The sequence below is a fragment of the Herbaspirillum sp. LeCh32-8 genome, from assembly GCF_017814915.1.
In the GTDB taxonomy this organism is placed as follows: domain Bacteria; phylum Pseudomonadota; class Gammaproteobacteria; order Burkholderiales; family Burkholderiaceae_D; genus Herbaspirillum.
On the sequence record NZ_JAGIPZ010000001.1, the window covers coordinates 1,062,023 to 1,119,693 of the forward strand.

At 66.1% G+C, this 57,671-nt stretch carries 41 protein-coding genes (2 of these 41 running past the window's edge); 15 read left to right on the top strand and 26 right to left on the bottom strand.

The genetic code is table 11. The annotated features are described in order from the left end of the window. Window positions 1-865: the 3' portion of a VTT domain-containing protein gene (locus J8I26_RS04875; protein ID WP_209604552.1), read on the top strand. The gene continues 1,478 nt to the left of window position 1, outside the view; the window shows 865 of its 2,343 coding nt (coding positions 1,479-2,343); its start codon lies beyond the left edge, outside the window; its stop codon occupies window positions 863-865. 65 nt (window positions 866-930) lie between these two features. Further along, window positions 931-1,680, top strand: a complete 750-nt coding sequence (locus J8I26_RS04880; RefSeq protein ID WP_209604554.1) for an endonuclease/exonuclease/phosphatase family protein — start codon at window positions 931-933, stop codon at window positions 1,678-1,680. Window positions 1,681-1,716: 36 nt separating this feature from the next. On the opposite strand, the gene J8I26_RS04885 is transcribed toward J8I26_RS04880, so the two are convergent. The 4 genes from J8I26_RS04885 to J8I26_RS04900 all read right to left on the bottom strand — a co-directional run bounded on the left by J8I26_RS04885 (window position 1,717) and on the right by J8I26_RS04900 (window position 5,525). After that, the gene (locus J8I26_RS04885; RefSeq protein WP_245200059.1) at window positions 1,717-2,052 is read right to left on the bottom strand and encodes a hypothetical protein; all 336 of its coding nucleotides are present in this window, start codon (window positions 2,050-2,052) and stop codon (window positions 1,717-1,719) included. A gap of 437 nt (window positions 2,053-2,489) precedes the next feature. Continuing rightward, a complete protein-coding gene (locus tag J8I26_RS04890; protein ID WP_245200060.1) occupies window positions 2,490-3,113 on the bottom strand; it encodes a TetR/AcrR family transcriptional regulator in 624 nt (207 codons plus the stop codon). 238 nt (window positions 3,114-3,351) lie between these two features. Further along, the gene (lepB, locus tag J8I26_RS04895; RefSeq protein ID WP_209604556.1) at window positions 3,352-4,044 is read right to left on the bottom strand and encodes a signal peptidase I; all 693 of its coding nucleotides are present in this window, start codon (window positions 4,042-4,044) and stop codon (window positions 3,352-3,354) included. Window positions 4,045-4,118: 74 nt separating this feature from the next. Then, complete coding sequence (locus J8I26_RS04900) at window positions 4,119-5,525, bottom strand: CoA transferase (protein WP_209604558.1); 1,407 nt, start codon at window positions 5,523-5,525, stop codon at window positions 4,119-4,121. A gap of 129 nt (window positions 5,526-5,654) precedes the next feature. Between J8I26_RS04900 and J8I26_RS04905 the strand changes: the two genes are divergently transcribed. The 8 genes from J8I26_RS04905 to J8I26_RS04940 all read left to right on the top strand — a co-directional run bounded on the left by J8I26_RS04905 (window position 5,655) and on the right by J8I26_RS04940 (window position 17,953). Continuing rightward, window positions 5,655-6,848, top strand: coding sequence for a citrate synthase family protein (locus J8I26_RS04905; protein ID WP_209604844.1), 1,194 nt, complete (start codon window positions 5,655-5,657; stop codon window positions 6,846-6,848). Between the two features lie 299 nt (window positions 6,849-7,147). Next, window positions 7,148-8,380, top strand: coding sequence for a multidrug effflux MFS transporter (locus tag J8I26_RS04910; RefSeq protein ID WP_209604560.1), 1,233 nt, complete (start codon window positions 7,148-7,150; stop codon window positions 8,378-8,380). 257 nt (window positions 8,381-8,637) lie between these two features. Continuing rightward, window positions 8,638-10,092: an efflux transporter outer membrane subunit gene (locus J8I26_RS04915; RefSeq protein ID WP_245200061.1), complete on the top strand. Its 1,455-nt coding sequence runs from the start codon at window positions 8,638-8,640 to the stop codon at window positions 10,090-10,092. 52 nt (window positions 10,093-10,144) lie between these two features. After that, window positions 10,145-11,365, top strand: a complete 1,221-nt coding sequence (locus J8I26_RS04920; RefSeq protein ID WP_209604564.1) for an efflux RND transporter periplasmic adaptor subunit — start codon at window positions 10,145-10,147, stop codon at window positions 11,363-11,365. Further along, the gene (locus J8I26_RS04925) at window positions 11,362-14,526 is read left to right on the top strand and encodes an efflux RND transporter permease subunit (RefSeq protein ID WP_209604566.1); all 3,165 of its coding nucleotides are present in this window, start codon (window positions 11,362-11,364) and stop codon (window positions 14,524-14,526) included. The genes J8I26_RS04920 and J8I26_RS04925 overlap by 4 nt, the downstream gene beginning before the upstream one ends. A 126-nt stretch (window positions 14,527-14,652) precedes the next feature. After that, window positions 14,653-15,345 (top strand): heavy metal response regulator transcription factor, encoded by a 693-nt coding sequence (locus J8I26_RS04930; protein ID WP_209604568.1) that lies wholly within the window; start codon window positions 14,653-14,655, stop codon window positions 15,343-15,345. A gap of 8 nt (window positions 15,346-15,353) precedes the next feature. Then, the gene (locus tag J8I26_RS04935) at window positions 15,354-16,817 is read left to right on the top strand and encodes a heavy metal sensor histidine kinase (RefSeq protein ID WP_209604570.1); all 1,464 of its coding nucleotides are present in this window, start codon (window positions 15,354-15,356) and stop codon (window positions 16,815-16,817) included. 218 nt (window positions 16,818-17,035) lie between these two features. Then, window positions 17,036-17,953, top strand: coding sequence for a bestrophin family protein (locus tag J8I26_RS04940; protein WP_209604573.1), 918 nt, complete (start codon window positions 17,036-17,038; stop codon window positions 17,951-17,953). Between the two features lie 8 nt (window positions 17,954-17,961). Here J8I26_RS04940 and J8I26_RS04945 read toward each other — a convergent pair whose 3' ends face one another. Continuing rightward, window positions 17,962-18,255, bottom strand: a complete 294-nt coding sequence (locus J8I26_RS04945) for a hypothetical protein (protein WP_209604575.1) — start codon at window positions 18,253-18,255, stop codon at window positions 17,962-17,964. Window positions 18,256-18,364: 109 nt separating this feature from the next. Then, the gene (locus J8I26_RS04950; RefSeq protein WP_209604577.1) at window positions 18,365-19,150 is read right to left on the bottom strand and encodes an aspartate dehydrogenase; all 786 of its coding nucleotides are present in this window, start codon (window positions 19,148-19,150) and stop codon (window positions 18,365-18,367) included. Window positions 19,151-19,293: 143 nt separating this feature from the next. Between J8I26_RS04950 and J8I26_RS04955 the strand changes: the two genes are divergently transcribed. Next, window positions 19,294-20,232: a LysR substrate-binding domain-containing protein gene (locus J8I26_RS04955; RefSeq protein ID WP_209604579.1), complete on the top strand. Its 939-nt coding sequence runs from the start codon at window positions 19,294-19,296 to the stop codon at window positions 20,230-20,232. Between the two features lie 99 nt (window positions 20,233-20,331). On the opposite strand, the gene J8I26_RS04960 is transcribed toward J8I26_RS04955, so the two are convergent. The 3 genes from J8I26_RS04960 to J8I26_RS04970 form a co-directional block, all read right to left on the bottom strand. Continuing rightward, on the bottom strand, window positions 20,332-21,879 hold the full coding sequence (locus tag J8I26_RS04960; RefSeq protein WP_209604581.1) for a methyl-accepting chemotaxis protein: 1,548 nt from the start codon (window positions 21,877-21,879) through the stop codon (window positions 20,332-20,334). Window positions 21,880-22,367: 488 nt separating this feature from the next. Then, window positions 22,368-23,333 carry a glyoxylate/hydroxypyruvate reductase A gene (locus tag J8I26_RS04965; RefSeq protein ID WP_209604583.1) on the bottom strand — a complete coding sequence of 322 codons (966 nt, stop codon included), beginning with the start codon at window positions 23,331-23,333 and terminating at the stop codon, window positions 22,368-22,370. Next, window positions 23,330-23,746 carry a VOC family protein gene (locus tag J8I26_RS04970; protein WP_209604585.1) on the bottom strand — a complete coding sequence of 139 codons (417 nt, stop codon included), beginning with the start codon at window positions 23,744-23,746 and terminating at the stop codon, window positions 23,330-23,332. Before J8I26_RS04970 ends, J8I26_RS04965 begins: the two co-directional genes overlap by 4 nt. A 99-nt stretch (window positions 23,747-23,845) precedes the next feature. On the opposite strand from J8I26_RS04970, the gene J8I26_RS04975 reads away from it, so the two are divergent. Both J8I26_RS04975 and J8I26_RS04980 read left to right on the top strand, forming a co-directional pair. Next, entirely contained in the window at window positions 23,846-24,718 is an 873-nt protein-coding gene (locus tag J8I26_RS04975; protein ID WP_209604587.1) for a LysR substrate-binding domain-containing protein, read from the top strand. Between the two features lie 147 nt (window positions 24,719-24,865). After that, window positions 24,866-25,690 (top strand): universal stress protein, encoded by an 825-nt coding sequence (locus tag J8I26_RS04980; RefSeq protein WP_209604589.1) that lies wholly within the window; start codon window positions 24,866-24,868, stop codon window positions 25,688-25,690. Window positions 25,691-25,759: 69 nt separating this feature from the next. Here the strand turns inward: J8I26_RS04980 and J8I26_RS04985 are convergent, their stop codons facing one another. Further along, entirely contained in the window at window positions 25,760-26,161 is a 402-nt protein-coding gene (locus J8I26_RS04985) for a TOBE domain-containing protein (RefSeq protein WP_348635282.1), read from the bottom strand. Window positions 26,162-26,414: 253 nt separating this feature from the next. On the opposite strand from J8I26_RS04985, the gene J8I26_RS04990 reads away from it, so the two are divergent. Beyond that, window positions 26,415-27,173, top strand: a complete 759-nt coding sequence (locus J8I26_RS04990; RefSeq protein ID WP_209604591.1) for a 2OG-Fe(II) oxygenase — start codon at window positions 26,415-26,417, stop codon at window positions 27,171-27,173. A 15-nt stretch (window positions 27,174-27,188) separates the two neighbouring features. On the opposite strand, the gene J8I26_RS04995 is transcribed toward J8I26_RS04990, so the two are convergent. The 5 genes from J8I26_RS04995 to J8I26_RS05015 all read right to left on the bottom strand — a co-directional run bounded on the left by J8I26_RS04995 (window position 27,189) and on the right by J8I26_RS05015 (window position 35,854). Then, a complete protein-coding gene (locus J8I26_RS04995; RefSeq protein WP_209604593.1) occupies window positions 27,189-28,433 on the bottom strand; it encodes a PepSY-associated TM helix domain-containing protein in 1,245 nt (414 codons plus the stop codon). A 173-nt stretch (window positions 28,434-28,606) separates the two neighbouring features. Next, window positions 28,607-30,790: a TonB-dependent receptor gene (locus J8I26_RS05000; protein WP_348635279.1), complete on the bottom strand. Its 2,184-nt coding sequence runs from the start codon at window positions 30,788-30,790 to the stop codon at window positions 28,607-28,609. A 213-nt stretch (window positions 30,791-31,003) separates the two neighbouring features. Continuing rightward, a complete protein-coding gene (locus tag J8I26_RS05005; protein WP_209604595.1) occupies window positions 31,004-34,948 on the bottom strand; it encodes a PAS domain S-box protein in 3,945 nt (1,314 codons plus the stop codon). A 338-nt stretch (window positions 34,949-35,286) separates the two neighbouring features. Further along, entirely contained in the window at window positions 35,287-35,682 is a 396-nt protein-coding gene (locus J8I26_RS05010) for a hypothetical protein (protein WP_209604597.1), read from the bottom strand. Window positions 35,683-35,695: 13 nt separating this feature from the next. Next, a complete protein-coding gene (locus J8I26_RS05015; RefSeq protein ID WP_209604599.1) occupies window positions 35,696-35,854 on the bottom strand; it encodes a hypothetical protein in 159 nt (52 codons plus the stop codon). A gap of 569 nt (window positions 35,855-36,423) precedes the next feature. Here J8I26_RS05015 and J8I26_RS05020 point away from each other — a divergent pair. Continuing rightward, window positions 36,424-38,631 (top strand): ATP-binding protein, encoded by a 2,208-nt coding sequence (locus J8I26_RS05020; protein WP_209604601.1) that lies wholly within the window; start codon window positions 36,424-36,426, stop codon window positions 38,629-38,631. Between the two features lie 61 nt (window positions 38,632-38,692). Here the strand turns inward: J8I26_RS05020 and J8I26_RS05025 are convergent, their stop codons facing one another. The 11 genes from J8I26_RS05025 to glgB all read right to left on the bottom strand — a co-directional run. Next, window positions 38,693-39,037: a hypothetical protein gene (locus tag J8I26_RS05025; protein WP_209604610.1), complete on the bottom strand. Its 345-nt coding sequence runs from the start codon at window positions 39,035-39,037 to the stop codon at window positions 38,693-38,695. A gap of 247 nt (window positions 39,038-39,284) precedes the next feature. Then, a complete protein-coding gene (locus tag J8I26_RS05030) occupies window positions 39,285-41,303 on the bottom strand; it encodes a response regulator (protein ID WP_209604612.1) in 2,019 nt (672 codons plus the stop codon). 53 nt (window positions 41,304-41,356) lie between these two features. After that, window positions 41,357-41,806, bottom strand: a complete 450-nt coding sequence (locus tag J8I26_RS05035; protein ID WP_209604613.1) for a response regulator — start codon at window positions 41,804-41,806, stop codon at window positions 41,357-41,359. A gap of 58 nt (window positions 41,807-41,864) precedes the next feature. Beyond that, window positions 41,865-43,466 (bottom strand): ATP-binding protein, encoded by a 1,602-nt coding sequence (locus tag J8I26_RS05040; RefSeq protein ID WP_209604615.1) that lies wholly within the window; start codon window positions 43,464-43,466, stop codon window positions 41,865-41,867. Window positions 43,467-43,836: 370 nt separating this feature from the next. Continuing rightward, window positions 43,837-44,370 (bottom strand): hypothetical protein, encoded by a 534-nt coding sequence (locus tag J8I26_RS05045; protein ID WP_209604617.1) that lies wholly within the window; start codon window positions 44,368-44,370, stop codon window positions 43,837-43,839. Between the two features lie 87 nt (window positions 44,371-44,457). Beyond that, on the bottom strand, window positions 44,458-46,164 hold the full coding sequence (gene pgi / locus J8I26_RS05050) for a glucose-6-phosphate isomerase (RefSeq protein WP_209604619.1): 1,707 nt from the start codon (window positions 46,162-46,164) through the stop codon (window positions 44,458-44,460). A 358-nt stretch (window positions 46,165-46,522) separates the two neighbouring features. Further along, window positions 46,523-49,720: a malto-oligosyltrehalose synthase gene (locus J8I26_RS22630; protein WP_245200132.1), complete on the bottom strand. Its 3,198-nt coding sequence runs from the start codon at window positions 49,718-49,720 to the stop codon at window positions 46,523-46,525. Window positions 49,721-49,754: 34 nt separating this feature from the next. After that, on the bottom strand, window positions 49,755-52,070 hold the full coding sequence (gene malQ, locus J8I26_RS05065; RefSeq protein ID WP_245200062.1) for a 4-alpha-glucanotransferase: 2,316 nt from the start codon (window positions 52,068-52,070) through the stop codon (window positions 49,755-49,757). Continuing rightward, window positions 52,070-53,941, bottom strand: a complete 1,872-nt coding sequence (treZ, locus tag J8I26_RS05070; protein WP_209604621.1) for a malto-oligosyltrehalose trehalohydrolase — start codon at window positions 53,939-53,941, stop codon at window positions 52,070-52,072. Before treZ ends, malQ begins: the two co-directional genes overlap by 1 nt. Further along, complete coding sequence (gene glgX, locus J8I26_RS05075; protein WP_209604623.1) at window positions 53,938-56,199, bottom strand: glycogen debranching protein GlgX; 2,262 nt, start codon at window positions 56,197-56,199, stop codon at window positions 53,938-53,940. Before glgX ends, treZ begins: the two co-directional genes overlap by 4 nt. A 1-nt stretch (window position 56,200) precedes the next feature. Continuing rightward, window positions 56,201-57,671 carry the 3' portion of a 1,4-alpha-glucan branching protein GlgB gene (glgB, locus tag J8I26_RS05080; RefSeq protein ID WP_245200133.1) on the bottom strand. The gene runs 830 nt beyond the window's last position, so the window shows 1,471 of its 2,301 coding nt (coding positions 831-2,301); its start codon lies beyond the right edge, outside the window — the gene reads right to left on this strand; its stop codon occupies window positions 56,201-56,203.

Sequence of the window (57,671 nt, forward strand, 5' to 3'; positions counted from 1 at the left end):
CCCGGACGAGGTAGTGGACGCCTATGTGCCGCGCAGCGCGCGCAAGCCGGTGCCGCGCCGGATGATCGGGCTGGGCCTGCTGGCTTTGGCGCTGGTGGCCTTCGCCCTGGCCTGGCGCTTCACGCCGCTGCGCGACTGGATCAATCTGAGTTCTCTGATTGCCCTGGCGCGCAGCGTCGACAAGATGCCCTTCACCCCGGTGATCGTGATCGCAGCCTTTGTCGCGGCCGGCATGCTGATGGTGCCCATCACCGTACTCATCGCCGTGGCCGGCGTGGTGTTCGGGCCGATCTATGGTGGGCTGTACGCCACCGCGGGTGTGGCACTGAGTGCAGCGCTGGGGTTTGGCCTGGGCCAATGGCTGGGGCATGACGCGTTGCGCCAGATGCTGGGGCCGCGCATCAACAACCTGAGCCGCCGCTTCGCCCAGCGTGGCATCGCCGCCATGGCGGTGATCCGTCTGCTGCCGATCGCGCCCTTCACGGTGGTCAACGTAGTAGCCGGGGCCTCGCACCTGGGCCTGCGCGACTACATGATCGGCACATTGATCGGCATGGTGCCGGGCATCGTCCTGACGGTGATTTTCTCGCACAACCTGGCCGAGGCCATTCGCCACCCCAGCCCGCAAACGGTGCTGGTGCTGGCCTTGGTCACCGGCGCCCTGATGCTGATGGCCTTCGGTCTGCAAAAGCTGCTCAAGCCACGCGACAAGAAAAACCGCAAGGGCGACCAGCCGATCGACCGGCGCGAAGAGCGCCAACTGCGCCGTGACGAGCCCAAGGCCGACATCAAGAGCGAGGCCCACTATCAGGAGTTGCAGGCACCCTCCGGACGACATGCCCACGTGGAGGCCAGGCGCGCATGAGAATCGCCGCCATGCCATTGCCGCTGCGGCGCGCGCCGGACGCGGGATCAAGCGCTGAACCGGACATGGCGCCGCCATCAGATACCGACCTGGCGCTGAGTGCCGACGTGCCCTTGCAGCACTTGAGTCCCTGGCCACTGACCGTGGCCACCTACAACATTCACAGCGCCATCGGCACCGACGGCTACTTCGCGCCGGAACGGATCGCCGGCGTACTGGGCGAGATCGAGGCCGACGTCATCGCTCTGCAGGAAGTGCCGCTGGGAGGAACCGGGCAACCTAATGTGCTCGACCTGCTGCGCCGGACCACCGGCTTTTACGCGGTGGAAGGCCCGACCATGGACACCCGGGAACGCCGCTACGGCAATGCCGTATTGAGCCGTTATCCGGTGCTGGCCACCGAGACCATCGATCTCTCCTTCGGCAGCCGCGAGCCGCGCGGCGCGCTGGACGCCGACATCGACTGCCACGGCCACATGCTGCGGGTGGTGGCCACGCATCTGGGCCTGCGCCCCGCGGAACGGCGCGAGCAGATCCGGCGCTTGCTGCAGGCCTTCGATACCGACCAGGCGCCGGTGATCTTGATGGGGGATGTGAACGAATGGTTCGTGTGGGGGCGCGCCTTGCGCTGGCTGGTGTCGCACTTCGAGGCGGCGCCGGCCCCGCGCACCTTTCCCTCACGCTGGCCGCTGTTTTCGCTGGACCGGATCTGGATCAGCCCGCGCCATCGGCTGCTGCACGTGGAGGTGCATCGCACGCCGCTGGCGTGCGTGGCGTCGGATCACCTGCCGCTGATCGCGCACATCGATGGCTGAGCGTCCTCAAAGGGACAAGCGGGAACGGGAGTTGAATCAGGTGAAGCGCCGTTTGCCGCCCCAAAGCTTGACGGCCAGCGCGACCCAGATCAGCAGGAACAGCATATTGCACGGCAGCCAGACCAGTTGGGTCCAGACATAGTCGCTGACCCAGCTCGTCACCACATCGCGGCAACCGCAGACATGGTCGGCATAGAACAATTCGCCGGTCTCGCGCGCGGCCGCGAACTGCAGCCACAGAAACCCGAACACCAGCGGAATCATCACGAAGCCCAGCGCGCACCAGCGCCGGATCTGTCGGTGCTTGCGGCACCAGTCGATTTTGCGTAGCGGGCCCTCGCCCCCGCATCCGTTCATCGTTTCGCTGTGCATATTCTCCCCTTGCACTTGCATGTGTTTATACGCCCCTGGATCGCCGCGCGGCCGCCTGCAAGACGCCCTCTGCCGAACAGCAATCGTCAACCGTCCTCCCTCTCGGGAAGCCGGATCTTGTTTGGATCTGGAGAACGGATCGAATGGGAAGGCGCCCGCCATCTACAGGCGCGTCCGGGCGGAACAAGCCGGACAGACAATCCGGCTCGTGTTTCAGCCAGCACCGCGGCGAGGCTGCAAACCCGCGCCGGATGGCCGAAAAACGGCTATTTCAAGCGTCAAACGAGACCATCGCAGCGAATGGACATCATTTTGTTCTCGCAATAGGAGATTTGCCCAGAACCAATACGATACGTTTCGTCTCGGATTCTAGGTGCAAATTATCTTGCGCTCAACAAAATTTACGCTTGTTAGCTCGATATTTACTGAGGCCTTTTCTATTGCGCGACAGGTTGCTCGAGTGCAACGCTGCCAAGCACCAGTTTCAGCTGGGCCTGAATCTGGCGTTCATCAATGTCGGCACTGCCGGTCAGGAGCCGCTGCAACAAGGGGGCGTACAGCAGATCGAATACCAGGCTCAGGTCGAGGTCGTCCCTGAACTCGCCGCGTTGGGCGCCGCGGCGCAGTACATTCACCAGCGCCACACGGCGCGGTTCGAGGTAGTTGTCGTTGAAGATGCGCATGGTCTCGTCGTCAAACTGGGCCAGCGCGATCATTTCGCGCACCACGCGACCGGACTTGCCGCGCAGCAGCTGGGACAGGCGCGTCATGTGGTCTTCGAGGTCGTGCCGCGAGGAGCCGCTGTCACCGATAGGGGGCATCGGTTCGACGGCGCGCAGCAGCGCTTCCATTGCCAGCGCACTCTTGTTGGGCCACCAGCGATAGATGGTCGCCTTGCCCACTCCCGCGCGCGCGGCCACACCTTCCAGCGACAGCTTGTCGAAGCCGATCTCCTCGAGCATCACATACGTGGCGTCGAGAATGGCGTCGTGGCTGACCGCATTTCTGCGGCGACCGGTGGCCGGATCGGAGATGAAGGTGAGAGAAATGATGTGCTCCAAATGACAAATGCAGAGATACCGATGCTTATATCGGCATACTCTGCAACAACTTGAGGCTTTTTTGTCAGCAATGGAACATTGGATGCGCGCAAGATCATTCCGGCGGGGAGCGGCGCGCCGGAGTCGGCCGCCATTGAAATCCATTTATGATTAAATATCAATCACTTGGAATAAAAATTTAAAGTTATTTAGAGGATTTGTTTCGCCGCCTCAAATTCTTCCAGGCATCATTCACGCATCATTTAGTTGCCACGGCGCCATCGAGCAAGGCGCCAAAGCGGTCGAAACGCGGGCGATGGCCGTTTTCCGTATCCAGCGAGAAGGCGATGCGGCGGGTGCGCCCCATCAGTTCGTTGCGGGCGAAGAACCCGTAGTAACGGGAGTCCGCGCTGTTATCGCGATTGTCGCCCAGCATCAGGTAATGATCGGCCGGCACCACCACCGGACCGTAGCTGCTGCGCAGGCTGGGATGATTCTCGGACAGGCGCACCAGGTGCGACATGCCGTCCAGCTGCTCGTCGCGGTAAGCGGCCTGCTCCACGCCATCCTCTCCCAGCGCGCGCACGCTGGCGTGACTGTAGCTGGCGGCCTGGCCGTTGATATAGAGCACGTTGTCGCGCAGCTCGACCACGTCGCCCGGCAAGCCGATGACCCGCTTCAACAGAAGTTCGCCGGCCTCCTTCGAATCCACCGTCACGATATCGCCGCGGCGCGGCTCGCCCAGGCGCGCGATGCTGATATGGGTCAGCGGCACGCGCAGGTCATAGGCCATCTTGTCGACCAGGATGCGGTCGCCGATCAACACCGTGGGCAGCATCGAGCCGCTGGGCACGACGTTGTAGTCGGCGATGGCGCTGCGAAACACCACCATCAGCGCCATGAAGACCATGACGCCCTTGTATTCGCCCAGCAGCTTCTTGATCGGTGTCATGTCAGGTCTTTCGTAAGAGATGATTGAATGTCATGCAGCAGGGCTCGCCCGCCGCGGACGTCATCCTACCGCGTTCAGCGCCACTGTGCCGAGGCCGAGCGCAATGGCGAGGCCGGCAAGTCCCAGCGCAGCGGCACGCTGGCGATCTGCAGCGGGGCACGTAGCCGGCGCGCCGGGCCCCAGACCGTGTCTTCCTGCGCGGCGCCGAGGTCGTCCGGGGTTTCGGCGGCAAAGTCGGGCTCGATGCCTTGGGCCGGATGCGCCGCCAGCAGCTGCGCGGTGCGTGCCAGCGACAAGCGGTAGGCGCTGCCCTCGCCGGCCTGCTCGCGACGCGTCAGTCCGCGCAGCGCCGCGGCTGCCAGCAGGTAGCCGGTGGCATGATCCAGCGCCTGCACCGGCAAGGGCCCGGGCTTGTCCTTGCCCAGCAGCTGCATGCCGGCATCGGCGATGCCGCTGCTCATCTGCACCAGGCTGTCGAAACCGCGCCGCCCGGCCCACGGGCCACTCCAGCCATAGGCGTCCAGTGCCACATCCACCAAGGCCGGATTGAGCGCGCGCCGGCGCGCCGCGCCCAGCCCCAGATGCTCCAGCGCCTGCGGACGGTAACCTTGCACCAGCACATCGGCCTGCGCCAGCAGGCGCTCCAGTTGCCGGCGATCCTGTGCTGCGCTCAGATCCAGATGGGCGCAGCGCTTGCCCAAGGTCATTTCAGGTACAACCCCGGGCTCGTCCCACCACACCGGGTCGATGCGCAGCACGTCCGCCCCCAGCCCCGCCAGGAAACGCGTGGCGGTCGGCCCGGCCAGCACCCGCGTCAAATCCAGCACGCGAATACCCGCCAGCGGGCGCGCCGGGTCGAGCACCGCGCGGCGCGTGCCCGCGGCGTCGAAGCTTTCGCGCGCCACCAGCGGCTCGGCCGCCACCGCCATGCCTTGGGGGTGCCGCGCCCATTGTTCCCGGCTGCGCATTTCGGCAGCGCAGCCCTTGTTGCCGACTATGGCGGTTTCCAGTTCCCCGCCGTTCCAGCGCGCCACCGCCCGACCGACTTCCTCACGCGATGCGTTTTGGGCATCCAGCTCCAGCACTTGCAAGGCCGCCGCGCGATGATGCGGCGCGTTGGTGTGCAGGCGGATCCAGCCGTCAACAGTGCGGTAATCGCCCGCCACCGAGTCCCACAGCGCCGGCGGCGTCCAGCCTTGGGCGCGCAACGAGCTGGAGAACCACATCGAGGCCAGACGCCGGTCACATTCCACCACGGGCAGGCCGTGGCCCGAAGCTTCAAGCAACCCGGCAACGGCAAGGCCGGCTGCCGCCACCGACGCCTGGGCCAGGTCACTGGTGGCGAACACCGAGGGCAAGGCGCCGCTGCCGGCCAGGCGAACCGAAGACAAGGCGGCCGGCGCGCCGTCCAGCGCACGCCAGATCTCGGCCAGCATGCGGGAAGCAACGGGGGATGCGACGGATGGACCGGGTTGCGACATGGCGAACTCCTTTTTTGATTGAATGTCGTTGGACGTCAGCGGATACAGGCCAGCTTACTCCGCTTGAATTAATCGTCAATATTGATTAATTTGATCAACATATCTGCCCCGACACCTTCTTTCCTGCCGATGAACGCCTATCTCTCCTCCGCCGAAGCCGCCGCCCTGCTGGGCGTGTCGCGCCAGACCCTGTATGCCTACGTCAGCCGCGGCCTGCTGCATGCCCATCCCGGCAGCGACCCGCGCGAAAGCCGCTACCTGGCCGAAGACGTGCAGCGCCTGGCCGGCAAGCGCACCCGCGGTCGCAAGCCCAAGGAGGTGGCCAAGGCGGCGCTGAGCTGGGGGCTGCCGGTACTGGAGTCGGCGCTGACCTTGATCGAGGATGGCCGCCTGTACTATCGCGGCGTCGACGCCGTGGCCTTCAGCGAGCACGCCAGCGTCGAACAAGCTGCGGCATTGCTGTGGGATTGCGAGGTGGACGAGGCCTTCGGCCCGGAAGCGCCGCCCATGGTCGCCGGGTTTGACGCGCTGCGCGCGCCCTTCTCCGGCCGGCGCGCCGAGCATGCCTTGCTGCCGCTGTTCACGTTGGCCGCCGGCGATGATCTGGGCAGCCAGTGGCAATGGCCTTCGGCGCGCCGCTACGCCGGTTGCGGGATGCTGGTGCGGCGACTGGCGGCCTGCCTGCTGGGCAGCGCCCCATCGGCCACACCGCTGCACGAACAATGCGCCCGCGCCTGGCATCTGGACCAACACGGTGCAGACCTGGTGCGGCGCGCGCTGGTGCTGTGCGCCGACCATGAACTGAACGCCTCCGGCTTCACCGCCCGCTGCATCGCCTCCACCGACGCCAGCCTGCAGGCCTGCATCACCGGCGGCCTGGCGGCCCTGAGCGGGCCGCGTCATGGCGGCACCACCGCGCGGGTGGAAGCCCTGCTCGACGAGCTGGGCGCCCAGGCCGGCATTGCCGGGCGCATCGAGGCCCGCCTGGCGCGCGGCGACGACCTGCCCGGCTTCGGCCACCACCTCTATCCGGCCGGCGACGTGCGTGCCGCCGCCCTGCTGCACGCCATACTCCCCGCCCATCCCGAGTGGCAAGCGGCCATTACCCGTATCGGCGAGCTGACCGGCCACCCGCCCTCGGTCGACTTCGCCCTGGCCGCATTGCGGCGTCACCTGTCGCTGCCAGCGGGCAGCGCCTTCGGCATCTTCGCATTGGGCCGCGCGCTGGGCTGGCTGGCCCATGCGCTGGAACAGCGCGAGCACGGCAGCCTGATCCGCCCGCGCGCCTCCTACATCGGCGTGCGTCCGCAACCCTCGACATGAGGGTGCGGCGTGGATCATGCACCCACCCCGAAATACAACGAGAACATCGTAGAAATTTGCAAATAAAAACCACTTTTGATGTACCCGGCAACGACGCGGCAAGGACGTTTCATCCCTCCCAAGCCAGGCTTTCCTCCGCGATCACCGGTCAGCTCGCCGTCGCGCCGCGGGTCTGAGCCACGCGCGGGAAAAGATGTCCATGCGCGCTGCCGTCCTTTCACCAGCGGGCAGGTTTTCGTCATTTCGGTTACAGTTTGCGGCGTCGTCCGACCTGCCCGCCCCTTCATTGCATTGCATCCATGTCCGCCTTGCCCCCCGGTTCCGCTTCCGGCGCCGCCACACCTGACACACCCGCCCGCCACAGCCTGCTGACCCTGGGCCTGCTCAGCGCCCTGATGGCGTTCGCCTCGATCTCCACCGACGTCTACCTGCCGGCGTTGCCGGCCATGGCGCTGGCCTTGAAGGCCGGCCACGGCGCGATGGAGCTGACCATTTCCAGTTATCTGATCGGCTTCAGCCTGGGCCAATTGGTCTGGGGCCCGATCAGCGACCGCTACGGACGCCGCCTGCCAGTGGCCCTCGGCCTGGTGCTGTTCATCATCGGCTCGGCCGGCTGCGCGCTGTCCGGCAGCGTCGCCACCATGATCGCCTGGCGCATCCTGCAGGCGCTGGGCGCCTGCGCCAGCGTGGTGCTGGCGCGCGCCATGGTGCGCGACCTCTACGCAGGCCCGCACGCTGCGCGCATGATGTCCACGCTGATGACGGTGGCCGCAGTGGCGCCGCTGATCGGCCCGGCCGTGGGCAGCCTGATCCTGCAGGCGGCCTCCTGGCGCGCCATCTTCTGGACCCTGGCCGGCATCGGCGCGCTGACATTGCTGGCGCTGCGCCGCCTGCCGGAGACCCTGCCCGCCGAGCGACGCAACCCGCACGCGCTTGACGGCGCGCTATCGATCTATGTCAGCCTGCTGGGCCAGCGGCGCATCCTGGCCTACATGGGCACGGGCGGTTTCTTCTACGGCGGCATCTATGCCTATGTGGCCGGCTCGCCGGCGGCTTACATCAGCTATCACCACATGTCGCCGCAAGCCTATGGCGTGCTGTTCTCGCTGGGCATCATCGGCATCATGGCCACCAACCAGATCAGCTTGCGGCTGGTGCTGAAGCTCGGCAGCGACCGCCTGATGCGGATCGGCGCACTGGCCGCGGCGGGTTCGGGCTTGCTGCTGGCGTTGACCGCCGGCTTCGACATAGGCGGCGTGGCCGGGCTGGCGCTGCCGCTGCTCCTGTTCGTGGGCGCCAACGGCTTTATCGTGGCCAACGCCATCGCCGGCGCGCTAACCGGCTATGGCGAACGCGCCGGCGCGGTGTCGGCCCTGGTGGGTGCGGCCCATTTCGGCACCGGCATCCTGGGCTCGGCCCTGGTCGGCTTGCTGGCCGACGGCACGCCCTGGCCGATGGGCCTGATCATCGCCATCTGTGGCGTCGGCACCGCATTCTCGGCGCTGAGCGTACCGCGTAAGAGCCCGGCCTGAGCGGGTCGCCGCCAAACTGACAAAATTGTCATGTTGACGTCAGCATGACGTTGAGCGGCAAGGCGTACATTGGCCCCCAGCAATAGCAGTGGCCGATGTGTTCGCGCTGAGGGGCGTGATGCGACGGCCTGTCCGTCATCCGCAAGCCCATCCGCGTGTACCTTATGGTCGTTCCGTTCCGCCGTGCCGCAGCCAGCGTCAGCGCCAGTCATTTCACTCATCCAAAACATCACTCCCCCTTCCGCGCCGCAAGGGGAATGACTGCGCTGGCGCTGGCCGCGCTCTTGGGCGGATGCGCCGTCGGGCCCGACTATGTGCGCCCGGCGATGGAACTGCCGCAAGCCTACAAGGAAGACGGCCCGTGGAAGGTCGCCGCTCCCGGCCAGATTGATGACAACCAGCGCTGGTGGGAAGCCTACGGCGACCCGCTGCTCAATGAGCTGATGATCCAGGCCAACACCGCCAACCAGAACATCCGCCAGGCCGAAGCCCAATACCGCCAGGCCCAGGCCACCGCGCAGATCGCGCGCGCCAGCCTGTGGCCGACGGTGGGGGCCTCGGCCGGCGCCACCCGCGCGCAAACCAACACCAACGGCGTGCAACGCCTGGCCGACACCTATACCGTGGGCCTGAACGCCTCGTGGGAAGCCGACATCTGGGGCCGCATCCGGCGCGGCGCCGAGGCCGGCGACGCCACTGCGCAGGCCAGCGCCGCCAGCCTCGCTGCGGCGCGCCTGTCGATCCAGTCCACGCTGGCGCAGGACTATCTGCAGCTGCGTGTGGCCGACCTGCAGAAAGATCTCTACCGCCGCACCGTCGCCGCCTACACCCGCTCGCTGCAGCTGACCACCCATCAATATGAAGCCGGCACCGCGCTGCGCTCCGACGTAGCCCAGGCCGAGACCCAATTGCGCGCGGCCCAGGCCCAGCTGATCGACCTCGACGCTACCCGCAACCAGCTGGAGCACGCCATCGCCATCCTGCTGGGCCGCGCGCCAGCGGCCTTCACGCTGCCGGCCTTGCCGGCCGCTGCCGCCAGCGACAGCGCGATGGACGACAACGCCCAGCGCCTGCAGGCCAGCTTGCCGCAGATCCCGACCGGGCTGCCGTCCGACCTGCTGGAACGCCGCCCCGACATCGCCAACGCCGAACGCCTGGCCGCCGCCGCCAACGCCAACATCGGCGTGGCCCGAGCGGCCTACTTCCCGGCGCTGACGCTGTCGGCCGGCGGCGGCTACAGCAGCCTGGCCTATGCCCAGCTGTTCAACACCCCCAGCCGCGTCTGGTCGCTGGGCGCGGCGCTAGCCGAGACCCTGTTCGACGGCGGCGCCCGCAGCGCGCGTAACGACGCCGCCGTGGCCGCCTTCGACGCATCGGTCGCGCAATACAAACAGACCGTGCTGGGTGGCCTGCAAGAGGTGGAGGACAACCTTTCCACCCTGCGCGTGCTGGACCAGGAAAGCGCAGTGCAGGCGCAAGCCGTCAAGGCCGCGCAACTGGCCGAGCGCCTGGCGATGAGCCAGTACCAGGCCGGCACCGCAACCTATCTCTCGGTGGTGACCACCCAGGCCACCTCGCTGACCAACCAGCGCACCGCCGTGACCTTGCTGGGCCGCCAGCTGGTGGCCAGCGTGGCGCTGATCAAGGCCACCGGCGGCGGCTGGCATGCCGGCCAGGCCGAACCCTCGGCTGCGCCGCAGGCAGCGCGCTGAGCCGCCTCCGTTTCAGATACTCCAAGCCCTCTCTTCAGAACGAGTTCCAGGCATGACTACCTCTTCCAACACACCCAAGCGCACTTCCCTTGCCATCGCCGTTACTGCCGCCATCGTGGCAGTGGCCGGCATCGGCGGCTGGTTGCACACGCAAGGCGCCAACGCCGCCGACAAGCCGCAAGCCAAGGAGGCGCCGCCGGTGGCCGTGACGCTGACCACCGTCCAGGAACGCGACCTGCCGCTGTATCTGGCAGGCGTCGGCACCGTGACCGCCAATGCCAGCGTGACGGTGAAGGCGCGCATCGACGGCCAGCTCGACAAGGTCGGTTTCAAGGAAGGCGAGGAAGTGAAGAAAGGTCAGATGCTGGCCCAGATCGATCCACGCGCGCTGCAGGCGCAGTTGGCCCAGGTCGAGGCGCAGCGCGCCCGTGACGCCGCGCAATTGGCCAACGCCCGTCTCGACCTGCAGCGCTACACCACGCTGCGCAGCCAGGACGCCGCCACCCAGCAGCAACTCGATACGCAAAAGGCGCTGGTGGCCCAGCTGGAAGCCGCGGTCAAAACCGATGAGGCGCAGATCGGCTATGCCAAGGTGCAACTGAGCTACACCACCATCACCGCGCCGATCTCCGGCCGCGTCGGCGCGCGCCTGGTGGACCCGGGCAACATCGTCCATGCCGCTGACGCCAACGGCCTGGTGGTAATCAACCAGATCGATCCCATCACCCTGCTCTTCACCCTGCCCGAAGAGGCGGTGCCGGCCATCAACAAGTCGCAGCTGGCCAGCAAGCAGTCGCTGAAGGTGACCGCCTATGCCCGCGAGTCGCAAGAGCCGCTGGCCACCGGCAAGCTGATCCTGCTGGACAACCAGATCAACACCACCAACGGCACGGTGCAGCTGAAGGCCCGCTTCGACAACGCCGAGCACAAGCTGTGGCCGGGCCAGTACGTCAACGTGCGCCTGCAGATGCATGACCACGGCAGCGCGCTGACGCTGCCGGCCGCCGCCATCCAGCGCAACCAGCAAGGCACCTACGTCTACGCGGTGGACGAGCAGGACAAGGCCGCCATGAAGCCGGTCAAGGTCGCGCGCATCCAGGACGGCGTCGCCGTGCTGGCCGCCGACGCCGGCGTGGCCGCAGGCCAGCGCGTGGTGCTGGACGGCCAGTACAAGCTCAAGCCGGGCGCCAAGATCGCCGAGAGCAAACCTCAGCAGACGCAGCAGAAAGACCAGAAAGTCGCCGCCGGTGACGCGAAAGGAAGCAGCAAGTGAGCGTCTCCGCCGCCTTCATCAAGCGCCCCATCGGCACCACGCTGCTGGCCATCGCGATCCTGCTGGTGGGCGTGGCCGTGTGGCCGTTGCTGCCGGTGGCGCCGCTGCCGCAGGTTGATTTCCCGACCATCCAGGTCACCGCCCAGCTGCCCGGGGGCAACCCCGAGACCATGGCCTCCAACGTGGCGCAGCCGCTGGAGCGCCAGTTCTCGCTGATCGCCGGCCTGACCCAGATGACCTCGCAGAGCTCGCTGGGCACCACGCAGATCACGCTGCAGTTCGACCTGAACCGCAACATCGACGCCGCCGCGCTGGACGTGCAGGCCGCCATCAACGCCTCCACCGGGCAGTTGCCGAGCAACATGCCGAACCCGCCGACCTTCCGCAAGATCAACCCGGCCGACTCGCCGATCATGATCATGTCGGTGCAGTCCGAGGCGCTGCCGCTGACCGTGGTCAACGACTACGCCGACAACATCCTGGCGCAGCAGATCTCGCAGATCTCGGGCGTGGGCCTGGTCAACGTCAACGGCCAGCAAAAGCCTGCCGTGCGCATCCAGGTCGACCCGGCCAAGATCGCCACGCTGGGCCTGTCGCTGGAAGACATCCGCGGCGTCATCGCCACCACCACCGTCAACCAGCCCAAGGGCACGGTGGACGGCGCGCGCCAGAGCTTCACCGTCTACACCAACGACCAGCTGCTCAAGGCCGAGCAATGGAACGACATGGTGCTGGCATGGCGCAACGGCGCGCCGATCCGGGTCAAGGACATCGGTATCGCCGTGGACGGCCCCGAGAACAACAAGATCGCCGCCTGGGCCTTCGCGGGCGCGGCCGCCGGCAACGACCACAGCATCACCAACGGCCGCTCCATCGTGCTGGCCGTCACCAAGCAGCCGGGCGCCAACGTGATCGAGACGGTCGGCCGCATCAACGCCGCCATGCCGCGCCTGCGCGCGGCGATCCCCGCCTCGATCCACGTCAACACCCTGATCGACCGCACCCAGACCATCCGCGCCTCGGTGGAGGACGTCGAGTTCACGCTGATCCTGACCATCGCCCTGGTGGTGATGGTGATCTTCGTGTTCCTGCGCAACGTCGCCGCCACCCTCATCCCCAGCATCACCGTGCCGCTGGCCATCATGGGGACCGCCGGCGTGATGTACGTAGTCGGCTACAGCCTGGACAACCTGTCGCTGATGGCGCTCACCATCGCCGTCGGCTTCGTGGTCGACGACGCCATCGTGATGCTGGAAAATATCTACCGCTACGTCGAGGAAGGCATGGCGCCGCTGGAGGCGGCCTTGAAGGGCGCCGGCGAGATCGGCTTCACCATCATCTCGATCTCGGTGTCGCTGGTGGCGGTGTTCATCCCGCTGCTGCTGATGGGCGGCATCGTCGGCCGCCTGTTCCGCGAGTTCGCCGTGACGGTGACGCTGACCATCGGCGTGTCGGTGATCATCTCGCTCACGCTCACGCCCATGCTGTGCTCGCGCTTCCTGAAAAATGAACACGGCCAGCAGCACGGCAAGCTGTACCAGCTGTTCGAGCGCGGTTTCGACGCCATGCTGGCCGGCTACAAGCGCGGCCTGGATGTGGTGATGAAGCACCAGTTCATCACACTGATGACCTTCATCGGCACCGTGGCGCTGACCGCCGTGCTGTTCATCCTCATTCCCAAGGGCTTCTTCCCGCAGCAGGACAACGGCGTGATCGTCGGCTTTGCCGAATCGGCGCAGGACACCTCCTCAGCCGCCATGCATGAGCGCCTGCTGAAGGTGGCCGACATCGTGCGCCAGGATCCGGACGTGATCGGCTTCGCCATGAGCGCGGGCTCGACCACATTCAACACCGGCCAGTTCTTCATCGCATTGAAGCCCAAGGACCAGGGCCGCACCACCAACGCCGACGAGATCATCGCGCGCCTGCGTCCCAAGGCCTCGCAGGTGCAGGGCGTCAACCTGTTCATGCAGGCCAGCCAGGACATCAACGTCGGCGGCCGTCTGGCGCGCACGCAGTACCAGTACACGGTGACCGACACGGATCTGGACGAGCTCAACGTCTGGGCGCCGAAGATGCTGGAGCGCTTCCGCCAGCTACCGCAGCTGACCGATGTGGCATCCGACCAGCAGAACGCCGCCGCGGCCGCGGTCATCACCATCGACCGTGCGCGCGCCTCCAGCTTCGGCATCTCGCCCTCGCTGATCGACGCCACCATCTATGACGCCATCGGCCAGCGCCAGGTCGCGCAGTACTTCACGCAGATCAACAGCTACCGCGTGATCATGGAAGTCACGCCCGAGCTGCAGAAGGATCCGGCGCTGTTCAACAAGCTCTACCTGACCTCGCCGCTGACCGGCCAGCAGGTACCGCTGTCGACCTTCGTCAAGGTCGACACCACCAAGACCGCGTATCTCTCGATCAGCCACCAGAGCCAGTTCCCGGCGGTGACGATCTCGTTCAACCTGGCCAAGGGCGTGTCGCTGGGCGAGGCGGTGGACGTGATCAACAAGACCAAGGAAGAGATGGGCGCGCCGCAGACGCTGGTGGGCAACTTCCAGGGCACGGCCAAGGCCTTCGGCGACTCGCTGTCGTCCCAGCCCTACCTGATCGCGGCCGCGCTGATCGCCGTCTACATCGTGCTGGGCCTGCTCTACGAGAGCTACATCCACCCGCTGACCATCCTCTCGACGCTGCCCTCGGCCGGCGTGGGCGCGCTGCTGATCCTGATGGCGGGCGGCTACGATCTCTCGGTGATCGCGCTGATCGGCATCATCCTGCTGATCGGCATCGTCAAGAAGAACGGCATCATGATGATCGACTTCGCCCTGCACGCCGAGCGCGACAAGGGCATGTCGCCGGAAGAGGCGATCTACCAGGCCTGCCTGCTGCGCTTCCGCCCGATCATGATGACCACCATGTGCGCCCTGCTGTCCGGCCTGCCGCTGATGCTGGGCCACGGCGCCGGCTCCGAGCTGCGTCGCCCGCTGGGCTACGCCATGGTGGGCGGCCTGGTGCTGTCGCAGGCGCTGACGCTGTTCACCACGCCGGTGGTCTACCTGTACCTGGATCGTGCGCACTATTGGTACATGCGCAAGAAAGAAGCGCGCCTGCAGCGTAAGGCGGCCAAGTTGGCGCAGACACAAACGCAGGGACATTGAAGTTTTGAACGGCTTGGCAGTACAAGAAAAATCCGCGCGGAGAACAATAATAAAAAGCCGAGGAGTTAAAATTCTGGCGATGCCGCAGCCGGGACGCCTTGTCCCGGCGCGGCGGGTGGAGACCGCATGAAGATCCTGATAGTCGAAGACGAGCAAAAGATGTCCGAATACCTCTGCAAGGGCCTGACCGAGCAGGGGTGCGCGGTCGATGTCGCCTTCAACGGGGTGGACGGCCAGCACCTGGCGATCCAGCACGACTACGACGTGATCGTGCTGGACGTGATGCTGCCCGGGCTGGACGGCTTCTCGGTGCTGCGCTCGCTGCGCACCGTCAAGCAGACGCCGGTGATCATGCTGACCGCGCGCGACAGCGTGGAAGACCGCATCAAGGGCCTGCACGACGGCGCCGACGACTACCTGATCAAGCCCTTCTCCTTCCTCGAACTGCTGGCGCGCCTGCAGGCGCTGACCCGGCGCGGCCGTTCGCAGGAGCCGGCGCAGCTGCGCATCGGCGACCTGCAGATCGACCTGATTTCACGCAAGGCCTTCCGCGGCGGCACCCGCATCGACCTGACCGCCAAGGAGTTCGCGCTGCTGGCGGTGATGGCGCGCCGCCAGGGCGAGATCCTGTCCAAGACGGCGATTGCCGAACTGGTGTGGGACATGAACTTCGACAGCAACACCAACGTGGTGGAAGTCGCCATCAAGCGCCTGCGCGCCAAGATCGACATCCCGTTCGACCAGAAGCTGCTGCATACCGTGCGCGGTATGGGCTACGTGCTTGAGCCGCGCGCCGCGGCCGACAGCGTGGACGACTGAGGCGCGCCATGGACCGGCACAGCTTCCAGCAGGCAAACCGCACGTCGGCGGGGAATGCCCCGCCTGCACCTGCGCCCAAGCGCCGCCTGCCGCGACGCCAGTCCATCACCGCCCGACTGGTGCTGATGTCGGCCGCCTCGGCGCTGTTCATCTTCGCGCTGACCGGCATCGTGCTCTACACCGTCCTGAAGGGCGAGCTGCTGCGCCATGAGCGCGACGGCCTGGTCACCACCCTGAACGACATCGGCTACCAGATCGGCCGCGCCGGCAGCACCGAACGCTGGGAACGCGTGCAGCTCAAGCTGGCGGCGCTGTCGCAGGCCGACCAGCGCGTCTCGTTCTGGATTTCCGGCGCCGACGCGCGCTTTCGCTACGGCGACCAGGCGCGCCTGAATCCGGCGGCCATCACGCCCGACAGCAATACGGTGGGCATGCTGAAGATCCCCGGCAAGGAGTACCCGCTGCACATCATGACGCGCACCATGCCGGCCTTCGAGGACAGACCGGAGGTCTACGTCACCGTCGGTATTGATACCGAACCGTACTTCGAGATGCGCCGCACCTTCCTGGTGTCGACCCTGGTGTTTTCGCTGCTGGGCATCGTGCTGGCGGTGATCTCCAGCTACTGGATCGCCCGCGCCGGGCTGGCGCCGCTGCGTCGCATGTCGGCGCGCGCGCAGAGTTTCTCGCCGCGCAAGCTGTCTGCGCGCATGTCGGCCGAAGCCCTGCCGGAAGAATTGTCGGCGCTGGCGCACGCCTTCAACGGCGCACTGGAGCGCATCGAGGAAGCCTACACCCAGCTCGAAGCCTTCAACGCCGACGTCGCCCACGAGCTGCGCACGCCGCTGGCCAACCTGATCGGCGAAACCCAGGTGGCGCTGGCGCGCGAGCGCAGCGCCGGCGAGTTCAAGGACGTGCTGCAATCCAACCTGGAGGAGCTGGATCGCATCCGCTCCATCGTCAACGACATGCTGTTCCTGGCGCGCTCCGACCAGGGCGAGGCTGCCACCGCGCTGGTGCAGGCGCGCGTGGCCGACGAAGTGCAAAAAACCGTGGACTTCTTCGAGTTCGTGCTGGACGACGCCGGCATGGCCATCACCACCAGCGGCGACACCGACGCCACCGCGCTGATGGAGACGGCGCTCTTCAAGCGCGCGCTGACCAACCTGATCCAGAACGCCATCCAGCATTCGCCGGTGGGCGCGCTGATCCGCGTCGACATCGCCGCGCAGCAAGACTCGGTGCGCATTTCCGTCACCAACCCCGGCGAGGCGATCGACCCACGTCACCTGCCGCGCCTGTTCGACCGCTTCTACCGGGTCGACACCTCGCGTCACGAGATCAACGGCAGCCACGGCCACGGCCTGGGCCTGGCCATCGTCAAGGCGGTAGCGCGCATGCACGGCGGCCGCGCCTTCGCCTCCAGCGAGGATGGCCGCAACAGCATCGGCTTCACCATTTCGCGCTCCTGACCTGCCTGGGAATTTTCCTGCATCGAAAACGCGGCGCGGAATCATCGCGCCGCCTTCATTGTTGGCAGAGCCGTCTCGACCAGAGACGCGACGAGCTGTACCCTCGCCCTGTCCGGGAATCTGTACACGCCCCGCTTCCTCCTGCAGGTCTATCCTGACGGACATGCAAGATGCCGCGCGTCAACGCGGCCTGCAGTCACCACAAGGAAAGCGCCAACATGATCGTCCGCCCACAGCCGAACTGGTTCCGCATGCTGTTCGTCTGGAACGGCTCGGTGCTGCCGTCCATCCTGCCGCAGATGGCGTTGATGACGGCCTTCTCCACGCTGGCGGTTTTCACCGGCGGGAAAATCTTCGGCGACAAGCTTCCGCTCAACACGTCCACCTTCACGTTGCTGGGGGTCGCCCTGGCGATCTTTCTGGCGTTTCGCAACACCGCCAGCTACGACCGTTTCTGGGAGGGGCGCAAGATCTGGGGCGCGCTGCTGATCTCGGCGCGTGCGCTGGTTTCGCAGGGGCAGCAATACAGCAGGGAGGATGGTCGTTTCGAGCGCAAGCTGTTCGCCCGCCGGGTGGTGATGCTGACCTGCGCGCTCAAGCACCAACTGCGCCAGAGCGCGCCGGACCACGACTTGGCGCGTCTGCTCCCGCCCGAAGAGGCCGGGCGGCTGCGTCACGCGCAATACCTGCCGGTGCAGCTGATGCACGAGCTGCGCGCCATGCTGGCGCAGGCGCACCGCGAGGGGGAACTGTCCGATGCGGCGCTGTGGGCTTGCGACGGCCAGCTCAACGAGCTCAACCATTGCGTCGGCGCCAGCGAACGCATCGCCTCCACGCCGATTCCCTTTCCCTACGGCGTGCTGCTGCACCGGACCGTCTACATCTATTGCCTGCTGCTGCCCTTCGGTCTGGTCGATGCGATCGGTTACGCCACGCCCTTGATTTCGGTATTCGTGTCGTACACCTTCCTGGCGCTGGAAGCCATCGCCGGGGAGATTGCAGAGCCCTTCGGCGAAGCTGCCAACAGCCTGCCGCTGGACGCCATGTGCCTGGAAATCGAGCGTTCCATCATGGAAATCGTGGGCGAGGAAAAACCGGAACCGGCACGCTGCGGCAAGGATTTCCGGCTCAGTTGAACATCCGCTCAGCAGTGGATTTCCATGTCGCGCCCCTCCAGCAGATAGCTCAGACTCGCCAGGTTCAGGTAACGGCAAGCCGCCTTGACGCGATGCAGGCGCACCGCGCGTTCGGCCAGGTCGGCGTCATCGGCCAGGGCGTCGGCCGCGACCACGAAGGGCCAGAATTCCGATGGTTTCAGATGCGCGCCGAGCGCGCGCAGGATGTCGTCGCAGCTGACCACCGCGCCGGCCACTTCGAGATGCAGCTGTTCGACCTCAGCCTTGCCGTCGAATTGAAACGTGACTCTGAATTTCGCCATATGTCCATCCCACAATGATGGGCCGGATTCTCTGGCGAAATCTGCTCCCCGTGTTTAACTGCGTCGGCGTCACCACGCGCTTAACTGCTGCGCTTTTGCAGAGCTTCGCTCACGTGGCCATGCGCCGCAATAACGCCAGCGCCGAGCGTGCCGCCAGTGACGACGTCCCCGGATTGGCCGAGGGCTGCGCCTCGATGGAAAAACGCATCGTGCCGCTGTCGGACTCGACCTCTATCGCATGGCAATTGCCGCGCGCGGCCGGATCCACCCACAGCTCCACCCGGGTGCGCTGCGGCCCGATTCCGGCCAGGGACAGCGCCGCGGCCACGTTCAGGTTGGCCGGAAAACGTCCTACGGCATCAAGCGCGCAGCCGGCAAAGACCAGCGTGGGCTGTACAACGCGATCGGGATCGATGCCCTGCTCGCCCAGCCACGCCACGCCGCGCAGGGCGGCGGGTGGTTTGCGGGTGACCAGCTTCGCCGAGCGGATGTCGCCTTCGGCCATGGCGGCGACCGCGTCCAGGCCGCCGATCGCGCCGCTGGGAATGTGGATGCGGTTCCGGTGTCGCTCCCACAGCGCCAACATGTCAGGCGACGCCAGCAAGGCGCCCGCGCTCATGACCAGCAGCTGCCTGCCCGCCTCCAGCACCGGCACGGCGATCTCGCGCAACACCCCGGCGCCGCCGCATTCGATGACGATGTCGGCGTGCTCGCCGATGTTGTGCAATGACGGCAACGCCACCTGACCCAGTCCCAGTGCCGCCAGTTGTGCGCGCGCCGCCGCCGCGTTGCGCGTCGCCACCGCCGATAGCGTGATGCCGGGCATGTCGCCCGTCATGCCCGCGGCGATGGCATGGCCGACGGTGCCCAGGCCGGCGATTGCAATCCTTGTCATGGTGGATCCTGTTCATGTCGATGGCTCATGTTAGGCAGACGCTGCCGGTCGGACAAACGATTAAAATGCCATCATGCATTCATTGAAGTCATGCATACGCCGTCTGCATGACTGCCGCCCCGCCCCACAACAAGCCCCCGACGATGAACAAGCTCCCTCCCCTGACTGCGCTGCGCGCCTTCGAAGCCACGGCCCGCCTGCTTTCCTTCACCGCGGCGGCAGAGGAGCTGCATGTCACCCAGAGCGCGGTCAGCCGCCAGGTGCGCGCCCTGGAGGCGCACCTGCAGCACGCGCTGTTCGTGCGCCTGACCCGCCGCATCGAGCTGACGCCGCAGGGCCAGTCCTACTACCAGGACGTGCGGCAAGCCTTCGACCAGATCTGCGAGGCCGGCAACCGCCTGAACCGGCGCAGGACGCGCGCCTCGCTCTCGCTGGCGGTGCTGCCGGGAGTGGCGGCGCTGTGGCTGATGCCGCGCCTGGAGACTTTCTGGCGCGACAACAAACATATCGATGTGCGTATCGTGGTGGCCACCGATGCGGCCGATTTCCGGCCTGGGCAGATCGACATGGCGATCCAGGTCGGCGTCTTGCCCGGCACCCGCAGCAAAGGCCTTCCGCTGGGCCGTCGCATGGCGGTGGATTGGCACGGCCTGCGCGCCGATCCCTTGTTCCCCGATGCGCTGGTGGCCTTATGCCACGACCGGCTGTGGCGGAGACATCCGGTGCGCAGCATCGACGACCTGAGCCGTCACGCGCTGATTCACACCGCCATCAGGCCGCAGGCGTGGCATGACTGGCTGAGCGAGCACGGCGCACGCCTCGCGTCGAACCAAGCCCGTATCGAATGCAGCCAGTACGCCATGGCGCTGCAAGCCGCCATGAACGGCGAAGGCATCGCCCTGGCGCCGTCGGTGCTGGCCGACAGCTTCGATCCCGAGCGCCGGCTGCGACGCCTCTTCGACGGCCCGACGCCCAGCGCCGGCCAATACTATTTGCTCACCCCGGCGGACCGTTATGATGCTGCACCCGTTCGCCGTTTTCGTGAATGGTTGCTGGGGCAGGCGCAGGCAAGTTCAGCCTGAGCCGGGCTGGCGTCTGCGGTAGTCCCGACATGAAAAAAGCCCGCGATAGCGGGCTTTTTCGTGGCCGGGGCTGACACCGGCGACCGGCGCCCGGCGCCATCAATCCAGCTTAAAGCGTCCCACCAGCATGGCCAGGTTGCCGGCCTGCTCTTTGAGCGAATCGGCTGCCGCGGCGGCCTGTTCGACCAGCGCGGCATTCTGCTGGGTGGTCTCGTCCATCTGCGTGATCGCCAGGTTCACCTCGTTGATGCCGCCGCTTTGCTCTTGCGTGGCCGAACTGATTTCGCCGACGATGTCGGTCACCCGCTTCACGCTGGCCACCACTTCGGTCATGGTGGAGCCGGCGCGCGCCACTTGCTGGCTTCCGGCGCCGACCTTGTTCACCGAGTCGTCGATCAGTTCCTTGATCTCCTTGGCGGCCGCCGCCGAGCGTTGCGCCAGCGAGCGCACTTCGGAGGCTACCACCGCAAAGCCGCGACCCTGCTCACCGGCGCGGGCGGCTTCCACCGCCGCGTTCAGGGCGAGGATGTTGGTCTGGAAGGCAATGCCGTCGATCACGCTGATGATGTCGGCGATCTTGCGCGAACTCTCGGTGATGCCTTCCATGGTCTGCACCACCTGGCCCACCACGTCGCCGCCTTGGCTGGCGATGCCGGAGGCGGAGACCGCCAGCTGGTTGGCCTGCATGGCGTTGTCGGCGCTCTGCCTGACGGTGGAGGTGAGCTGTTCCATCGCCGCAGCGGTCTCTTCCAGCGAGCCGGCCTGCTGCTCGGTGCGCGCCGACAGGTCGAAGTTGCCGCGCGCGATTTCCTGCGAGGCGGTGCTGATGGTGTCGGTGCCGTGGCGCACCTGGCTGACGATGTCGCGCAGGCCTTCGCTCATCTCGCGCAGGGCGTCCATCAGGCGGCCGGTCTCGTCGCGACTGCCGGCGCGAATGCGCAGCGTCAGGTCGCCCCGGGCCACGCGCTGCGCCACCTCGACCGCGTCCTTGAGCGGGCGCGACACATTGCGCGCCACCACCAGCGCCAATACGAAAGCGATCAGCACCGCCACGCCCAGCAGGCCCAGGATCAGCACGGCCGCCCTCTCGTACACGTGATAAGCGGCCTGGTCGGCTTGCGCGCTGCCTTCGCCGTTGACCTTCACGATGGCTTCGAGGTCGGCCACCATGGCGCGATAGAGCTGGGCGGACTCGCCGTTGAAGAGCGCGCGCGTCTCGTCGTATTGCTGGTTGGCGGCCATCTCGGCGAGCTGTTTGTCGAGCGCCACATAGGCCGTCAGGCGCTTGCTGAACTGGCCATACAGCGCCTTTTCCTTGTCTTCGGAGATGCGTGCTTCATAGGCCTTGCGCTGCTTGGCCAGCAGGGTCAGCCGCGTTTCGATGGCCTTGTTGGCGGCAGTGCGCTCGGATGGCTGCACCGCCGTGACCAGCTCCAGCTCGGAGATGCGCAGCAGCGGCAGCGAGCTCTGTATCTCGCGCGCCGCCTCGATGGAAGGCATCCACTTGCTGACGATTTCCGATGACGCTTTATTCACTTCCTTGAGCTGGCTGATGGAGAACAGGCCCAGCATCACCGTCAGCGCGATCACCACGGTGAAGGACAGCGCCAGCTTGCGCGCGATATTCAGATTGTGGAACCAGTTCACGTCGTCCTCGAATTTCTAGTTATGTGTGATTGAGGGGCGACTCCCGGCATGCTGCGGCCTTAGACGGCGCACAGAGCGGGATCCCGCAAACCGGCCCTCTCCGGCTTGCCGACGCGCGGCGCTCTTCCCGTCCTTGCGGCGCTTGCGGTCGAAATAGGCTTGAATACTAAAGAGGCGCGGGATGTCTTTCCAATGAATTAAATCGCAAACGCAATGCCCTATTTGATATCAATGCGGCGTGGCGACGGTTGAACATGCCAGCGTCGCAGGCGTCATCTCAAATGGAAACCCGCACGGCAAACGACAGGGGCCCTTGCTTTCGCAGGGGCGACGGAGGGAGGATTTCGAGGACTTGTCGTTCCTGCGAAAGCAGGGATTCAGCGGCGTTCGTTGCAGCCGCGCGATGCGTTTGCGGCTTGCACGAAGGCCGTGACAACGTTGGTTACAGCCTGCCGCGAAGGCAAGCGTTCGGTAACCCGGCCACCGGGTCAGTAACCGCGCTTCAGGTCGACGTTGGCCGGGATCAGGCCGCTGTGGCGGTACTGCCGCACATTGCCGGCCACGATGGCCGAGGCCGTCTCGCGATTGGTCGGCGCCGAGCAATGCGGCAGCACGGTGACGTCGGGATGGGTCCAGTGCCAGCTGTCGGCCGGCAGCGGCTCGGTGGCGAACACGTCGAGCACGGCGTGGCGCAGGCGGCGCTCGTCCAGCGCCGCGCACAGGGCCTGGTCGTCGACGATGGGGCCGCGCGCGAAGTTGATCAGCTGGGCCTGCGGCGGCAGCAAGGCCAGGCGCCCGGCATCCAGCAAGCCGCGCGTCTGCACCGTCAGCGGCAACAGGCAGACCAGGATGTCGCTCATGGCCAGCATCTGTTTCAGGCCGTCTTCGCCGCTGAAGGTCTGCACGCCCGCCTGCTCGCGCCGGCTGCGGCTCCAGCCGCATACCTTGAAGCGCGCCTGCAGCAAGGCGGCGGCGGCGGCTTCGCCCAAGGTGCCGAGGCCGAGGATGCCGACCACGCGGTTCTCCGGCAGCACGTATTCGTCCGCCTGCCAGACGCGAAAGCGCTGGCGTTGCGCGTACAAGGGCATGTCGCGGTGCAGGTAAAGCGTCCATGCCAGGACGGCCTCGGCCATGGTGGTGGCCAGGCGCGGGTCGACCAGGCGGGTCAGCTGCAGGCCGCTGTCACCCAGGTCAGCCACCAGTCGCTCCACGCCGGCCCAGACGCTGTGCACCCATTCCAGCTGCGGCATCAGCTTCAGCTGCGCCGGATCCGGGTTGGCCACGATGGCCAGGCGGCATTGCGCGCGCTCGGCCTCGCCCAGCTCGGCAAACGGCACCACCCGCTCACCGGGCATGGCGGCGTTGAGCGCCTTGACCCAGGCCTGCACCGATGCCGCATCGGACTGGCTGACGAATGGGATGGGCAAAGCGGCGGTGGGCGACGCAGCGTTCATTTGGCGTAGACCTGTTCCAGGCTGCTGAAGCCCTTGACCTCGATCGGGTTGCCGAACGGGTCGAGGAAGAACATCGTGGCCTGCTCGCCCGGCTCGCCGGGGAAGCGGATCTGAGGCTCCAGCACGAAGTCGACGGCGCGGCTCTCGGTCAGCGTGCTGGCCAGTTGCTTCCAGTCGTCCATGGCCAGGATGATGCCCAGGTGCGGCATCGGCACCATGTGGTTGCCGACCTTGCCGGTGTTGGTGACGGCGAAGGGCTCGCCCAGGTGCAGCGACAGCTGGTGGCCGAAGAAATCGATATCAACCCAGGTATCAGTACTGCGACCTTCTTCGCAACCGAGCAGATTGCAGTAGAAGCGGCGCGCCTGATCCAGGTCGCGCACGTGGTAGGCCAGGTGGAAAATGGATTTCATGGGAGTCCCTCGATAGTCTTGAAAACGAAGCGACAAGCATAGCCGCTCGCCACCAAAAGAGATAGCATGTAATTCTTAGCATCTTCAAAAGAATGTCTTATGGATAGCCGCTACCTGAAAAGCCTGATCGCGGTGGTCGAGAGCGGCTCCATCGCCGACGCCGCCCGCACCGAAGGGCTCACCGCCGCCGCCGTCAGCCAGCGCATCCAGGCGTTGGAGCGCGAGCTGGAGGTGCAGCTGTTGTCGCGTACCGGTCATGCTGCCCGCGCCACCGAGGCTTGCCTCGCGCTGCTGCCGCGGGCGCGCCGCATCGTCGCCGAAGTCGCCCAGTTGGCCGACGATGCCGACGACGAAGGCTTGACCGGCACGCTGCGCATCGGCGCCATCTCCACCGCGCTGACCGGCATGCTGCCCGGGGTGCTGCGCACGCTGACCGAACAGGCGCCGGGCTTGCGTCCGGCGATCGTGCCGGGCACCTCGCGCTCGCTCTACCAGGCGCTGCTGGCCGGCGAGATCGACGCCGCCATCCTGGTGGCACCGCCATTCGAGCTGCCGCGCACGCTGCGTGCGCAATCGCTGCGGCAGGAAGAGCTGATCCTGCTGGCGCGCCGCAAGCTGCGCGGCGACGCCGCTGCCTTGCTGCGCCAGCAACCCTATATCCGCTATGACCCGTCGGCCTGGGGCGGGCTGCCGGCGCAGCGCTACCTCGACGACCAGGGCTTGCAACCGAGCCTGCTGTGCGACCTCGATGCACTGGAAACCATCGCCATGCTGGTGGCCGACGGTGTAGGCGTGAGCCTGGTGCCGCGCTGGAACGGGCTGGAGAAGTTGGCGGCCGGCTGCCGCATGGAAGCGGTCGAGGCCCACCAGGCCGGCCTGTACCGACGCGACATCATCCTGTTGACTCCTTTGCAAGGCGCGCGACCCAACATGCTGCGACTGCTGGCCGACGCCATCCCGCCGCAACACTGACGCGTTGATGCGGCGTCAAGCCTGCGCGCAGCCTGCTTGACCTGCCTCAAGCAGGCCGCGTTGCACGTATGGACTGGCCGCGCGCACCGGCCTAGGCTGAAGGCATGGGATCCGAGCCCGGATCCGCGTCCCGCCCGAGGAGTTGCCATGAGCTACAAGTCCATCCTGGTCCACGTCGACCAATCGCGCCATGCCGCCCAACGTATCCGCATCGCCGCCGAAATCGCCCGCGCCCAGCGGGCCCACCTGATCGGCAGCGCCATGACCGGCATCTCCAGCTTCATCCAGATGGAAGGCGCGGCCTTCGTGGCCACCCACATCGACGGCTTTCGCGACCGCGCACTGGCGGCGCTGGAAGTGTTCGACGGCATCGCCCGCAGCGTCGGCGTGCTGTCCTACGAGAAGCGTTTCATCGATGACGACGTCGAAGCCGGCCTGGCGCTGCAGGCGCGCTACTCGGATCTGGTCGTAGTAAGCCAGAGCGACCTGGACGAACCCGACACCAGCTTCCTGGCCGACCTGCCCGAATCCGTCATGCTCAACACCCCGCGCCCGGTGCTGATGGTGCCGTCGGCCGGCCTGTTCGAGCAGGTCGGCAGGAATGCCCTGATCGCCTGGGACGGCAGCATGCAGTCGACCCGCGCCATCACGGCCGCCTTGCCGCTGCTGCGCCAGGCCGACAACGTCACGGTGGCCATCTTCAATCCCGACAAACGCCAGGGCACCCACGGCGAGCAACCCGGGGCCGACATCGCGCACTACCTGGCGCGCCACGGCGTGAAGGTGGAGGTGGCGCAGGAGAGAACCGAGCTCGACATCGGCAACGCCCTGCTCTCACTGGCGGCCGACCGCGGCTCCGATCTGCTGGTGATGGGCGGCTACGGCCACACGCGCTTCCGTGAAGTGCTGCTGGGCGGCGTGACGCTGACGGTGCTCAAGACCATGACGATTCCGGTATTGATGGCGCACTGAGCACAGCGCGGCGCCGCGAAAAAAAAGGACATGCGATGCATGTCCTTTTTGCTTGAAGCGAAGACCGGATCAGGCGCGCACGCCCACAATAACGTGCGACGCCTTGAAGAAGGCCACCACCGGCGAGCCCACCGCCAGCCCCATGTTGTTGGCGCTTTCCTGGGTGATGATGGCGGCCAGGGTTTCGCCGCCCTTGAGCGCCACTTCCACTTCGGTGTTCACCGCGCCCGGCTTGATGAGCTTGACGCTGCCTTCCAGGCGGTTGCGGGTGGACAGCTTCACGCCGGCGTTGGGCACCGACAGGATCACCCATGGCGCCTTGATCAGCGCGATGGCGTCGCCGCCGACCGTCAGGCCCAGCGATTTGGTGCTCTCCTGCGTGATCACGGCCACAATGCGGTCGCCGCCGGCCAGGGTGATCTCGATTTCGTCATTGATCGCGCCGGGGCGGATCTGACCTTGCCTGAAAATTCGTTGCGTGCGCTGGTGAGCATGGGGTTCTCCTCTATGGGGGACGGCAAGATGCGTCTGTTTGTTATAAGTGCAGCAGGCTTGCGATCATACCGAAAAGCACGCTGCAAGCGAGCGGCGTTCACCCATCGCCCTTATAAGCGCGGGCATATGTACGGCAGGCAATTCAAAAGCAAGCGGCGGAGTGCCGTCAATGCCCGTGCAGCGCACACTGGCGCTTTCCCGTTCCACGCTTCCATTGCAAGGATTCTCCATGCCATCCGCCGCGCCGCTGTCTTCGGACTTAGCTCCCTTCGCCGATATTGAACAACGCATCACCGCCCTGCCCTGGCCGGCACTGACGGCTGAGCTCGACCGCGGCGGGCAGGCCGTGATCCCCGGCCTGCTCGACGCCGGCGAGGCACAGCTACTGGCCGCCTGCTACGACGACGATCCCTTGTTTCGCTCGCGCATCGTGATGGCGCGGCACAACTTCGGCCAGGGGGAGTACAAGTATTTTCGTTACCCCTTGCCTGCGCCGGTGCAGCGCTTGCGCAGCGCGCTGTATCCCCGCCTGGCGCCGCTGGCCAATCGCTGGCAGGCGCTGATGGGACTGGCCGCCCGCTTTCCCGACACGCATGCCCAGTTCCAGCGCCGCTGCAACGACGCCGGACAAGTGCGCCCGACGCCGCTGTTGCTGCGCTACGAGACGGGCGACTACAACTGCCTGCATCAGGATTTATATGGGGAACATGTGTTTCCGCTGCAGGTGGCAATCCTGCTGTCGGAACCCGGCCGCGATTTTGAGGGAGGAGAATTCGTGCTGACCGAACAGCGACCGCGCATGCAGTCGCGACCGGAGGTGGTGCCGCTGCGCCAGGGCGATGCAGTGGTGTTCGCCGTCAGCCAGCGACCGGTGGCTGGCGCGCGCGGCCCGGGCCATGTCTACCGGGTCAACATGCGGCACGGTGTTTCACGCCTGCGCGCCGGCAGACGTCATACGCTGGGCGTGATCTTCCACGACGCCGCTTGAGCCGGCGCTGACAATTCAGTTGGATTCGGTCGCCGGCCGCTGCAGCGGCGCCAATGCCGCCTGCTTGGCGCGCTGCGCCAGGCGCGCCTTGCGCTTGCGCACCCAGATGATCACGCCGGTCACCGACAGCATCGCCACCAGCGCGCCCATGAAGGAAATGAAGATGCGCCCCGGCAGCCCGAGGATGCGTCCGGAGTGCAGCGGGAACTGCGCCTGCAGGAAGATATCGCCGGCGCTGCCGCTGCCCGGGATACGCCCGCCCGCAGCCTCACCGGTCTTGGAATCGAAGTAGAGCCAGGCATTGCCCAGGCCGCCGTCGCCATGGTCGTTGCCGGCCTGGAAAAAGCCCACGCCATAGACGCCGAACATGCCCGAGTAAAACACGCCGCCGGCCGGCTCGGTCAGACCGAGGCGCTGCGCTTCCTTGCGGCCCAGCTCGACGACTTGCTCACGCGAGATGGCCGGCTCGCCGGTCTTCTCCGGCGCGAGCGGGGTACGCGTGTCAAAGGGACCGGAGGTCAACGTCGATACCGTCTGTAGGATCGGGCGCATCACCTGGCGCTCCAGGTTCATCGAGATCGACGTCACGGCCAGGATCAGCAACAGGCCCCAGACCCACACGCCGCCGGAACGGTGCAGGTCGAAGTTGAGCTTGTGGCCGCCGTCGCGCCAGCGGAAGGCGAAGGACTTGCGCCAGCTGCGCCAGTTGGGAAAGGACAGGTAGAGCGCAATAAAGCAGTCCAGCGCCCACACGATGCCGACGATGCCCATCAGCCACACGCCGGTCTCAATGCCGCCTACGTCGGGCAGGTGCATCGTGTAGTGCAGCTTGTAGAGGAAAGGCAGCAGGTTCTCCGGCGCCAGCGAGATCGCGCCCCACATGCGGCGCCCCTGCACTTCGGCCGTGACCGGGTCGACGGCGATCTGGTTGTAGTCCAGCGCGTAGAGCTTGCCGGTGGCCGGGTCGAGGCGCGGCTCGACCATCATGTTCATGGTGTGGCCGGGCTCTTCACTGGTGAGCACATAGGTCACGCGCAGTTTGGGCTCGGCCTTCTCGACCAGGTTGGCCAGCTCCAGACCGGACTTGGGCTCGCCGGCGCCGGGCTGGTCTGCGCTCTTAGCGTGGAACAGCTGCGGATTGAGCCAGGCGTCCAGCTCGTGGTCCCAGGAAATCACCGCGCCGGTGGCGCCGGAGATGAACAGGAAAACCGCGGCCGCCAGGCCGAACCATCGATGGATGATGACAAAGAGTGCGCGCATTGCTTTATACCTGGCTGCGGGTGCTGGCTTGGTCTGGGTTGGGTTGTCTGGAAAGTACGGCTGCTGCCGCCGAGCTCAACGCAAACGGCGGCACCCCGCGAGGGACGCCGCCGCAATGCGGACATGGGCGAGCGCCGGCTGGCATTGTACTACCAGCGGCACCGCTGCCCCGATCAGAAATCAAGCTTGGCGCTCACGCTGAAGGTGCGCGGGTCGCCCGGCTTGATGTAGTTCTCGTACTGATATTGCCAATAACGCTTGTCCAGCAGGTTGTTGACCGCCGCCCGGAAGGTGGTGTCGTACTTGCCCAGGCGCGTGGTGTAGCTGGCGCCGAGGTTGAACAGCGTATAGCTCGACAATTCGATGTCGTTGGCCGCGCGCAGCATGGTGTTGCCGGTGTACTTGGCGTCGGCCATCAGTTTCAGGCCGGCCACTTGCGGCACCAGGTAGGCGATCTGCGCGGTCGCCATGTTCTTCGGCGCGCCGGCCACGCGGTTGCCGGTGAAGGTGCTGCCCTTTTTGTACGTGGCGTCGAGCAACATCAGGCTGGCGCCCAGCTGCCACTGCGGCGCCGGACGATAAGCGCCGCCCAGCTCCAGGCCCTGATAGATGGACTGGCCGTCCTGCACCAGCGCATTGCCCAGCGTGTACTCGGCGGCGCGCTCGATGCGGAACAACGCCGCCGTCGCGCTCCAGCCCTGCTGACTGGTCTTCGCGCCGACTTCATACTGCTTGCTGGTGAGCGGCTTGAGCTGCTGGCCGTAGTTGTCCTGGCCCAGGCTGGGCGTGCCGCCCTGCTCCAGCGACTCCACATAGCTGGTGTAGACGGTGGTGTTGGGCTCGGGCTTGAACATCAGCGCCACGGTCGGCGTGGTGGCGTTCTTGCTGTAGGTCGAGGTCCGGTTGCCGCCGATGCCGAAGGCGTTTTGCTCGAACTGGTTGTAGCGCAAGCCCGCCAGCACCGACCAGCGCTCCGAGAACTTCAGCGTATCGCTGGCGAACAGCGCCTGCTGGGTGATCTCGCCGGCGTGATAGGTGCGCAGCGCGGTATTGCTGTAGTAGGCGTTAGTGTTCTGCGCGTAAATATTGCCGGTGCCGGACAGCTGATAGATCGAGTTGACGGTGTAGTCGTTGACCTGCTTCTGCCACGATGCGCCGAACACCAGCTGGTGTTCCAGGAAGCCGGTCCTGGCGTTGCCTTCCACCATCGCCTGCCACTGGTCGTAGGTATGGGCCTCGAGGTAGTCCGAACGGTAGTTGTCGTAATCGCCGGCGGCGTTCTTCAGGTAGATGGTCTGCTCGTTGCGGTTGCGGCGGGCGCTGCTATGGCTATAGCTGAGGTTGGCCTTCCAGTCCGGATTGATGCGGTAGGTCAGCCCGGTCTGGTAGAGCTGGAAGTTGGTGTTCAGGTGCTGGCCCGGTCCCACCAGCGTGCGGTTGCCGCCGCTGATGACCGACGGCAGCGTGGCGCCGGTGTAGTTTGCCGTGTAGATCGACGGCGTCTGGTCATCCGAGTTGCTGTTCTGCCAGATCGACTGGAAATCCCAGGTCAGGTCGCGCGTCAGGCGCGCGTCCAGCGCCAGCGAGACCGAGTTGCGGCGCAGGTAGCCCTCGTTGAAGGTTTCGCCCTGGTCGTGCGTGGCGTTGAGGCGGTAGCCGAACATCTGGTCGTTGCCGAAACGCCCGCCCAGGTCGACGTGCTCGCTCCAGATGTTGCCGCTGGTATAGCCCACGCTGACGCTGCGCACCGGGGTATCGGTCGGTTTCTTGCTGATGTAGTTGACCAGGCCGCCCGGCGTGCCGAAGCCGTACATGAAGCCGCTCGAGCCCTTGAGCAGGTCGATGCGTTCGAAGTGGTCGTACGGCAGCGTGATGCCGTAGCCGAGGAAGGGCTTGCCGTCGATACGGAAGGAGTTCTGCCAGTCGGCCGGCAGGCCGCGGATGGTGATGTAGGAGGCCCAGGCGCTGTAGCCGCCGCTGTTGTCGCTGACCGAGGCATCGTTGGAAAACACGTCCCCCAGCTTCAGGATCTGCTTGTCGGCCAGGTCGTCTGCGGTGACGCTGGTTATCGAGAACGGCGTATCGAGCACCGAGCGCGAACCGAGCGCGCCATTGGCCGATTGCGTCTGCAGGTGCTGGCCGCTCTCGCCGGCGGCGTTGACGGTGACAGTGGGCAAGGCGGCATCACCAGCCCCAACGCCGGTCGCGCTGGTCGACTCGTCGTTGGCGACAGCTTGGGCGTATGCCGCCGTGCTCAACAATGCGGGCGTGCCCGCCAGCGTCATGTAGACAAATGCCTTGCGCAATGCGCGCGACATGGCGCTTGGCCGCGCCGCAAACTGGTTGAACTGCTTCACTCTCGATCCTCTTTAAATGTAAATAGAAATAATTCCTATTTATTTTAAAGAAGCTGTCAGCAAATGAAAACAGAACTTACAAAGCTTGATCTACTCCCCCCCGGAGCATTGCCGAAAAATTAACATTCCCGACTTCTCGAGCACCCGCCAAAAAAAGCGGCTCCCGAAGGAGCCGCGTGACTTGCGAACCAACATAGCGATGCAATCGATACCTCAGGCAGCAGTCGCGATCTTCTTGAGAATGTCCTGCAACTGGTCGATGTCGTAGGGCTTGGGCAGCGAGTGCGAGGCGAAGCCCACGTTGCGCGCCACCATCGCGCCGTAACCGGAGGCAAAGATCACCGCCAGGTCGGGGAAGCGCTGCACGGCATTGCGCGCCAGGTCGACGCCGGAAATACCGGGCAGGTTGACGTCGGTAAAGAGCACGTCGAAGGTTTGCTCCCCCAGCGCCTTCTCGGCCTCTTCGCCGCTGGTGACGCCACGCGCGGCATGGCCCAGGGTCTCCAGCAATTCGCACACCAATTGCTGGGAATCGATGTTGTCCTCCACCACCAGCAGGCGCAGGCCGCCGTCGGCAGGCATTGAGGACGTCGGTGGCACGGCCGCGCCGTTGGAGGCGGCATAGCCGGCTTGCGCATTGGTATGGGCATGTGCCTGCGCCTGCTCCAACTGTGCCGGCTCCTGCTCGGCCTTACGCTGGCGCTCGGCCACCGGCAGCACGTGGATGGTGGCAGTGGCGGCGCCGGACGCATCGGCCGGCGCTTCCTTGCGCGCCGCGCTTTGCGCCAGTTGCTCATGATGCGCGCGGTTGGACAGCATGTGCCGGATACGCCGCGCCAGCTGGTTGATGCGATATGGCTTGGACAGCAACTCGACGCCGGCGTCCAGCCGTCCTTCGTGCACGATGGCGTCGCGCGGATAACCCGAGGTGAACAGCACCTCCACCCCCGGCAGCAACTGACGCGCCTGGCGCGCCAGCTCGGTGGCCGGCACGCTGCCCGGCATCACCACGTCGGTAAATACCATGTCGATATGGATGCCGCTTTGCACGATAGCCAGTGCACGCTCGCCGTTGTCGGCCTTGAGCACGCGGTAGCCGAGCGAGGCCAGCGTGTCGATGACCGTCAGCTGCAGGTTCGGATCGTCCTCCACCACCAGGATGGTCTCGTCGCCGCCGCGCACTTCCATCTCGCGGTTGTCGTCGATCAGCACCTCATGCTCGCGCGAGCGCGGGAAGTAGATGCGGATCGTGGTGCCGTGCCCCGGCTCGCTGTGGATGCTGATGTGCCCCTTGCTCTGCTTGACGAAACCGTAAGCCATCGACAGGCCCAGGCCGGTGCCCTCGCCTTCCTTCTTGGTCGTGAAGAAGGGTTCGAACGCGCGCTCGCGCACCTCCGGCGACATGCCGTGGCCGTTGTCGGAAATCGCCAGCTCCACGTACTCGCCCGGCGCCAAGTCGGCCTGCGACAGGAAATAGGGATCGGACAGATGCACATTGTCGATCTGCAGCGTCAGGCGGCCGCCGCTGGGCATGGCATCGCGCGCGTTGATCGCGGTGTTGATGATCAGGTTCTCGACCTGGTTGGGATCGAGCATGGTGTTCCACAACTCGTGCGTGATGACGGTCGATATCTCGATGGTCTCGCCCACGGCGCGACGCAACAGGTCGTCCATGTTCTGCACCACGCGCTCGAGGTTGATGCTGCGCGGCTGCAGCGGCTGGCGCCGCGCGAAGGCCAACAGCTGCGAGGACAGCTTGGCGCCGCGATCGACCGCACCGATGGCCACCTTCACGCGCTGGCGGCTGCGCTCTTCCAGCGACGGGTCCGACTGCAGCAGCTGCAGGTTGCCGCCGATGATCTGCAGCACGTTATTGAAGTCGTGCGCCACGCCGCCGGTCAGCTGGCCCACGGCTTCCATCTTCTGCATCTGGCCCAGCGCGGCTTCGGCGCGGCTGCGCTCCAGGATTTCCTCGACCACGCGCTGCTCCAGCGTGTCGTTGAGCTCGCGCAGCGCTTCCTCGGCGCGGCGACGCTCGGTGATGTCGGTCGACACCGCGATCATGGCCTGCGGCCGTCCTTCGGCGTCGACGATGCGGCTGATATTGCTGGAGACCCAGAACGTGCTGCCGTCAGGCCGCACATAGCGCTTCTCCAGCGTGAACGATTTGCCGTCCTCGATGCAGCGATTGAACATCGCCATGTTCATCGGCACGTCTTCTGGATGGGTGACCTCGGCCAGCGTCATCTGCATCAGTTGTTTTTCGGTCCGGCACAGCATGCGGCACAGCGCATCGTTGACGCGCAGGTAACGTCCCTGCAGGTCGAGCTCGGAGAAGCATACCGAGGCCTGGTTGAAGATCGCGGTCAGGCGGTTCTCGCTCCACAGCAGCGCCTGCATGCCGCGGCGTTGCTCGGTCAGGTCGACGAAGGTGCACAGCGCGCCTTGCAGCACGCCGTCCTGCCACACCGGATGGGCCTGATACTGCACCGGGAAACTGCTGCCGTCGGCGCGGAAGAACACTTCATTGTCGACCTGTGCAGTCACGCCGTCGCGCGCGGCGCGGTAGACCGGGCTGTCGGCCAGCGCGTAGACGCTGCCATCCGGATGCGAATGGTGGATCACCTCATGCGCCGCACGTCCCAGCACATCCTTCTCGCTGGAAAAGCCGAGCATGCGCAGGAAGGCGGCGTTGCACAGCGTGACCAGACCGTTACGGTCGATGGAATAAAAGCCCTGGTCGGTCGAGTCCAGCAGCTGTCGCACGAAGGCATTGTTGGCGCGCACGCTGGCCTCGGAAGCAGCCAATGCCTGCTCCATCATCTTGCGCGCGGTGACATCGAACACCACGCCGACATAGCGCTTGTCGGTGCGCGGATCGTCGCGCACCACTTCGCCCTTGCGCGCCAGCCAGCGCGTCTGGCCGTCGGGGCGGGTGATGCGGTATTCGGTGTATTCCAGCGGATTGCGTCGTTCCTGATCCTTGATGGTAGCGATGCCCAGCTGCGGGCGATGCTCCTCGGCGATCATCGAGACCAGGCTGTCGGCGGTGACCTCGCCCTCGTGCGGCAAGCCCCACAGCTGGCGGAAGCGATCCGACACCAGCAGCTTGCCGGAGTCCGGGAACCACTCGAAGATGCCGATGCCGCCGGCGCTGTCGGCGATGCGCAAGCGCTCCTCGGCGGCGAAGCGTTCGGTGACGTCAAAGCCCTCGATGAAGATGCCTTCGACCTTGCCGTCGGCCCCGCTCATCGGCTGGAATACGAAGTCCAGCACGACTTCGGAGAACTGGCTGTCGCGGTCGCTCTGCGGCTGCGGGGCACGGCGCAGGAACAGCCGGGCGCCGCGCGCGGTATAGGTCTCGCCGCTGCGATAGACGCGGTCGAGCAACTCAAACAGGTCTTCGTCCAGCAGCTGCGGAAACGCCTCGCGCGCCGGACGCCCGATCACCGGGCGGTCGCCGAACAGCGTGAAGTAGGAACGGTTGACCATCTCGAACACGTGCTCGGGGCCGCGCACCACTGCCATGAAACTGGGCGACTGCTCCAGCAGCTCGCGCACGAAACGGGTCTCGGCCGACAGCTCACGGTTGGCCTGTTGCGCGTTGTCGCGCTCCACGGTCAGCTCACGGTTGATCTTCTGCAGGCGCTGCGCATCCTGCGGCATGCGGCGTCCCACGCGCGGCAGGCGGGTCGAATCGATGATGGCGCACATGACGCCTTCCACCTGCACGCCGTCGGCGCCGAACACCGGCACATAGGAAAAATCGAACCAGGCCTCGTCGCTTTGGCCGGACTCGGCCGGCAATGCCACGTGCTGATCCTCCAGTAATTGCCGGCGACCGTCGAAACAGGCTTCGATGGCGGCTTCATGGGCCTGGCGGATGTCGGGCCAGAACAGTACCTCGGACAGGCTGGCGCCGAATGCGGCGGGATGGCGCTCGCCGATACAGGCGGCAAAGGCGTCGTTGTAAAGCATGCTGCGCGCATCGCCCCAGATCAACAGGATGGGGGACGGCGACTGCAGCGCGATGTTGAGCGAAGTGCGCAAGGCCGGCGACCACTGCGCCGGCTCGCCCAGCGCAGAGCCGGACCAGTCGGACGCGGATACCATCCGGCCGGCCACACCACCGCCGCGCAACCAAGAAATTTCTGCCATGTCGTGAAACGTACGTGTAAGCACTTTAGATCCGGGCGGCAGCCAGTCCTCGCTGCCATTGTCGATGCGCTTTCGAATGATTGTTCGACGCATCCGTTCGTCCTGTCAGAACCGCCCTGCCCCCACACCGGCTTTGCCTGTCATTGCGGCAGTGCGGCGTCTTGTGAAATATATCGGTCGATTATACGGGAAGCTCGCCGGGATCCGAATCCTCTCGCCATCGGCAAGATGTCGGCGCGTGGCCCACGAAGCCAGTCTCCTCAAGGCTTCGCGCGCCACCTCCTGTTTTCCTACACAGCTTTGAGCACTCATCCGACAACAGTTGTCGCCGGGCCGCTTCAGCGCGACTTCTTTTTTTGCGCGCGCTCTTCCCGCAGGATGCGATTGAGTTCCGCCAATTCGTTGACAGCGTCCTGGGTCAGGATCACCGGCTCGTTGGCGTGATAGGCACGGCCGCCCAGACGACCGTTCATGCCGATGTAGGCGCGCGCGCATTCACGGCGATAGGCCAGGATATCGTCCTCGTCGGTCAGCGGCTGGCCGGAGCTGTCGCGCGGCAATTCGCCAACCCCGAACGCGCTGCGCGGATCGTCTTCTTGCTCCTCGAGGCGTGGCGCCTCATGCGTGCTGGCAATGTGCGCATGGCTTTCGATGTGGTTACGGTAGGCATCCCAATCGCCTTGCTGGATCGAGATGTTCTTGTCGGACTGATGTGCGGAATCGGACTTGTCCATGATGCTACCCCTGTCAAAGTTCCAACGCTGGCGAGCTGCGCTGGTCGCGTGGTTCCGTGCGCTTCTTCGATTCGGCCGCGGCGCGCCGCAACTCCCGCTCCCACTGGTCCACGAGACGCGTGGATCCGTCGAAGCTGCGATCGATTTTCTCTTTCTGTTTCATCGACAGCATGGTGGTTTACTCCCGATTGCGTTTCAATTCGCTGCGGTCGCCGACAAAATTATTTTAGCCAAACTCCACGTCTTGGGAAGATTTTGTTTAAGCCGGTCGACACAGCAATATTGCCTCTGAACATTTTCTCGCAATCACGCATTGAACTTCGTTCTTCATGCGCGAAATCGCTTTGTTGCCGTCGCCTCTCAGACGATCTTTTTGCAAGCTTGCCGATCATAGTGTGTGGCATTGATGAGTCATATCGGACGCCGCCGGATTCATTTGTAGGACAAAGCGGAAAAATCCCGGGGCATGCGATGCCTGGAGAACAAATATCCGTTCAATAGATATTTGATGAAAAGATGAAATTACTTCGCGTCAATTTGATTCGCAGCCTATAATTGCGTTTTAAAAGACGGCCTTCATGAACTCCCCCCGCAGCGCTGCCGGCAACACGCTGACAGCCGCGACGCGGACCACGACGAGACCATCATCCACTTCCCGCAACCCGATGCGGCTACGGCGCAAGCCGTCCACGGCGACAATAACAAGCCACCACACCCGCGGTTCCGGGAAAGACATCCTGCATGAGCAACCCGTATTACCAGAACGAGCGCCGCAAGCGTCCCGTCGACCTGAGCAATTGCGACCAGGAGCCGATCCACATTCCAGGTTCGATCCAGGCGCACGGAGTGTTGCTGACCTTCGCGCCCGACGGTGCGCTGGCCGGCTGCAGCCGCAATGCCACCGACCTGCTGGGCCCCTTGCCCGGCATCGGCCAGGCGCTCGACGAAGGCCATCTCACGGCCGAAGCGCGCGCCGCCATCCGCGCGGCGCTCGATGATCGCCATGGCTACATCGACTCGCGCCTGCTGATGCTGGCCTCGGGTCCCTTCGATGTGGTTACCCACAAATCCGAAGGCATGCTGATCGCCGAGTTCGAAAAGCGCCCGACTGACGCGCTCGCGCTCGACTCCTTCGCCCTGACGGCGCACCAGGCGATCCAGCGCATCCAGCGTCAGCAAGGCGTGGAAGACCTGCTCACGCTGGCCGTCGACGAGATCGCCCGCATCACCGGCTTCGACCGCGTGATGGCCTACCGCTTCCTGCACGACGACAGCGGCGAGGTGATCGCCGAACACAAGCGCGCCGACCTCGAGCCCTTCCTCGGCCAGCGCTATCCGGCCAGCGACATTCCCGCGCAGGCGCGCCGCCTGTACGTGATCAACCCGATCCGTCTGATCGCCGACGTCGGCTATCATCCGGTGCCGATCGAACCCGATATCAATCCGCTCACCGGTCGCCCGCTCGACCTCTCGCACAGCAACCTGCGCAGCGTGTCTCCGGTGCATATCGAATACCTGTCCAACATGGGCGTGGGCGCGTCGATGAGCCTGTCCATCGTGATCGGCGACCGCCTGTGGGGCCTGATCGCCTGCCATCACATGACGCCGCACCTGGTGCCGCATGCGGTGCGCATGTCGTGCCAGCTGTTGTCGCAGTTCGTCAGCACGCTGGTAGAGCGCAACCTCAACGGCGAGCGCGCGCGCTTTCTGGAACACTCGGCCGCGCTGCGCCGTGAAATTGTGGCCCAGGTCACCGACCGCGAAGACATCGTGCTGGCGCTGGGCGCGGACTACCACGGCTTCCTGCGCCTGATGTCCAGCCACGGCGGCGCCATCTCGTTGGACCGCAAGACCCAGACCTTCGGCAAGGCGCCGTCGCGCGAGGGCGTCAACGCGCTGATCAACTGGCTCAATGAAAACGAGAGCGCCGACATCTTCCACACCAGCTCGCTGGGCGCCGATGTGCCCGACCTGAAGGCGGCGCTGGGCGACGTCTGCGGCGTGCTGGCGATCCGCTTCTACCGGGAACAGAACGGCTATGCCTTCTGGTTCCGCAGCGAGCAGGTGGAAGACGTGCGCTGGGGCGGCAATCCGGAGAAGAAATACACGATCGGCCCGCTCGGCCCGCGCCTGACGCCGCGCGGCTCCTTCGCCGTCTGGAAGGAAACCGTGCGCGGCAAGAGCCTGCCGTGGGACAAGACGCTGCTGGAAGTGGCGGTGCAGCTGCGCCTGGACCTGCAGGAAGTGGCGCTGTCCAACGAGAACATGGTCAAGCGCGCCAGAGAGACGTTGCTGGCCACCCTGGGCCATGACCTGCGCGATCCGCTGCAGGCCATCATGATGGCCGCGCGCATGATCGAGGTGCGCGAGCACTCGCCGTCGAGCTCCAACCTCAGCAAGCGCATCTCCTCGTCGTCGAGCCGGATGCACCGCCTGATCTCGCAGGTGCTCGACATCAGCCGCCTGCAAAGCGGCCTGGGCCTGGACATCCAGCGCCGCAGCATCGACGTGCGCAAGATGATCGGCGAGATCGTCAACGAGGCGCGCATGGCCTATCCCGACAACGAAATCCTGCTGGAGGCGGAAGACTGCGGCGAGATCGAGCTCGACAGCGATCGCGTCAGCCAGGTGATCTCCAACCTGCTCTCCAACACGCGTCATCATGGCGAGATCGGCAAGCCCTGCACCATCATCGCTTTCCGCCGCGACGACCTGCTGACCATCTCGGTGTCCAACCACGGCGCGCCGATCCCGCTGCAGGTGCGCAACAACCTGTTCAAGCCGTACAAGAAGGAGTCGCTGGGCAACGAACGCAACAGCCGCGGCCTGGGGCTGGGCCTGTACATCGTCAGCGAGATCGTCAACGGCCACGGCGGCCAGATTGCCGTCGATTGCGAGAACGGCATCATCACCTTCACCGTCACGCTGCCGGTCGGCCCCGCCGCCTGAGCAGGCATGAAAAAAGCCCGCTGCATGTCGATGCAGCGGGCTTTTTTTGTCGGGCGCGCGATCAGCGGAACTCGCCTTGCCTGATCGCCTCCGCGCAGGTCCTGAACGCTCGGTTGCCGACCCGGTCGCCCGGACCGATGACGACATAGTAGGGCTGGCTGGCACCATTGGCCGAGGCCTGGTAATCCCAGCATTCGCCATCCCTGCCCTTGGTGACTTTCAGCGGAGCCCGCACCTGCCGCACGTCCCGGCCGAACGCCCCGCGTTTGTCGGCGGAGACCTCCACCACCGGATCACCGGCGGCATGGATGCGCGCCATGCCTTCGGCGCAACCCATCAGGGTGATTGCACCAAGAGAGGCGGCGCAAAAGAGCGCCCAGTTTTTCTTTGCGTTGTTGTTCATCATTCAATCCAATCTCTTCGTTAGCAAATATCGCGAATTGCCTCCTGCCCCGCCGCGCAACGGCGAGCGGAGCAACATCGGCGGCAATAGGATCGGCTCGGGAACGAGGAGATTCTGGACGCAGATAAAAATCGGCCAGATTCAAAAAATTATGGATGGCGCCTCAACCAACCTCGAGCCAACCGCCGTGGCTGCATGAGGATGAGGCGCGATGAAATAGCCTGATGGAGAAGCTACGTCTGCTTCCACCTCAGTTCATCATGTGCGAGCGGCTGCCGGTGCGTCCCGCCAGCGCAGCGATCAGGAACAGCAACTCCAGCGGATCCACCGGCTTGGCGATATGCGCCTGGAAGCCCGCCATCAGCGCGCGGCGCCGGTCTTCGGTGCGGGCCAGCGCGGTCAGGGCGGCCGCCGGCGTCATCGGCAGGCCGTCGTAACGGCTGCTCTCCAGCGCGCGCAGGCTGCGCATGAGCTCATAGCCGTCCTGCCCCGGCAGGCCGATATCGCTCACGATCACGCCCGGGCGCGTCGCACGGAAGGCATCGATCGCCTCGTCGGCGGTACCCACCGCGTCTACCGTGGCGCCGCGCTCCTCCAGCATGCGCTGCACCAGCTCGCGCGCGTCGACCTCGTCTTCCACCAGCAGCACATGCAGGCCCGACAGTTCGGGCTGGTCCTCCGGCGGCTGCTCGCGCAACAAGGTAGCGCCGCTGTCTTCGCGTTGCGCCGCAGCCTTGGGCAGCATGATGCTGAACGTCGCTCCCAGCCCCGGCCCCGGGCTGGCCGCCTGTACTCGTCCGCCATGCAATTCCACCAGCTGGCGCGTGATCGACAGGCCGAGCCCGAGGCCGGTGGCAACCCGGCTCAGGCTGGGATCCTCCTGGCTGAAGCGGTCGAACACGCTGGCCAGGAATTCCGGTTTGATGCCCTGGCCGGTGTCGGCCACTTCCATCTCCACCTGGTCGCCGGCCGCGCGCAGGGTCACCGTCACGCGCCCCAGGCGCGGCGTGAACTTGATGGCGTTCATCAACAGGTTCCAGGCCACTTGCTGCAGCCGCGAGGGATCGCCCAGCACCAGGCCGGCAGCACCGAAGTCGACCACCAGCGCAATCTCCTTGGCGTCGGCCGCAGCCTGCACGGAGGCGATGGCGTCGTCGATCACCGCCTCCATGTCGACCCGCTGCACATCCAGGCGCAACTTGCCGGAGAGGATGCGGCTCATGTCCAGCAGATCCTCCACCATCTGCGCCTGCAGCTTGGCGTTGCGCTCGATCACCTGCATGCCCTTCTGCAGCTTGCCGGCGTCTCCCGGGTCGCGCAGCAGGTATTGGGCCCAGCCGATGATGGCGTTGAGCGGGGTGCGCAATTCGTGCGAGAGCGTGGCGACGAACTCGTCCTTCACGCGCGTCATGCGCTCGGCCTCGGCGCGCGCCTGGCGTTCGGCGGCCAGCAGGGTTTCGCGGTCATACTCGGCGCGCTTCAGGTCGTTGATGTCGGTGCAGGTGCCCAGCCATTTCTGCACATGCCCGTCCGTGCACAATAAGGGCGCGCCGTTGCAGGTGAACCAGCGGTATTGCCCATCATGGCGACGCAGTCGGAAATCCACCAGCATCTGGCGCGGCCCCGGCCCGTCGGACTGCACCGCCCGCAGCAGCGCAGCGCGAACGGCAGCGCGGTCGTCGGTGTGCACCACCAGATCGATCCACTGCTGGCCCAGCTGCTGTTCCATCTCGACGCCGGTGTACTCCAGCCACTGCTTGCTGAGGAAATCGAACGCGCCGTCCGGCAGGCAGGACCACACCAGATGCGGAATCGCCTCCGACACCATGCGGTAGTACTGTTCCTGCTGCAGCAGACGCGCCGACTCCTCGGACTGGCGTTGCAGGTGCAGCTGGTTGAGCAGGCGCTCCACCGCCTCCGGCAGGTAATCGAGATAGTCGTTGGTCTTGGGCAGCACGTCGGACACGCCTGCGCGCAAGGCCTCGATGATGCGCGGCTCGTCCGACACGCCCGACACCATGATGGCCGGGATATCCACGCCGGCTGCGCGCAGCGTACGGAAGAAGTCCAGCCCGGTGTCCAGCGCCTGCAGGTTGTAGTCGACGATCAGCAGGTCCGGACGTTCCTGCGCCACCGCCGCGCGCGCGGCGTCGGCATTGCCCACTGCGGTGACGCGATGGCCGTGCTTCTTCAGCACGCGGCTGGCCAGCGCCAACAGGCCTTCGTCGTCCTCCAGGATCAATACATGGGCGGCTGCTTCATTGCTCATCGTGTTTCAACTCCGAATTTCATTCTTGCCTTCATCCGCGCGCTTGCAGGCGCTCATCCACGTTGCCCGGCCGGGTTCACCGGCAGCTTGACCACCTGCAGGAAGAAGCCCAGGCGGCGCACCGCCTCGATGAAGTCGTCGTACTCCACCGGCTTGGTGATGTAGACGTTGCAGCCGTATTCGTAGCAGCGCTCGATCTCGCGCGGATCATCGGTGGTGGTCAGCATGATGACCGGGATGGCGGTGGTGGTGACGTCGGCCTTGAGCTGCTTCAGCACCTCGATGCCGGTCACCTTGGGCATATTCACGTCCAGCAGCACCACCACCTGCTGCATGTCGCCGTTGCTCTCGCCCTTGAAGAAATAATCCAGCGCCTCCTGGCCGTCCTTCAACCGCAGGAAACCGTTGACCAGGCCGGCGCGCCGCAAGTTCTTCTCCACCAGCAGCGCGTGGCCGTCGTCGTCTTCCACCAGGATGATATTTACGCTGTGTTCTGTCGGCATGGTCGCCCCGCTTGCTGTGTTTTTGGAAAAGGAAAAACGTGTTGCCGGCCTCTCAGGCTCAGGCCGCCGCCGGCTGCGACGGCAGCGCGACGAAGAAGGTAGTGCCCACGCCCTCGGTCGACTCGACCCAGATCCTGCCGCCGTGGCGCTCCACCGCGCGCTTGACCAGCGCCAGGCCGATGCCCTCCCCCTGTGCCACGTTGCCGTGCAGGCGCTGGAAGGCGGTAAACATCTTGCTCATGTGGCCGGCCGGAATGCCCAGGCCGTTGTCGCGCACATAGTAGGTATTGAGCGCTTCCTCGGCGCCGGCGCCGTCGCCGCTCATGCAACCCACTTCGATGCGCCCCGGCCGTTTGGGGTCGAGGTAGTTGACCGCATTGCCCACCAGGTTGCCGAACACCTGCTCGATGGCCGTCGGATCGCCCCAGGCCTGCGGCATGCCCGGCTGGATGCTGACCGCCGCCTCGCGCGAGCGGATGCTGCCGCTCATGGCGTCGGCGATGCGCTGGGTCATGACGTTGATGTCCAGCATCACCGGCTGGTATTCGATGCGCCCGGCGCGCGACAGGCGCAGCATGGCGTCGATGATGCTGGCCGAACGCGTCACCGCATTCTGGATGAAACGCAGCGAGGTGTGCAGGTCGTCCTCGATCAGCGCGCGGATCTTGCTCTTCTTCTCGTCCGGCAGATCCAGCCTGGCGACCTCATCGGCCAGGTCGCCGGTGGCGTGCATGATCTCCTTGCTGAAGCCCTGCAGGTTGACCAGCGGCGAACGCAGGTCGTGCGACACACTGTAGATGAACATCTCGTTGTCCTGCGTCTGCTGGCGCAGATGGGTATTGACCTCGGCCAGTTCGCGAGCGCGCTGCTCCACTTCTTCGCGGTAAGCCTGCGCCAGGCGGCTGGCCTCGATCAGGCGGTCGCTGGTCTGATGCAGCACGTCGTCCAGTTGCGAGATCTCGTCCTTGCCGTGCACCCGCGCGGCCAGCTGGCGGCCCTCGGCCAGACGCTGCGCGTTGTCGGTCAGGATGCCGATGCGCTTGCCGATGTTGCGGGTGAAGGCAAACGACGCCAGCCCCGCCGCCACGATCGAGCCCAGCACCGAGGCGATCAGCAGCAGGGTCTGCGACTCGCGCGCGTCCTGCAGATCCTCGTTGCGCTCGTCGCCCAGATGGCGCTCAAAGTCGATGAACTTGTTGAGTCGGCTGCGGAAATCGGCCAAGCGGTGCGGCCCCTGCTCGTCGCGCAGCTGGTTCACCAGATCCTCGCGCTGGCCGTTCTGCAAACGCTCGCGCGCGCTGTCGGCCCAGTTGCGGTAGCTCACGATGGCTTCGCGTATGCCCTGCATGGTGCGGGTCTGTTCGGGGTTGTCGGCCACCAGTTTTTCCAGCTCGCCGACCTTGATCTCCAGGTCGGCCCACATTTCGGGGCGGCTGATCGGCTTGGGATCGTTGACGATCACCGAATTGCGGATGCGGGAAGACTCCAGCAGCATCGGCTCGCGCACCTCGGCGGCCTTGTTCATCACCAGTGCGGAATGCGCCGCCCAACGCTCGGCCTCTTCGGCGTCCGCCTGCGACTTGAACAGGGATGCCAGCAACAGCAGCTCGAACAAGCTTGGGATCGCAACGATCAGCAAACCTTTGGTCAGTAATCTCATGTGTACTTGTCCGTGTGGGGACCTGCATGCTGCCGAATCACAGGCAGCCTTCCGCGCGCCGTGGCCGGCGGCGCGGCCCTCCTTGCGCTTGTCGCTTTATCTATCTTTTTCTATCTTCTGATGCTGCGCCGGCGGCGTTGTCTTCTTGTTATTGCCTGCGGTTGCCTGGGTCGACAGACCGCTTTCCGGTAATCAATTGTTACGGACGATTATAAACTCACATGAAACAAATGCACCGTAACTGCCGAGCTGAATTTGCAGCGTTGTGTGAAAGATGCGCTGGATCAGGTTTGCACGCCTACACGCGCAAACCGGAGAGTGCCCGGCGACGAGTGCGCCGGGGCGGAAGGAGAGTACCAGGCGACCGGATTCAGGCAGCCACCAGCACCGGCGGCGCCAGCGGATCGAAGTCTTCCCAATCGCCATTTCGGATATGGCCTTCGTTACGTTCTATCGTGTCGGCCTGCAGTTCTTGCAGCAACGCAATGGCGCGTTGCTCCTGCTCGCCGTCAGCCACCTCCACCGCCACCAGCATGCCTGCGGCACGGCGACGGTGAATCCCATCGTCGGTGGCGCCGAGCGTACCCACCAGGCTGCCAAGATGGCCGCCCACCAAGCCGCCCAGGGCCGGGCCCGCAGGTCCGGTCACAGGCGCGGTCACGGCGCCGACGGCCACGCCCGCTGCCGCACCGGTAGCGGCGCCGGCGACGGCGCCTTTGTCGGTGTCCTCGGCGCCGGGCGACTTGTTACGGTCGCCGCCCACCGGAAAGGTGTCGTGCTGCCCGGCCGGATTGACGAAGAAGCTGCTGATGCCGGCGCGTGCATAGCCGGCGTCGACCAGGCTGTCCACCGCTTGCGCGGCCTGATCCTGCAATTGGAATTGCCCTGCGATGATGATGCTCATAGCTGTCTCCTCATCCTCCGGGTTCATCGCCTGCCGACGGCGCGGATCTGCTGCCCGCTGCCGCCGTCACGCGCGGTGTCTGCAGATTCAGGCCGCCTTGGCCTGGGGCTGCTCATGCTGCTGCTTGCAGTCGCGGAAACGACGGATCAAGGCATTGGTCGAACTGTCATGGTGCAGCGGCTGGTTGGGATCGATCAGCTGGCGCGCGGTGCGCTTGGCCAACTGCTTGCCCAGCTCCACGCCCCACTGGTCGAAGGAATCCAGGTTCCAGATCACGCCCTGGGTGAACACGCTGTGCTCATACAGCGCCACCAGCGTACCCAGGCTGTAGGGGGTCAGTTCCTCCACCAGCATGCTGTTGCTGGGGCGGTTGCCCTCGAACACGCGATGCGGCACAAGCTCCTCGGGCGTGCCTTCCTCGCGCACCTGATCGGCGCCCTTGCCAAAGGCCAGCGCCTCCGACTGCGCGAACATGTTGGCCATCAGCAGCTCGTGCTGGTCGCCGATCTGTTCCAGCGGCTTGCAGAAACCGATGAAGTCGCACGGCACCAGCTGGGTGCCCTGGTGCAGCATCTGATAGAACGAGTGCTGGCCGTTGATGCCGTTGTCGCCCCAATAGACCGGCGAGGTCTGGTATTCGATGGGCTCGCCGTTGACGGTGATGTGCTTGCCGTTGCTCTCCATGGTCAGCTGCTGCAGGTAGGCCGGCAGGCGCTTGAGGTATTGGCTGTACGGCAGCACCGCCTGGCTGGAGGCGCCGAAGAAGTTGGTGTACCACACCGTCAGCATGCCGAGGATGGCCGGCAGGTTGCGCTCCAGCGGCGCGGTGCGGAAGTGTTCGTCCATTGCATGGAAGCCGCGCAGCAGCTCGCGGAAGTTCTCCGGGCCGATGGCGATCATGGTCGACAGGCCGATCGCGCTGGTCATCGAGTAGCGCCCGCCGACCCAGTCCCAGAAGCCGAACATGTTGTCCGGGTCGATGCCGAACTGGCCGGCTTCCTCGATGTTGGTGGTGACGCCGGCGAAGTGGCGCGCCACAGCCTTCTCGTCGCCCAGCTGGGAGACCAGCCAGGTACGGGCGGCATGGGCGTTGGTGATGGTTTCCAGCGTGGTGAAGGTCTTGGAGCAGACGATGAACAGGGTCTGCTCGGCCGGCAGCGCACGCACCGTTTCCAGCAGCGCGGCGCCGTCGACGTCAGACAGGAAATGCAGGCTGATGTCGCGCTTGCTGTAGTAGCGCAGCGCCTCATGCGCCATCATCGGGCCCAGGTCGGAGCCGCCGATGCCGATGTTGACGACGTGGCGGATCGGACGGCCGGTATGCCCCAGCCATTCACCAGAACGCACCTGGTGCGCGAACTGTTCCATGCGGCCCAGCACCTCCTGCACCTGGGCCACCACGTCTTCGCCGTCCACCACCAGGCGTTCGCCGGCCGGCTTGCGCAGCGCCGTGTGCAGCACCGAGCGGCCCTCGGTGTTGTTGATCTTGTCACCGCGGAACATGGCCTCGATGCGGTCCTGCAGGCCGCACTGGCGGGCCAGCTGCATCAGCAGCGCCATGGTCTCGGAGGTGACCAGGTTCTTGGAGTAATCCAGATAGATGCCGGCGCCCTCGGCCACCATGGTCTCGCCGCGCTTGTCGTTGGCGGCGAACAGGCGGCTCAGCTGGAAATGGCTGGCGCGGTCGCGGTAGTGTTCATCCAGGGCGATCCATGCGCTTTTCTGCGTCAGGGGTTCGCGCTGCGCGTAGATGAAGAGAGGCAACTGGATGTCGCTGGCGGGCAAAGTGGTCATGAATATTGCTCCTTGTTCTTGATGTCGGTAGCGGGAAGACATCAGGCAAGCATCAATTTCTGACGCATCGCATCAACGCCCATCAAGACCCGAGCATCCCGATGAAGGGGCTCACGTGTGGACGCCGCCTGGCGCTTTCCCGCCTCGCCGTCTCGTGGCCGAAGGCTTGCCGGTGCGCCCCAAGCTCTGCAGGAGGGGGGCTAGGCTCCAAGAATGTTAGCGGCGGCGCGAAAGCGACAGCGATAGGACTGCCGCCCATTTCCTTGTAGGAAAACCGGAAATTGCTGCATTGCACCCATCACAGCGCAGAAGTGTCGGGCAGGAGCGACGCCCTCCTGTCGGATTTCGCCGAAACGCTTCAGTCGTGCAATTCCAGCAGCTCCACCGGCAGGCTGCCGAGGATCTCGGACACGGCGATATGACCGCCGTGTTCGCCATCCGGCAGCGCGCGCTCACTCAATACGCCGTGCCCGCTGGTGAGCGCGCTGCGCCAACGACGCGGGCCTTGGCCGGCACCGTGCGACAGCACCGCCGGCACGGCGATGCTGGTATCGCCCCAGGCCTCCGACGACACCAGCGGCAAGGCGTCGTCGCGCGGCGCCTCGAAGTTCAGCAGCTTCGCCGACAGGCGCGTGCAGACCACCAGCACCACGCGCAAGCCCGGGCCGCCGTCCTCCCCGCCCTCCTCGCCCTCCTCGCCCGCGTTGTCAGCCGGCGGCAGAATGCGCGCGAAGGCGATCACATGGCGCGCGAGCTTGCCGTGGGTGGACAAGGGGATATAGCCCCCCGCGCCGAACAGCGCGGCGTGCTGGCGGCGGTAGTGCAGCACCGCACGGATCAGCTGCAGCTTGGCGCCGCCGCTCTGCCATTCGCGCAGCGACACCGGCCGGCTCACCGCATCGGCCAGGCGCCGCACGCGCAGCGGGAAGTCCACCGCGCTGCGGTTGTCAGGGTCCACCAGACTCAGGTCCCACAGCTCGGTGCCCTGGTAAAAATCGGGAATGCCCGGCACGCACAACTTCAGCATGGTTTGCGTCAGGCTGTTGACGGTGCCCAGCGGCGAGAGCCGCCGCACGAACTCTTCCAGCTCGACCAAAAAAGGATGATGGCGCGGATCCAGCCCCGGGTCACACAGCAAGGCCCGCACGAAGCGCTCGCAGGCTTGCTCGTAGGCCAGCTGCGGCGACAGCCAGTCGCTGCGGCGCTTGCCTTCGCGCAGCGCCTTGCGCTGCCATTCGATCACACGCTGCGCCAGCTGCTCCAGCGGTTGCAGGTCATCGTCGACGGCGCGCATGCCGTCCGGCCAGGCGCCGATCAGGGTCTGGTACAGCATGCATTCGTCGGCGGCGTCGATGGCGCCCTGCTCGCCCGCCGTGGCCTGCACGATGGACGCGTTGAGCGCGCGCCAGTGGCGCAGCAGCGTATGCCATTCCTCAGGGATCTCGGACAGCGCGGCCAGCCGCATGCGCGCGTCCTCGCCGCGCTTGTGGTCATGGGTCGCGGTGGCCAGCAGGCTGTACGGCGCGTGGGCCGCGCGCAACTGGGCCAGGCGGTGGAACTGCTGCACCGGCAGCGTCAACTGCGCCGGATCGGAGCCGACCTCGTTGCGCGACAGCAGCCGGCCGTAACGATAGAAGGCAGTGTCCTCCACCGACTTGGCCGTCAGCGGCGGCGTCAGCTGCTGGAAGCGCGCGATGGCGCGCAGTTGCAGCGCGCGCCGGGTCTGGTCAGCAGCGCCGTGAAGGAGGTCGCCGCCCAGCCAGCCTTCCACCACATGCAGCGTGGCATGGTCGGCCGCGTGCAGTGTGGCGCTGGCGGCAATCGCGGCGCAGGCCAGCGTCTCGCGCTCGGCGGCCGGCATGCCGTCGGCGGTGGCATAGGTGCGGTACACCGGGAAATGCACCAGCAGCTCGGCCACGCTGCGGCGTATGGCCATCAACGACAGTTCACGCGTTTGCACCGCGCTGCGCGCCAACTGGTGCAGGCACAGCGTCAGGGCATTGAATTCAGCGGCGAAATTGCGCACCAGGAAGCTGCGCCGGGCATCGCGCACGATGGCCTCGAAATCGCCCAGCTCGCAGCGTCGCCGGCCCAGCATGCGATCTACCGGTTCCAACCCAGCCTGATTCTCCTGCGCCCGGGCCAGCAGCGGCATCGCGGGCGTCGGCTCGTCGTCCGGCGCTGACCGTGCCGACGGCGGCTGGTCCAGCCGCTCCTGCTGATCCTGCCGCCCCGGCAGCGTATCGGGCGCAGCCGCTGCGGCTGCGGCATGCGCATCGCCGCTGAGCTCGCCGACGATGCCGCGCCAGATGTCGTCCAGCACCGGCTCGCCCTCGGCGTCGTGCAGCACCGCCGCGCATTGGTCCATGAATTCGTAACCGGTGGTGCCGTCCAGCTCCCACTCATGCGGCAGGCGTTCGTCGCGCGCCAGGATCTTCTCGGCGATGATGTAAGGCTCATGCCCGGCGCGCAAGGCGCGCAGGCGTCGGCGCAGCAGCCGGCAATAGCCGCCGGGGTCGAGCAGGCCGTCGATATGGTCCAGCCGCACGCCGTCGATCAGGCCTTCGGCGTACAGACGGAAGATCTCGACATGCATCGCCTCGAATACCTCCTCGCACTCCACCCGCATGCCGGCCAGTTCGCTGACCTCGAAGAAGCGACGCCAGTTGATCTCGTCGGCAGCATTGCGCCAGAAGGCCAGGCGATAGTGCTGGCGCTCCAGCAACTGGTGCATCTCGCTCGCGCCCTGCGGCTGCGAGGCCGAGAAGGCGGCCAGCGCGGCGTCAATATCGGCCAGGCCGTCGGCGTCCTGCGCCAGCTCGCGCAGCAACTGCCAACCGGCGGCGGCCAGCTGCTCGGGCGCGCGCTCGCCCTGGTCGAGCGCGGCAAACAGCGCGATGGCCGGCGCCAGCCGTTCGCTGCCGGCGGTCTCCAGCACTACCGCGTAGTCATGAGGCGACAACGGAAAATGGTTGTCGTGGTGCGCCACGTAAAGCTGGCCGTGCTGCTCGTCAAAGCGCAGCGTGAGCTCGCCGGCCTCCAGCGCCTCGGCATAGGACTGGCCGAGGAACGGCAGCAACACTTTGCCGGCCAGCGCCGGATCGGGACTGTCCCAGTCGATGTCGAACCACGCCGCATAGCGGCTGCTGCGGCCCCAGCGCAGCACGTCCTGCCACCAGGGATTGTGCGTGCCCACCGCCATGTGGTTGGGCACGATGTCGACGATCAGGCCCATGCCGTGCTCGCGCAGCCGATCGCACAGCTTGCGCAGCCCTTTCTCGCCGCCCAGCTCGGGATTGACGCGGGTCGGGTCGACCACGTCGTAGCCGTGCGTCGAGCCTGGCCGCGCCACGAGAATGGGCGAGGCATAGATGTGGCTCACGCCCAAAGTGTCGTAATAGCCGACCAGGTCGGCCGCGTGCTCGAAGCGGAAGTCGCGGTTGAACTGCAGCCGCGCCGTGGCGCGCGGGACGTCCCGGCGGCTGCGCCGTTGCGGCAGGCGCTGCGCGGTCTTTTCTGCCAGGCGCTCGGCGCGGGCGTTGTCGCGGGTATCCATCTCCATCTTCTCTCCTGATGCGCCGTTGCCGGCTTTATTTCTTGTCGGCGCCTGAAGCGATGCTCACGCCGCGCACGCGGCGCAATCGCTCCAGCCGGGCGCGCGCCTCGTACGGGGCAAACAGCTGCGGCACGTCGGCCGGCAACCGGCGTCGCCAGTTGGGGTGCGGGTCGGTCAGGCCGGGCAGGTTCGGTTGCTGCGCCAGGCCGAGGATGTCTTCCACCGGGACCACCGCCAGCGGCGCCGGCGTGGCCGCCACGAACTCCAGCGCGGCATCCACCGCCGCCGCGCAGGACTGCAGCGACTGCGGCTGCTCCTGCGGCTCGGCCGCTTCAGCCATGGCCTCGGCTTCTTCCGGCGTAGCTTGCGGCACCGCGCCGCTGGACAGCCCCTGGTCGAGGAAGCCCTGCCACAGCGTCTCACGCTCCAGCTCGCGCTGCGCCAGCGTCTGCACCAGCGTGTCGGTCGATCCCGGCGCGTCGTCCAGCTGGCCTAGCCGGGCGCGCCAGGCGATGTCGGCGCCGGCCCACCAGCCGGCCACGGTCGGCAGGTCGTGCGTGGTGGTGACGGCGATGGCCTTGTCCGACCAGTCCTGCGGCATCAGGAAGTGCTTCTTGTCCCGCTGGAACCACAACACGCGGATGCCGGCCACGCCGGCGTCGTCCAGCACGCGGTCGAAACCGGGCGGCACCGTGCCGAGATCTTCGCCGATCACCACCGCGCGGTGACGCCAGGACTCCAGCGCAATGAGGCGCAGCATGTCCTGCAGCGGGTAGCGCACGTAGGCCCCGGCCTGCGCGCCCAGCGCCTGCGGCACCAGCCACAGGCGGTTCAGGCCCAGCACGTGGTCGATGCGCACCCCGCCGCCGTGGGCGAAGCAGGCGCGCAGCATCGCCAGATAAGCTTGATAGCCGCTGCGGCGCAAGGCCAGCGGCGAGAAAGCACCCAGCCCCCAGTTCTGCCCCTGCGGCGCCAGCAGATCGGGCGGCGCGCCCACCGTCAGGCCGGCGGCGATGTCGCGCTGGTGGCTCCAGGCCTGGCTACCGCCGTTGTCGGCCCCGACCGCCAGATCGGCGATCAGGCCGATCGGCATGCCGGCCTCGCGCGCGCGCCGCTGGGCCTGCGTCAGCCCGCGCGCGGCCTGCCATTGCAGGAACATGTGGAAGTCGATCTCGCCGCGCTGCTCTTCGGCGAAGGCGCGTATCTGCGGCGTATCCGGGCTGCTGCCGATGTTGCCCCAGTGACGCCAGTCGCACGCATGCGGCTCGCCCCGGGTGGCCAGCGCGTGACTGTACGCCTCGTACAGGGCATGCGCATGCAGCGCGCTTGCGCCCTCGAGCTTGAAGGCGGCAAAGGCGGCCTGGCGGCTACCGTCGTGCGCGCTCTCGGTCAGGAACAAGGCATACAGGCGGCGCAGCAGCTGCAGTCGATGCGCGCCGGCGCGCGCCCAGTCGATCAACGTGGCGCGCTGCAGGCGTTCATGGGCGGCGATCATTTCGGGCCCGCCCTCAGCCAGCACCTGCGCCTGAGCGCCCTCGCCCAGCACGGCGGCGGGGTCGATCAGCAAGGGATTGAGGAACAAACGACTGGAGGGCGAATACGGACTGCTGCGACCAGGGTCGGCGCCGAACATCGCATGCACCGGCGACATCGTCAGCGCGGACGCGCCATAGCCGGCAGCGGCCTCGGCCAGTTCGGCCAGCGCCGTGAAGTGGCCGATGCCGCCGTCGCCGTAGACATTGCGCGTAGGCTTCAGGCTATCGCTGCGCAGGCTGTACAGCTGCGCCGACAAGGCCCAGCCGCGCTCGCCGCCGCTCTCGCGCAGGGCATCGGCGATGGTGTAGCAGCGTGCCGGCGCAATGGCCAGCGTCAGGATGTGGCCGGCCACCAGCAGGCGGTGGTAGCCCGGCAGGTCGATCGCCGGGATGCACGGCGCCCGCGTGACGTCGCCCGAGATCAGCAGCGTCAGGCGTGCGCCGTTTTCCAGCTCGACTCGGCACGACTGCCCGTGCAGGCGCGAGGACATCGGCAGCTCTACCGGCTGGTGCTGCACGCCGGTCACCAGCGGCGGCAATTGCCCCACCGATTGTTCGCGCGCCAGCTGCGCCAGGCTGTCGCGGCAGTCAGCGTCGGTGTCTGCCGGCAGCCCCAGCGAACTCAGGATGGCGCGCAGGGCATCGTCGCCCACCACCTGCGGCTGGTCGTAGGCATCGGTCCAGCGCACGGCGATTCCGGCCTGCGCGGCCAGCTGGTGCAAGGGCTTCTCGAAGGACGGGGAAGCCTGCGGGGGCATCTTGGTGCGCGCTTCGTGGGCCCGCGCAGTATCAGCCATGGCGGTCATTGCATTCATTACAAACTCCCCATCGGTATGGCCGGTTCACGGATGGCCAGGATGGCGTGGCCGGGGAAACGTCCCGCGGCCAGACCATCCAGCGCGCCGCCGCTGTCGTACAGCACATCGGCGCCAGCCAGCGCAGCGCTGCGCGCGACTTGCTCCAGCGATTCGCTCAGGCCTTCTTCAGCCAGGTTCACGGTGATGTTGAGCACCGTGCGGTTGGACAGCATCCAGCGCGCGTTGACTGCCTTGGGCCCGATCGCGCGTGCCTCGATCGCATGCGCGCCGCGCAGGAACGGCGCGACGTGTACGCTGCGGATACGCAGCAGTTGCGCCGTGCGGGTCAGCCATGCAGCCGCCACCGGCGCCGGGCCGGGTTCGGGGATCGAGGTCATGAAGGTGGAAAAGCTGTTGGGATCCGGCAGCTGCTCCAGCAACGACGCGTCCGCAAACTGCGGGAAGCGCGCGAACTCGCGGCGGCGCCCTTCGCGCACGGCGCGGGCCAGGTCCTCGTTGCGATGGCTGGTGAAATACAGGAAGGCCTGCTCGGCGCCGAATTCTTCACCCATGAACAGCATCGGAATCTGCGGCGCCAGCAGCAGCAAGGCCTGCGCCGCCTGCAACGCCCGCGGATGGGCCAGCACCGTCAGGCGTTCGCCGAAGGCGCGATTGCCGATCTGGTCGTGGTTCTGCAGGAAGTTGACGAAGGCCGTCGGCGGCAGGCCGGCGCTGGGTTCACCGCGCGGCTCGCCGGAATACGGCGACACCTCGCCCTGGTAGACGAAGCCCTCTTTCAGGCAGCGCGCCAGTTTCTCGGCCGGCTGTTCGGCATAGGCGGCGTAGTAGCCGCCATCCTCACCGGTCAGCAGCACATGCAGCACGTGGTGCGCATCGTCGTTCCACTGGGCATCGTAGACGTGGCTGCCCTCGCAGCCTTTGCCGCCCTCGCCGTCGGCGCCAAAGCCGAGCAGGTGCGCGGCGTTGCCGTCGTGCTCCAACACCAGGTGCACATGCCGCTCGCTGCCGATCTCCTGGCGGATGCGCCGGCCCAGCCGCTCCAGCCATTTGGGCTCGCAAATGGCATGCACGGCGTCGAAACGCAGGCCGTCGAAGCGATATTCCTGCAGCCAGTACAGCGCATTGTGGGTGAAGAAATCGTCCACCTCGGGCCGGCGGAAATCGATGGTGGCGCCCCACAGCGTATTCATGTCGTGGCGGAAGAAGGCCGGGGCGTAGCTGTTGAGGTAATTGCCGTCCGGCCCGAAGTGGTTGTACACCACGTCCAGGAACACCATCATGCCAAGCCCGTGAGCGGTGTCGATCAGGGCCTTCAACTGTTCCGGCGTGCCGTAGGCGGCGTCCGGCGCAAACGGCAGCACGCCGTCGTAGCCCCAGTTGTGCGCGCCCGGGAATTCGCCCACCGGCATCAGCTCGACGGCGGTGATGCCCAGCTCGGCCAGCTCCGGCAGGCGCTGCTGGATGCCGGCAAAGCCGCCCATGGCGCCGGGGTGCAGCTCGTAGAGTACCGTCTCATGCCAGGGGCGGCCGTTCCAGGCGGTGTATTGCCACTGGTAGGCGTGCGGGTCGACCACCAGGCTGGGGTCGAACACGTCGCCGGCCTGCCCGCGCGAAGCGGGATCGGGGGCCACCACTTCGCCGTCCACCTGCGACATGAAGACGTAGCGGTAACGGCTGCCGGGATCGCACTCGGTCTCCAGCGAGAACCAGCCCTCGCCGTCCGCCTCTGCCGACATCGGCACGCGGCCGCGGCCGTCGATCTCCACCGCCGCCGTCTTGGCGCCCGGTGCCCAGACGCGAAAACGCACATGGCCCGGCGCGATGAACTGTGCGCCGAACGGCAACGGCCAGGAATATTGGGCGCTCATGCGCGTTCTCCCCATTCGTTACGGGTAATCCATTCATTGGCGGCCAGCGGATAGATCGCCGACGACAGGTGCAGCGGCCGGTTGGCGTACACCTGCAGGCTGTGCGCCGCCACCGTCACCAAGGCGTCGCCGCCCACGCTGAGGTTGCCGCTCTCGCCGTCGGGCATGCCGGTGGCGCAGGTGGTGTCGAGCAGCAGGCAATAGTTGTCGTCCGGGCGCGGAAAGCTGAAGGTGATCGGCTCATGGCCGGCGTTGACGAACATCAGCAGCACGTCCGGCACCGCCTCGGCCAGTTCGCTGGGGGTTTCGGTATTGGCAGCGTCGTGGATGCGCGAGCTCAGCTGCTTGTGCGGCTCCTGGCGCTTGCCGGCCAGCTGCAGCGCAATGGCGCGCGCCACCGGATTGCGCCAGTCCTCGTCGGACACCGGTTGCGCGGCCTCGTCGAACCAGGCCACGTCCTGCAATCCCTCGCCCACCATGTGCGTGCCATGCAGGAAGTAGCCGCAGCGCAGCACCTCGAAGTCGCGCCGGATCGCCGTCACGCGGCCGACAAAGGCGGTCAGCGCGGCGCCCTCGGGCGAGCGCGCCTGGTCCCAGTCGACCCACGAGATCTGGTTATCCTGGCAATAGGCATTGTTGTTGCCGCCCTGGCTGCGGTGGAATTCGTCCCCGGCCAGCAGCATCGGCGTACCCTGCGCCAGCAGCACCGAGGCCAGCATCGAGCGTTGGGCGCAGCCGCGCGCGGCCAGGATGGCAGCGTCGTCGGTGTCGCCCTCGGCGCCCCAGTTGTAGCTGGCGTTGTCGTTGTGGCCATCGTTGCCGTTCTCGCCGTTGGCCTCGTTGTGCTTGCCGTTGTAGCTGACCAGGTCACGCAGCGTGAAGCCGTCGTGCGAGGCGATGAAGTTGACCGTGGCCCAGGGCTTGCGGCGGTTGTGCTCGAACATTTCCGCCGAGCCCAGCATGCGCTGGGCGAAGCCGCCACGCATGGCCTCGTCGCCCTTCCAGAACTTGCGCATGTCGTCGCGGAACTTGTCGTTCCATTCGGCGAAGCGCGCCGGGTGATTGCCCAGCTGGTAACCGCCGGGACCGATGTCCCACGGCTCGGAGATCAGCTTCAGGCGCGACAGCACCGGATCCTGCAGCAAGGCGTCGAAGAAGCCCGAGCCCGGGTCGAAGCCGTTGGCCTCACGCCCCAGCGTGGAGCCGAGGTCGAAGCGGAAGCCGTCAATATGGAACGACTGGGCCCAGTAGCGCAACGAATCCATCACCATCTGCAGCACGCGCGGATGCGACAGATTCAGCGTGTTGCCGCAGCCGGTATCGTTGATGTGGTAGCGCTCCCGGCCCGGCATCAGGCGGAAGTAGCTGGCGTTGTCGAGGCCGCGGAACGACAGCGTCGGCCCCAGCTCGCTGCCGCAGCTGGTGTGGTTGTAGACCACATCCAGGATCACCTCGATGCCGGCGCTGTGCAGCCGGCGCACCGCCATGCGCAGCTCGTTGGGGTCGCCCATGGACATGTAGGAAGGCTCGGGCGCGAAGTAGCCCAGCGTGCTGTAGCCCCAGTAATTGGAGAGGCCGCGCTCGACCAGGAAGCTGTCTTGCAGGAAGGCGTGCACCGGCATCAGCTCCAGCGTGGTCACGCCCAGCCGCAGCAGGTGGTCGATGAAGGCCGGGTCGGCCAACGCGGCGAAGGTGCCGCGCTCATGCGGCAGCAGGTCTTCGCGCATCTTCGAGATGCCGCGCACGTGCGCCTCGTAGATCACCGTCTTGTTCCACGGCACCTGCGGCAAGCGGTCGTGCTCCCACACGAAGGCCTCCTCGGTCACCATTGCCTTGGGCATGGCCGCGGCGCTGTCGCGACGGTCGAAGGACAGGTCGGCGCGCGGCGAGTGCATGCGGTAGCCGTACAGCGCATCGGTCCAGCGCACTTGTCCGACCAGGCGCTTGGCATAGGGATCGAGCAGCAACTTATGCGGGTTGAAGCGATGCCCCTTGCCCGGCTCGTACGGGCCATGCGCCCGGTAGCCGTACACCAGCCCGGGCGCGGCGCCCGGCAGGTAGCCGTGCCACACCTCATCGGTGCATTCGGGCAGCGGGATGCGCTTCAATTCGCGCTTGCCGGACGGATCGAAGATGCACAGGTCGATGCGCGTGGCATGCGCCGAGAACACGGCGAAGTTCACGCCCAGGCCGTCGGAACTGGCGCCCAGCGGATAGGACACTCCCGGCAACAGACGGTCGGGAAAGGCGACGCTCATCTCACCCCTCCCGGCGCAGGATCAGGGTCGACAGCGGCGGCAACATCAGCTCGACCGAAGCGGCATGGCCGTGCCAGGAGAAGGGCTCGGCGCGCACCGTGCCCATGTTGCCGGCATTGCTGCCGCCATAGACAGCCGCATCGGTGTTGAGGATCTCGCGCCAGATGCCGTTGTGGCCGGGCGCCACCGGCGGCACGCCGATGCGATAGTTCTCGCGCGGCACCGGCGTCATGTTGACCACCACCAGCACCGGCGCTCCTTCGTCGGCGTAGCGGAAGAACGCCAGCACGCTGTTGACGCTGTCGTCGCCCACCGCCCAGGCAAAGCCGTCGGCGCGGCAGTCGCGCTGGTGCAATGCCGGCTCGCTGCGGTAGAGATGGTTGAGGTCGCCCACCAGGTTGCGCAGTTGGCGGTGACCCGCCGGATGGTTGCCGTGCTCTTCCAGCAGATGCCATGGCGGCGAGCAGTCGTGGTCGAACTCGTCCTGCTGGCCGAACTCGCTGCCCATGAACAGCAATTTCTTGCCCGGGTGCGCCCACATGAAGCCGTAGTAGGCCCGCACGTTGGCGAAGCGCCGCCATTCGTCGCCGGGCATCTTGTTGAGCAAGGCGCGCTTGCCGTGCACCACCTCGTCATGCGAGATCGGCAGGATGAAGTTCTCGGAGAAGGCGTACAGCAGCCCGAAGGTCATATCGTGATGGTGGTAGCGGCGAAACAACGGGTCGTACTGCATGTAGCGCAAGGTGTCGTTCATCCAGCCCATGTTCCATTTGTAGCTGAAGCCCAGGCCGTGGTGGTCGCCCTCGTCCTTGACCGGCGAGGTCACGCCGGGCCAGGAGGTCGACTCCTCGGCGATCATCAGCGCACCCGGGCAGCGCTCGGCCACCACGGTATTGAGCTCGCGCATGAAGGCCACCGCTTCCAGGTTCTCGCGCCCGCCGTGGATGTTGGGCACCCACTCGCCGGACTTGCGGCTGTAGTCGCGGTACAGCATCGAGGCCACCGCGTCCACGCGCAGGCCGTCGACGTGGAAATGCTCCAGCCACTCCAACGCGCTGGCGATCAGGAAGCCGCGCACTTCGTTGCGGCCGAGATTGAAGATCAGCGTGTTCCAGTCCTGATGAAAACCTTCGCGCGGGTCGGCGTGTTCGTACAGCGCGGTGCCGTCGAACTGCGCCAGCCCGTGCTGGTCGCTGGGGAAATGCGCCGGCACCCAGTCCAGCAGCACGCCGATGCCGGCCTGGTGGCAGCGGTCGACGAAGGCGGCGAAGCGCTCCGGTTTGCCGAAGCGCGCGCTGGGCGCAAACATGCTGATCGGCTGGTAACCCCAGGAGCCGCCGAAGGGATGTTCCATCACCGGCATGAGTTCGATATGGGTGAAGCCCAGACCGGCCACATACGGGATCAGCTGGTCGGCCAGCTCATCCCAGCTGAGGTTGCGCGCGCCCTCTTCCGGCACCCGGCGCCAGGAG

Excerpts from the sequence above, each read along its gene's own strand:
- J8I26_RS04880 (WP_209604554.1), top strand. The coding sequence starts at position 931 with ATGGCGCCGCCATCAGATACCGACCTGGCGCTGAGTGCCGACGTGCCC.
- J8I26_RS04885 (WP_245200059.1), bottom strand. The coding sequence starts at position 2,052 with ATGCACAGCGAAACGATGAACGGATGCGGGGGCGAGGGCCCGCTACGC.
- lepB (WP_209604556.1), bottom strand. The coding sequence starts at position 4,044 with ATGACACCGATCAAGAAGCTGCTGGGCGAATACAAGGGCGTCATGGTC.
- J8I26_RS04900 (WP_209604558.1), bottom strand. The coding sequence starts at position 5,525 with ATGTCGCAACCCGGTCCATCCGTCGCATCCCCCGTTGCTTCCCGCATG.
- J8I26_RS04905 (WP_209604844.1), top strand. The coding sequence starts at position 5,655 with ATGAACGCCTATCTCTCCTCCGCCGAAGCCGCCGCCCTGCTGGGCGTG.
- J8I26_RS04910 (WP_209604560.1), top strand. The coding sequence starts at position 7,148 with ATGTCCGCCTTGCCCCCCGGTTCCGCTTCCGGCGCCGCCACACCTGAC.
- J8I26_RS04915 (WP_245200061.1), top strand. The coding sequence starts at position 8,638 with ATGACTGCGCTGGCGCTGGCCGCGCTCTTGGGCGGATGCGCCGTCGGG.
- J8I26_RS04920 (WP_209604564.1), top strand. The coding sequence starts at position 10,145 with ATGACTACCTCTTCCAACACACCCAAGCGCACTTCCCTTGCCATCGCC.
- J8I26_RS04930 (WP_209604568.1), top strand. The coding sequence starts at position 14,653 with ATGAAGATCCTGATAGTCGAAGACGAGCAAAAGATGTCCGAATACCTC.
- J8I26_RS04935 (WP_209604570.1), top strand. The coding sequence starts at position 15,354 with ATGGACCGGCACAGCTTCCAGCAGGCAAACCGCACGTCGGCGGGGAAT.
- J8I26_RS04940 (WP_209604573.1), top strand. The coding sequence starts at position 17,036 with ATGATCGTCCGCCCACAGCCGAACTGGTTCCGCATGCTGTTCGTCTGG.
- J8I26_RS04945 (WP_209604575.1), bottom strand. The coding sequence starts at position 18,255 with ATGGCGAAATTCAGAGTCACGTTTCAATTCGACGGCAAGGCTGAGGTC.
- J8I26_RS04950 (WP_209604577.1), bottom strand. The coding sequence starts at position 19,150 with ATGACAAGGATTGCAATCGCCGGCCTGGGCACCGTCGGCCATGCCATC.
- J8I26_RS04955 (WP_209604579.1), top strand. The coding sequence starts at position 19,294 with ATGAACAAGCTCCCTCCCCTGACTGCGCTGCGCGCCTTCGAAGCCACG.
- J8I26_RS04965 (WP_209604583.1), bottom strand. The coding sequence starts at position 23,333 with ATGAACGCTGCGTCGCCCACCGCCGCTTTGCCCATCCCATTCGTCAGC.
- J8I26_RS04970 (WP_209604585.1), bottom strand. The coding sequence starts at position 23,746 with ATGAAATCCATTTTCCACCTGGCCTACCACGTGCGCGACCTGGATCAG.
- J8I26_RS04975 (WP_209604587.1), top strand. The coding sequence starts at position 23,846 with ATGGATAGCCGCTACCTGAAAAGCCTGATCGCGGTGGTCGAGAGCGGC.
- J8I26_RS04980 (WP_209604589.1), top strand. The coding sequence starts at position 24,866 with ATGAGCTACAAGTCCATCCTGGTCCACGTCGACCAATCGCGCCATGCC.
- J8I26_RS04990 (WP_209604591.1), top strand. The coding sequence starts at position 26,415 with ATGCCATCCGCCGCGCCGCTGTCTTCGGACTTAGCTCCCTTCGCCGAT.
- J8I26_RS04995 (WP_209604593.1), bottom strand. The coding sequence starts at position 28,433 with ATGCGCGCACTCTTTGTCATCATCCATCGATGGTTCGGCCTGGCGGCC.
- J8I26_RS05005 (WP_209604595.1), bottom strand. The coding sequence starts at position 34,948 with ATGGCAGAAATTTCTTGGTTGCGCGGCGGTGGTGTGGCCGGCCGGATG.
- J8I26_RS05010 (WP_209604597.1), bottom strand. The coding sequence starts at position 35,682 with ATGGACAAGTCCGATTCCGCACATCAGTCCGACAAGAACATCTCGATC.
- J8I26_RS05015 (WP_209604599.1), bottom strand. The coding sequence starts at position 35,854 with ATGCTGTCGATGAAACAGAAAGAGAAAATCGATCGCAGCTTCGACGGA.
- J8I26_RS05020 (WP_209604601.1), top strand. The coding sequence starts at position 36,424 with ATGAGCAACCCGTATTACCAGAACGAGCGCCGCAAGCGTCCCGTCGAC.
- J8I26_RS05025 (WP_209604610.1), bottom strand. The coding sequence starts at position 39,037 with ATGATGAACAACAACGCAAAGAAAAACTGGGCGCTCTTTTGCGCCGCC.
- J8I26_RS05030 (WP_209604612.1), bottom strand. The coding sequence starts at position 41,303 with ATGAGCAATGAAGCAGCCGCCCATGTATTGATCCTGGAGGACGACGAA.
- J8I26_RS05035 (WP_209604613.1), bottom strand. The coding sequence starts at position 41,806 with ATGCCGACAGAACACAGCGTAAATATCATCCTGGTGGAAGACGACGAC.
- J8I26_RS05040 (WP_209604615.1), bottom strand. The coding sequence starts at position 43,466 with ATGAGATTACTGACCAAAGGTTTGCTGATCGTTGCGATCCCAAGCTTG.
- J8I26_RS05045 (WP_209604617.1), bottom strand. The coding sequence starts at position 44,370 with ATGAGCATCATCATCGCAGGGCAATTCCAATTGCAGGATCAGGCCGCG.
- pgi (WP_209604619.1), bottom strand. The coding sequence starts at position 46,164 with ATGACCACTTTGCCCGCCAGCGACATCCAGTTGCCTCTCTTCATCTAC.
- J8I26_RS22630 (WP_245200132.1), bottom strand. The coding sequence starts at position 49,720 with ATGGATACCCGCGACAACGCCCGCGCCGAGCGCCTGGCAGAAAAGACC.
- malQ (WP_245200062.1), bottom strand. The coding sequence starts at position 52,070 with ATGAATGCAATGACCGCCATGGCTGATACTGCGCGGGCCCACGAAGCG.
- treZ (WP_209604621.1), bottom strand. The coding sequence starts at position 53,941 with ATGAGCGCCCAATATTCCTGGCCGTTGCCGTTCGGCGCACAGTTCATC.
- glgX (WP_209604623.1), bottom strand. The coding sequence starts at position 56,199 with ATGAGCGTCGCCTTTCCCGACCGTCTGTTGCCGGGAGTGTCCTATCCG.